Annotated in this window: 59 protein-coding genes and 4 pseudogenes (1 of these 63 cut by a window edge); 31 read left to right on the top strand and 32 right to left on the bottom strand. The window is 70.0% G+C overall.

Annotation, left to right across the window (positions count from 1 at the left end):
• The 4 genes from AB1460_RS15930 to AB1460_RS15915 all read left to right on the top strand — a co-directional run.
• Nucleotides 1-160: the 3' portion of an NAD-dependent epimerase/dehydratase family protein gene (locus AB1460_RS15930; RefSeq protein WP_368962122.1), read on the top strand. The gene continues 899 nt to the left of window position 1, outside the view; the window shows 160 of its 1059 coding nt (coding positions 900-1059); its start codon lies beyond the left edge, outside the window; the stop codon is at nt 158-160.
• Nucleotides 157-1392: a glycosyl hydrolase gene (locus AB1460_RS15925; protein WP_368962120.1), complete on the top strand. Its 1236-nt coding sequence runs from the start codon at nt 157-159 to the stop codon at nt 1390-1392. The genes AB1460_RS15930 and AB1460_RS15925 overlap by 4 nt, the downstream gene beginning before the upstream one ends.
• A 200-nt stretch (nt 1393-1592) precedes the next feature.
• A complete protein-coding gene (locus AB1460_RS15920; protein ID WP_368962118.1) occupies nt 1593-2753 on the top strand; it encodes an EamA/RhaT family transporter in 1161 nt (386 codons plus the stop codon).
• Between the two features lie 108 nt (nt 2754-2861).
• Nucleotides 2862-3137, top strand: coding sequence for a hypothetical protein (locus tag AB1460_RS15915; protein ID WP_368962117.1), 276 nt, complete (start codon nt 2862-2864; stop codon nt 3135-3137).
• 272 nt (nt 3138-3409) lie between these two features.
• Here the strand turns inward: AB1460_RS15915 and AB1460_RS15910 are convergent, their stop codons facing one another.
• From AB1460_RS15910 to AB1460_RS15900, 3 genes are all read right to left on the bottom strand, one after another.
• Nucleotides 3410-3577: a hypothetical protein gene (locus tag AB1460_RS15910; protein ID WP_368962115.1), complete on the bottom strand. Its 168-nt coding sequence runs from the start codon at nt 3575-3577 to the stop codon at nt 3410-3412.
• A gap of 613 nt (nt 3578-4190) precedes the next feature.
• Nucleotides 4191-4436, bottom strand: a complete 246-nt coding sequence (locus AB1460_RS15905) for a DUF397 domain-containing protein (RefSeq protein ID WP_420497285.1) — start codon at nt 4434-4436, stop codon at nt 4191-4193.
• Nucleotides 4433-5296: a helix-turn-helix domain-containing protein gene (locus tag AB1460_RS15900; protein ID WP_368962114.1), complete on the bottom strand. Its 864-nt coding sequence runs from the start codon at nt 5294-5296 to the stop codon at nt 4433-4435. Before AB1460_RS15900 ends, AB1460_RS15905 begins: the two co-directional genes overlap by 4 nt.
• A gap of 514 nt (nt 5297-5810) precedes the next feature.
• Between AB1460_RS15900 and AB1460_RS15895 the strand changes: the two genes are divergently transcribed.
• Together AB1460_RS15895 and AB1460_RS15890 are read left to right on the top strand one after the other, a co-directional pair.
• The gene (locus AB1460_RS15895) at nt 5811-5981 is read left to right on the top strand and encodes a hypothetical protein (protein WP_368962112.1); all 171 of its coding nucleotides are present in this window, start codon (nt 5811-5813) and stop codon (nt 5979-5981) included.
• Between the two features lie 49 nt (nt 5982-6030).
• A complete protein-coding gene (locus tag AB1460_RS15890; RefSeq protein ID WP_368962111.1) occupies nt 6031-6372 on the top strand; it encodes a hypothetical protein in 342 nt (113 codons plus the stop codon).
• Here the strand turns inward: AB1460_RS15890 and AB1460_RS15885 are convergent.
• Complete coding sequence (locus AB1460_RS15885; protein ID WP_368962110.1) at nt 6359-7765, bottom strand: glycosyltransferase 87 family protein; 1407 nt, start codon at nt 7763-7765, stop codon at nt 6359-6361. The two genes, AB1460_RS15890 and AB1460_RS15885, sit on opposite strands and share 14 nt — an antisense overlap.
• A 462-nt stretch (nt 7766-8227) precedes the next feature.
• Here AB1460_RS15885 and AB1460_RS15880 point away from each other — a divergent pair, with 462 nt between their 5' ends.
• Nucleotides 8228-9250, top strand: a complete 1023-nt coding sequence (locus tag AB1460_RS15880; RefSeq protein ID WP_368962108.1) for an NADP-dependent oxidoreductase — start codon at nt 8228-8230, stop codon at nt 9248-9250.
• 115 nt (nt 9251-9365) lie between these two features.
• Here AB1460_RS15880 and AB1460_RS15875 read toward each other — a convergent pair.
• Together AB1460_RS15875 and AB1460_RS15870 are read right to left on the bottom strand one after the other, a co-directional pair.
• Nucleotides 9366-9950 (bottom strand): annotated as a pseudogene (locus AB1460_RS15875) (dihydrofolate reductase family protein); the annotation flags it as partial.
• An 11-nt stretch (nt 9951-9961) separates the two neighbouring features.
• Nucleotides 9962-10444: a MarR family winged helix-turn-helix transcriptional regulator gene (locus AB1460_RS15870; protein ID WP_368962106.1), complete on the bottom strand. Its 483-nt coding sequence runs from the start codon at nt 10442-10444 to the stop codon at nt 9962-9964.
• A 66-nt stretch (nt 10445-10510) separates the two neighbouring features.
• On the opposite strand from AB1460_RS15870, the gene AB1460_RS15865 reads away from it, so the two are divergent.
• On the top strand, nt 10511-11632 hold the full coding sequence (locus AB1460_RS15865; protein WP_368962140.1) for an epoxide hydrolase family protein: 1122 nt from the start codon (nt 10511-10513) through the stop codon (nt 11630-11632).
• Nucleotides 11633-11676: 44 nt separating this feature from the next.
• Nucleotides 11677-12003: an antibiotic biosynthesis monooxygenase family protein gene (locus AB1460_RS15860; protein ID WP_018637576.1), complete on the top strand. Its 327-nt coding sequence runs from the start codon at nt 11677-11679 to the stop codon at nt 12001-12003.
• 66 nt (nt 12004-12069) lie between these two features.
• On the opposite strand, the gene AB1460_RS15855 is transcribed toward AB1460_RS15860, so the two are convergent.
• Nucleotides 12070-12888, bottom strand: coding sequence for an antibiotic biosynthesis monooxygenase (locus AB1460_RS15855; RefSeq protein WP_368962105.1), 819 nt, complete (start codon nt 12886-12888; stop codon nt 12070-12072).
• Nucleotides 12889-13015: 127 nt separating this feature from the next.
• On the opposite strand from AB1460_RS15855, the gene AB1460_RS15850 reads away from it, so the two are divergent.
• Complete coding sequence (locus AB1460_RS15850; RefSeq protein WP_368962104.1) at nt 13016-13462, top strand: winged helix-turn-helix transcriptional regulator; 447 nt, start codon at nt 13016-13018, stop codon at nt 13460-13462.
• Nucleotides 13463-13717: 255 nt separating this feature from the next.
• Here the strand turns inward: AB1460_RS15850 and AB1460_RS15845 are convergent, their stop codons facing one another.
• Nucleotides 13718-14359 (bottom strand): response regulator, encoded by a 642-nt coding sequence (locus AB1460_RS15845; RefSeq protein ID WP_368962102.1) that lies wholly within the window; start codon nt 14357-14359, stop codon nt 13718-13720.
• The gene (locus AB1460_RS15840; protein ID WP_368962139.1) at nt 14350-15453 is read right to left on the bottom strand and encodes a sensor histidine kinase; all 1104 of its coding nucleotides are present in this window, start codon (nt 15451-15453) and stop codon (nt 14350-14352) included. Before AB1460_RS15840 ends, AB1460_RS15845 begins: the two co-directional genes overlap by 10 nt.
• Nucleotides 15454-15585: 132 nt before the next feature.
• On the opposite strand from AB1460_RS15840, the gene AB1460_RS15835 reads away from it, so the two are divergent.
• Entirely contained in the window at nt 15586-16500 is a 915-nt protein-coding gene (locus AB1460_RS15835; protein WP_368962101.1) for an ABC transporter ATP-binding protein, read from the top strand.
• Nucleotides 16497-17309 carry an ABC transporter permease gene (locus AB1460_RS15830; RefSeq protein ID WP_368962100.1) on the top strand — a complete coding sequence of 271 codons (813 nt, stop codon included), beginning with the start codon at nt 16497-16499 and terminating at the stop codon, nt 17307-17309. The genes AB1460_RS15835 and AB1460_RS15830 overlap by 4 nt, the downstream gene beginning before the upstream one ends.
• A 64-nt stretch (nt 17310-17373) precedes the next feature.
• On the opposite strand, the gene AB1460_RS15825 is transcribed toward AB1460_RS15830, so the two are convergent.
• Entirely contained in the window at nt 17374-18030 is a 657-nt protein-coding gene (locus AB1460_RS15825) for an NADPH-dependent F420 reductase (protein ID WP_368962098.1), read from the bottom strand.
• Nucleotides 18031-18146: 116 nt separating this feature from the next.
• Here AB1460_RS15825 and AB1460_RS15820 point away from each other — a divergent pair, with 116 nt between their 5' ends.
• Nucleotides 18147-18533: a winged helix-turn-helix transcriptional regulator gene (locus tag AB1460_RS15820; protein ID WP_420497286.1), complete on the top strand. Its 387-nt coding sequence runs from the start codon at nt 18147-18149 to the stop codon at nt 18531-18533.
• Complete coding sequence (locus AB1460_RS15815; RefSeq protein ID WP_368962095.1) at nt 18530-19081, top strand: cupin domain-containing protein; 552 nt, start codon at nt 18530-18532, stop codon at nt 19079-19081. Before AB1460_RS15820 ends, AB1460_RS15815 begins: the two co-directional genes overlap by 4 nt.
• A gap of 97 nt (nt 19082-19178) precedes the next feature.
• Here the strand turns inward: AB1460_RS15815 and AB1460_RS15810 are convergent, their stop codons facing one another.
• On the bottom strand, nt 19179-19970 hold the full coding sequence (locus AB1460_RS15810; RefSeq protein ID WP_420497284.1) for a siderophore-interacting protein: 792 nt from the start codon (nt 19968-19970) through the stop codon (nt 19179-19181).
• A gap of 75 nt (nt 19971-20045) precedes the next feature.
• On the opposite strand from AB1460_RS15810, the gene AB1460_RS15805 reads away from it, so the two are divergent.
• Entirely contained in the window at nt 20046-20978 is a 933-nt protein-coding gene (locus AB1460_RS15805) for a LysR family transcriptional regulator (protein ID WP_368962092.1), read from the top strand.
• Between the two features lie 249 nt (nt 20979-21227).
• On the opposite strand, the gene AB1460_RS15800 is transcribed toward AB1460_RS15805, so the two are convergent.
• Entirely contained in the window at nt 21228-22478 is a 1251-nt protein-coding gene (locus tag AB1460_RS15800; RefSeq protein ID WP_368962091.1) for an effector-associated domain EAD1-containing protein, read from the bottom strand.
• A gap of 595 nt (nt 22479-23073) precedes the next feature.
• Between AB1460_RS15800 and AB1460_RS15795 the strand changes: the two genes are divergently transcribed.
• Complete coding sequence (locus AB1460_RS15795; protein WP_368962090.1) at nt 23074-23904, top strand: SDR family NAD(P)-dependent oxidoreductase; 831 nt, start codon at nt 23074-23076, stop codon at nt 23902-23904.
• Between the two features lie 112 nt (nt 23905-24016).
• On the opposite strand, the gene AB1460_RS15790 is transcribed toward AB1460_RS15795, so the two are convergent.
• The 4 genes from AB1460_RS15790 to AB1460_RS15775 form a co-directional block, all read right to left on the bottom strand.
• Nucleotides 24017-24535, bottom strand: a complete 519-nt coding sequence (locus AB1460_RS15790; protein WP_368962088.1) for an RNA polymerase sigma factor — start codon at nt 24533-24535, stop codon at nt 24017-24019.
• 80 nt (nt 24536-24615) lie between these two features.
• Nucleotides 24616-25152: a hypothetical protein gene (locus AB1460_RS15785; protein WP_368962087.1), complete on the bottom strand. Its 537-nt coding sequence runs from the start codon at nt 25150-25152 to the stop codon at nt 24616-24618.
• 396 nt (nt 25153-25548) lie between these two features.
• Complete coding sequence (locus AB1460_RS15780) at nt 25549-26790, bottom strand: RNA polymerase sigma factor (RefSeq protein WP_368962085.1); 1242 nt, start codon at nt 26788-26790, stop codon at nt 25549-25551.
• Complete coding sequence (locus AB1460_RS15775; RefSeq protein ID WP_368962084.1) at nt 26787-27155, bottom strand: YciI family protein; 369 nt, start codon at nt 27153-27155, stop codon at nt 26787-26789. The genes AB1460_RS15780 and AB1460_RS15775 overlap by 4 nt, the downstream gene beginning before the upstream one ends.
• Before the next feature lie 202 nt (nt 27156-27357).
• Here AB1460_RS15775 and AB1460_RS15770 point away from each other — a divergent pair, with 202 nt between their 5' ends.
• Nucleotides 27358-28002, top strand: coding sequence for a dihydrofolate reductase family protein (locus AB1460_RS15770; RefSeq protein WP_368962082.1), 645 nt, complete (start codon nt 27358-27360; stop codon nt 28000-28002).
• Between the two features lie 58 nt (nt 28003-28060).
• On the opposite strand, the gene AB1460_RS15765 is transcribed toward AB1460_RS15770, so the two are convergent.
• From AB1460_RS15765 to AB1460_RS15745, 5 genes are all read right to left on the bottom strand, one after another.
• Nucleotides 28061-28957 carry an RNA polymerase sigma-70 factor gene (locus tag AB1460_RS15765; RefSeq protein WP_368962081.1) on the bottom strand — a complete coding sequence of 299 codons (897 nt, stop codon included), beginning with the start codon at nt 28955-28957 and terminating at the stop codon, nt 28061-28063.
• Nucleotides 28954-30234 (bottom strand): NAD(P)/FAD-dependent oxidoreductase, encoded by a 1281-nt coding sequence (locus AB1460_RS15760; protein ID WP_368962079.1) that lies wholly within the window; start codon nt 30232-30234, stop codon nt 28954-28956. The genes AB1460_RS15765 and AB1460_RS15760 overlap by 4 nt, the downstream gene beginning before the upstream one ends.
• A gap of 92 nt (nt 30235-30326) precedes the next feature.
• Nucleotides 30327-31223, bottom strand: coding sequence for a MerR family transcriptional regulator (locus AB1460_RS15755; protein ID WP_368962078.1), 897 nt, complete (start codon nt 31221-31223; stop codon nt 30327-30329).
• 183 nt (nt 31224-31406) lie between these two features.
• A complete protein-coding gene (locus tag AB1460_RS15750; protein WP_368962077.1) occupies nt 31407-31691 on the bottom strand; it encodes a hypothetical protein in 285 nt (94 codons plus the stop codon).
• A 98-nt stretch (nt 31692-31789) separates the two neighbouring features.
• The gene (locus AB1460_RS15745; protein ID WP_368962075.1) at nt 31790-32647 is read right to left on the bottom strand and encodes an SDR family NAD(P)-dependent oxidoreductase; all 858 of its coding nucleotides are present in this window, start codon (nt 32645-32647) and stop codon (nt 31790-31792) included.
• Between the two features lie 61 nt (nt 32648-32708).
• Here AB1460_RS15745 and AB1460_RS15740 point away from each other — a divergent pair, with 61 nt between their 5' ends.
• Nucleotides 32709-33719 (top strand): LysR family transcriptional regulator, encoded by a 1011-nt coding sequence (locus AB1460_RS15740; protein WP_368962073.1) that lies wholly within the window; start codon nt 32709-32711, stop codon nt 33717-33719.
• 70 nt (nt 33720-33789) lie between these two features.
• On the opposite strand, the pseudogene AB1460_RS15735 reads toward AB1460_RS15740, so the two are convergent.
• Nucleotides 33790-33867, bottom strand: a pseudogene (locus AB1460_RS15735) (Uma2 family endonuclease); the annotation flags it as partial.
• A 146-nt stretch (nt 33868-34013) separates the two neighbouring features.
• Between AB1460_RS15735 and AB1460_RS15730 the strand changes: the two are divergent.
• Nucleotides 34014-35564, top strand: a complete 1551-nt coding sequence (locus AB1460_RS15730; RefSeq protein ID WP_368962072.1) for a S1 family peptidase — start codon at nt 34014-34016, stop codon at nt 35562-35564.
• Between the two features lie 108 nt (nt 35565-35672).
• Here the strand turns inward: AB1460_RS15730 and AB1460_RS15725 are convergent, their stop codons facing one another.
• Entirely contained in the window at nt 35673-35996 is a 324-nt protein-coding gene (locus AB1460_RS15725; protein ID WP_018637589.1) for a hypothetical protein, read from the bottom strand.
• Between the two features lie 463 nt (nt 35997-36459).
• On the opposite strand from AB1460_RS15725, the gene AB1460_RS15720 reads away from it, so the two are divergent.
• The 4 genes from AB1460_RS15720 to AB1460_RS15705 all read left to right on the top strand — a co-directional run bounded on the left by AB1460_RS15720 (nt 36460) and on the right by AB1460_RS15705 (nt 38907).
• Entirely contained in the window at nt 36460-37380 is a 921-nt protein-coding gene (locus tag AB1460_RS15720) for a carbon-nitrogen hydrolase family protein (protein WP_368962071.1), read from the top strand.
• A 203-nt stretch (nt 37381-37583) separates the two neighbouring features.
• On the top strand, nt 37584-38159 hold the full coding sequence (locus AB1460_RS15715; protein ID WP_368962138.1) for an HhH-GPD-type base excision DNA repair protein: 576 nt from the start codon (nt 37584-37586) through the stop codon (nt 38157-38159).
• Nucleotides 38160-38420: 261 nt separating this feature from the next.
• Entirely contained in the window at nt 38421-38621 is a 201-nt protein-coding gene (locus tag AB1460_RS15710; protein WP_368962069.1) for a hypothetical protein, read from the top strand.
• Complete coding sequence (locus tag AB1460_RS15705) at nt 38614-38907, top strand: ribbon-helix-helix protein, CopG family (protein ID WP_368962068.1); 294 nt, start codon at nt 38614-38616, stop codon at nt 38905-38907. The genes AB1460_RS15710 and AB1460_RS15705 overlap by 8 nt, the downstream gene beginning before the upstream one ends.
• Before the next feature lie 173 nt (nt 38908-39080).
• Here AB1460_RS15705 and AB1460_RS15700 read toward each other — a convergent pair whose 3' ends face one another.
• Together AB1460_RS15700 and AB1460_RS15695 are read right to left on the bottom strand one after the other, a co-directional pair.
• Entirely contained in the window at nt 39081-39380 is a 300-nt protein-coding gene (locus AB1460_RS15700) for a DUF1697 domain-containing protein (RefSeq protein WP_368962067.1), read from the bottom strand.
• Between the two features lie 67 nt (nt 39381-39447).
• Nucleotides 39448-39996, bottom strand: coding sequence for a fibronectin type III domain-containing protein (locus AB1460_RS15695; protein WP_368962066.1), 549 nt, complete (start codon nt 39994-39996; stop codon nt 39448-39450).
• A 736-nt stretch (nt 39997-40732) separates the two neighbouring features.
• On the opposite strand from AB1460_RS15695, the gene AB1460_RS15690 reads away from it, so the two are divergent.
• From AB1460_RS15690 to AB1460_RS15680, 3 genes are all read left to right on the top strand, one after another.
• Complete coding sequence (locus tag AB1460_RS15690; RefSeq protein WP_368962065.1) at nt 40733-42151, top strand: serine/threonine-protein kinase; 1419 nt, start codon at nt 40733-40735, stop codon at nt 42149-42151.
• Nucleotides 42152-42927: 776 nt separating this feature from the next.
• Nucleotides 42928-43080 carry a hypothetical protein gene (locus tag AB1460_RS15685; RefSeq protein ID WP_368962064.1) on the top strand — a complete coding sequence of 51 codons (153 nt, stop codon included), beginning with the start codon at nt 42928-42930 and terminating at the stop codon, nt 43078-43080.
• Nucleotides 43073-43357: a ribbon-helix-helix protein, CopG family gene (locus AB1460_RS15680; RefSeq protein WP_368962062.1), complete on the top strand. Its 285-nt coding sequence runs from the start codon at nt 43073-43075 to the stop codon at nt 43355-43357. Before AB1460_RS15685 ends, AB1460_RS15680 begins: the two co-directional genes overlap by 8 nt.
• 966 nt (nt 43358-44323) lie before the next feature.
• On the opposite strand, the gene AB1460_RS15675 is transcribed toward AB1460_RS15680, so the two are convergent.
• Nucleotides 44324-45130 (bottom strand): exodeoxyribonuclease III, encoded by an 807-nt coding sequence (locus AB1460_RS15675; protein ID WP_368962061.1) that lies wholly within the window; start codon nt 45128-45130, stop codon nt 44324-44326.
• 258 nt (nt 45131-45388) lie between these two features.
• Between AB1460_RS15675 and AB1460_RS15670 the strand changes: the two genes are divergently transcribed.
• The gene (locus tag AB1460_RS15670) at nt 45389-45802 is read left to right on the top strand and encodes an ATP-binding protein (protein WP_420497283.1); all 414 of its coding nucleotides are present in this window, start codon (nt 45389-45391) and stop codon (nt 45800-45802) included.
• A 207-nt stretch (nt 45803-46009) separates the two neighbouring features.
• On the opposite strand, the gene AB1460_RS15665 is transcribed toward AB1460_RS15670, so the two are convergent.
• Nucleotides 46010-46903 carry a helix-turn-helix domain-containing protein gene (locus tag AB1460_RS15665; RefSeq protein WP_368962059.1) on the bottom strand — a complete coding sequence of 298 codons (894 nt, stop codon included), beginning with the start codon at nt 46901-46903 and terminating at the stop codon, nt 46010-46012.
• 234 nt (nt 46904-47137) lie between these two features.
• On the opposite strand from AB1460_RS15665, the gene AB1460_RS15660 reads away from it, so the two are divergent.
• Entirely contained in the window at nt 47138-47506 is a 369-nt protein-coding gene (locus AB1460_RS15660; RefSeq protein WP_368962057.1) for a nuclear transport factor 2 family protein, read from the top strand.
• A 194-nt stretch (nt 47507-47700) separates the two neighbouring features.
• On the opposite strand, the gene AB1460_RS15655 is transcribed toward AB1460_RS15660, so the two are convergent.
• Together AB1460_RS15655 and AB1460_RS15650 are read right to left on the bottom strand one after the other, a co-directional pair.
• On the bottom strand, nt 47701-48066 hold the full coding sequence (locus AB1460_RS15655; protein ID WP_368962055.1) for an FmdB family zinc ribbon protein: 366 nt from the start codon (nt 48064-48066) through the stop codon (nt 47701-47703).
• A 6-nt stretch (nt 48067-48072) separates the two neighbouring features.
• Nucleotides 48073-48858: an N-acyl homoserine lactonase family protein gene (locus AB1460_RS15650; RefSeq protein ID WP_368962053.1), complete on the bottom strand. Its 786-nt coding sequence runs from the start codon at nt 48856-48858 to the stop codon at nt 48073-48075.
• A gap of 1006 nt (nt 48859-49864) precedes the next feature.
• On the opposite strand from AB1460_RS15650, the pseudogene AB1460_RS15645 reads away from it, so the two are divergent.
• Nucleotides 49865-49966 (top strand): annotated as a pseudogene (locus AB1460_RS15645) (short-chain dehydrogenase); the annotation flags it as partial.
• 63 nt (nt 49967-50029) lie between these two features.
• Here AB1460_RS15645 and AB1460_RS15640 read toward each other — a convergent pair.
• Entirely contained in the window at nt 50030-52063 is a 2034-nt protein-coding gene (locus AB1460_RS15640; RefSeq protein WP_368962052.1) for an MDR family MFS transporter, read from the bottom strand.
• A 226-nt stretch (nt 52064-52289) separates the two neighbouring features.
• Complete coding sequence (locus tag AB1460_RS15635) at nt 52290-52592, bottom strand: YiaA/YiaB family inner membrane protein (protein WP_368962050.1); 303 nt, start codon at nt 52590-52592, stop codon at nt 52290-52292.
• Between the two features lie 133 nt (nt 52593-52725).
• Between AB1460_RS15635 and macS the strand changes: the two genes are divergently transcribed.
• Nucleotides 52726-53970: a MacS family sensor histidine kinase gene (gene macS / locus AB1460_RS15630; RefSeq protein WP_368962135.1), complete on the top strand. Its 1245-nt coding sequence runs from the start codon at nt 52726-52728 to the stop codon at nt 53968-53970.
• The gene (locus AB1460_RS15625) at nt 53957-54709 is read left to right on the top strand and encodes a response regulator (RefSeq protein WP_420497282.1); all 753 of its coding nucleotides are present in this window, start codon (nt 53957-53959) and stop codon (nt 54707-54709) included. Before macS ends, AB1460_RS15625 begins: the two co-directional genes overlap by 14 nt.
• Nucleotides 54710-54796: 87 nt before the next feature.
• Here AB1460_RS15625 and AB1460_RS15620 read toward each other — a convergent pair.
• Nucleotides 54797-55150, bottom strand: a pseudogene (locus AB1460_RS15620) (VWA domain-containing protein); the annotation flags it as partial.
• Between the last annotated feature and the right edge of the window lie 126 nt (nt 55151-55276).

Raw genomic sequence — 55276 nt, 5'->3', positions numbered from 1 at the left:
CGCCCGGCGGGCGGCGGAGCTGCTCGACTGGCGTCCGACGACACCGTTCCGTGACGGGGTCCGGCAGTACATCGAGTGGTATCAGGCGAATCGGCAGCCACCGGTGGTGGCTGCCCAGTCAGTCGGGGATCTCGGCGTCTCCGCGGCCTCATCGGAGTGAGCGTGACGAAGATGGACGGGATTGACGCGACCGTGAGCGGTATCGACGCGGTCGTGAGGGGGGCTGGTGCGGTTACGCCCAGCCCCGGTGTGGTCGTGAACGGGGCGCTGGCGGACGGCGGGTCCGACGCACGCCGAGGCAAGGTGCTGTTGCTTTCCGGCTCCCTCGGCATGGGCCATGACGTGATGGCCGAGGCCTGCGCCACGTCGCTGGAACGCCGCGGGCTGCGCACCCGGACCGCGGACAGCCTGCGCATGACGGATGGCCGTAACGGCACGCTGGGGCAGAACGCCTTCCGGGGGCTCATCGCGGTGCCCGGCGTGTACGACGCGCTGCACTTCTCACAGCTTCGCACCGGCGGCCCGGTCGCTCGCGCGATCGAGCGGACGTCCAGCAGGTTCCTGGTGCCGCGACTGCGCGAGGACCTCCGCGCCGAGCCGGTCGACATGGTCGTCTCGATCTTCGCCTCGGCGGCCGCGGCGGTCAGCCGGCTGAAGCCGGAGTTCCCGGGGCTGATCACGGCGGTCTTCTCGTCGGACTGCTGTGTGCACCGCATCTGGGTGCAGGAGAACACCGATCTGTTCCTGGTGACGTCGCAGACCGCCGCCCGGTACGTGCGCAGGTTCTCGCCGAACGCGCGGGTGGCGGTCGTGCCGACGCCGGTCCGGGCGCCGTTCTACGACCCGCCGACGCAGGAGGAGGCGCGGGCCAACCTCGGGATCCCGCTGGAAAGCCGCTGCGTGCTGCTCATGTCCGGCTCGTGGGGGCTGGGCCCGCTGGTGGAGGCAGCCGAGGCGCTTGCCAGGGCCGGAGTCTGGGTGCTCGCCGTGGCTGGGCGCAACGAGAAGCTCGCCGCTCGGCTCGCCGCGCTCGCCGAACGGGACCACCGGGTGATCCCGTTCGGATTCACCACCCGTATCCCGGAGTTGATGGCTGCGAGTAACCTGGTCGTGACCTCGTCGGGCGACACCTGCAGCGAGGCCCGGGTCATCGGGCGCGACCTGCTGCTCATGGACGTCGTTCCCGGCCACGGGCGGGACAACCTGCAGAAGGAGCTCGACCGCGGCCACGCCGAGGTGACAAGCACCGACTCGCTGTCCCTGACCCGGTCGGCACTGGCCTGTCTGGATCGGGTCAAGCCACCCTCGCAGCGGGTCGCCGCCACGCCCCAGGCCTGGGAGCAGGCATTCGGTGCGGCGCTCGCGCAGGTGGGCCTGGGCGCCAACTGGTGATGCCCGCCGCGGCACGATCCGCCGCGGCACAACCCCGCCCAACGTCCGGTGCGTTCTGGAGAAGCGAAGTATCACGACATGAGCTCGGAGAGCCGTCACGTTGCGGCAGATGATGGCGCGGTGGCTGTCCGTGCCGGGGCGGCGCACCCCGGCTCGGCGGCCATCGGGAGCAGATGGGACGCTGCCACGGTGAGCCGCGTATGAACACGGCGCTCGTCCTCGGGCTGCCCGTCACCATTGTCTCGGCCGCGCTGTACGGCGTCGCGCCGCTGTTGCAGGCCATGGCCGCCCGCCGCGAGGAGGCCGGCACCGGCCTGGGTCTGGGCCTGCTCGCCCGGCTTGCCACCCGGCCGCTGTGGCTGCTGGGCCTGGCCGTCGAGGCAGGCTCGTTCCTGCTCGAGGTCTATGCGCTGTCGGTGGCGCCAGTGGCCCTGGTGGCCCCGGTGATGGCTCTCGACATGATTGTTTTCACCCTGCTGGCCCGCCGGGCCCTGGGGGAGCAGATCAGCCGGGTCGGCTGGAGCGGCGTGGGTCTCATGGTCGCCGGTGTCGGCCTGCTGGCCTACGCCTTCCACCGCAACGCCGAGGTCGGCAGCCCGGCAGGCCGCAACGTCCTGTTCGCCTTCCTGGTGCTCGGGCTGCTCTTCTCGTTGCTGTGCGCGTTCGGCGCGAATCTCGCGGCGGCCAGGCGGAAGGTCGCGGGCGCCGCGCTGGGGTTCGGCCTGGCCGCCGGCGTCAGCTACGCCATCGCGACGCTGGCGACGCGTCAGATCGGCCTGGCCGTGCACGAGCACCGCAACGGCGACTCGCCGCTGGTCGACCTGCTGTCGACGCCGACGCCGTACATCCTGATCCTGTTCTCGGTACTCGCGCTGGGGCTGGAGCAGCGGGGCCTGCAGGGGCGCGCGGCTGTCATCGCCTTCCCGGTCACCAGCGGCGTCTCCGCGTTCCTGCCGGTGACGCTCGGCCTGACCCTGTTCGACGAGCCCGCCCCGGACGGCCCCCGGCTGCTGGCCTTCGTGGTGTCGCTGGTCATGGTCGCGGCCGGCATCGCCGCGCTCGGCCGGGACCGGATGGCTGCCAACCGGTCGGTCGAGGAGGAGCTGGCGCTGGAGGACCTGCCGCCGCGTGACCCGACGTCCGATGGTGCGGAACCACGCCCGGGCGCCGGGCGCCGCCGCACCGCTGACGACGGCTTCCTGACCGGGGGCGTCCACGGTGTGGCGGACGAGGACTGGGCTGCTCCGGACGCCGGCTCGGGCCTCGGCGGCAGTGGGCCCACTGCGGGCGGCGCCTCCGCGCGGCGGTCCGGTGACCGGTTCGGGGTTGTCGTTGACCCATTGCGGAGTGCGCAGCGCTGAGTAAAGATGCATCGCGTGGGTGAAATGTCCGGTGACACCGTCGGTCGCTGAGGGCGTTGCCTCTGGTGTTCGGGGTATGGCCCCGCCTGGCCGGGATTGGTGGATCGCATGTTTGCGGACGACTCGGGGTTCGACAGCGCAGGCCCCCAGGCGGGCCACCAGGGTTCGGGCTACCAGTCCGTCACCGTCAGTCTGCCCAGTGACCTGTTGGACGTCGTCCTGCGCCGAGTCGGCCCGAACGGACTGTCCGCCTACGTCGCGCAGGCGCTGTGGCGGCAGGAGCCGCGCGCATCCCTGATCGACTTCCACCGCTGGACGGCCGCGCTCAGCCGGGCCGCGCTCGAGCAGGAGCCCTCCCGGGCTGAGCCGCCGGCTCTGCACTGAGGCGAGCCGCCGGCTCTGCACTGAGGAGCCTCCCGCGGGGCAGATAGATCCTGGTGCCGTTACCGGCACCAGGATGGACGGCCGGGCGCCCGGGCGATCGGGGGGTGAACCCGGGCGGCCGGCCACAGCGACTATCTCACGCACTGCACAGAGAGTGTTACCAAGAGTTTCTGAATGTGTGCATCGCGTGAGCGGGACCCCGGGTAGGACAGCATTCGTGGCGATCATCCGTTTCTGATGGCGCCCGATGCTGTCCGACCCGGTCCGCCGCCTTACCGAGGGTCGGGAGCGAAGCGGTCGAGCGCCTTGCGGACCCGGGAGTTCGCCTGCGCGAAACTGATCTTCCCTTCCACGTACGCGGCGAGCGCCGCGCGTCGGACCCGCTCGACTCGCGGATCGGGCAGAGGGGTGTTCAGCAGGTTGGTCGTGGCGGTGGCCACGGCAATCACCTCCCGGTACCAGGGGAACAGGGGACTACAACTCGATCCGCGGCGGATGGACAGCACGGCGCGGTGGACACCGCTGGCCGCTCACCCGGCAGGCTTACCAGTCAGTCGGCGACCCGACGGCGCCCGCCGATACCAACCGACGCCTGACCGGAGCCGGATGACCGGAGCCGGATGACCGCCGGCCGGGCGGTGCCGGCTGGACGATCCCGGTCGGTGGGTGGCGGCCGGTGCGCGAGGCGCCGTACGGGCGCGGACATGGGCCCTGCCTACGCGGGCGGCCTGCCGGACGGGGTGTGCCGGGCCTGATGCCGTGACCGGCTAGGCCCGGCCAGGTGCTCGCTCAGTGGCACTCACGGCCTCACTCCTCCGCTGCAGGACGGGCTCCGGGCGGCTGGGACCCGCCTCCGAACGCTACAAAGCCGATGCAGGTGTCACCTTCGGTCAACGGCGACCGGGTGAACATCTACAGAGTGCGTGACCGCGGCTGGTTACGCAAGAGGCAGGGAACCGCTGCGACCAGGCCCGTCCCGGGCGGTGCCGGGAACCCGGGCACCCCGGGGCTGCTTGCGGGCCCTCAGGCCAGCGGCAGGCGCGTGGTCGAGGTTCAGGGGGCGACCGCGGACACCGGTGCGTCGAACTCGCCGTTCCGGACTCCGGCGAGGAAGGCGTCCCACTCCGCGCCGCTGAAGACCAGGAGGGCGCGCAGCGGCGCGGTCGAATCGCGGACCGCCACGCCGCCGTCGACGTGCGCCACCTCGACGCACATGCCGCCCTCGCCGCTGCTGTAGGTGCTCCGGTGCCAGGCCAGGGCCATCGGATCCGGGACTGCCGGCTTTCTGGACGTTCTCACCGAAAATCCTCCGAAACATCCGCTATCAGGGTCGCGGAGTCCGCCGGGCTCAGTGCGGACGCCGCCAGACGATCAAACCTGACTCTATAGCGCCGAATTTCGGCGGGACGTTCGAGGTAGAGGCTTCCGGCGCCTTTCTCTATATAGACCACGTCGTGATCCGTCTCGTCCGCGAAAGTCAGAACGGAGAATGTGCTGCCGAGCCCGGCATGTGCCCCGACAGCGAGGGGAAGCACCTGAACGGTGACATTCGGGAGCTCGGCGGTCCGATTGATCTGCGTGAGCTGGGCGCTCATTGCGGCGGTGCCGCCGACCGGCCGCCGTAGTACGGCCTCGTCGAGGATCACCTGAAGTCGCGGTGGACCGTCCTCGCGCAGCCGCGACTGCCGGTCCAGTCGGAGAGCCACCCGGCGTTCGATCTCGTCGTCCGAGGCCTCGGGCAGGCTCGCCCGCATCACCGCCCGCGCGTAGTCGGCTGTCTGCAGCAGGCCGTGGACCAGCTGCGGCTCGTAGACGCTGATCGACGACGCCCCTGCCTCCAGGCCGAGGTAAACCTCGAACCATGCCGGGACGACGTCCTGGTAGGCCTGCCACCAGCCATGCCGGCGGGACTCGCGGGCGAGCGCGAGCAGCTCCTCGCGATGCTCGCCCGGCGGCACCCCGTACAACTGCAGCAGGTCGGCGACGTCCCTGGTCCGGACGGGCAGGCGCCCGTTCTCCAGCCTGCTGATCTTGGATGCCGAGCACCGCAGCGCCTCGCACGCCTGCTCCACCTCGACGCCCGCGGCCTCACGCAGCCGCCGCAGCTCGCCGCCGAGCCGGCGGCGCCGCACGGTCGGGCCGCTGTTTCTCGCTGTCACCTGGTCCTCCTCCAGGAGTTGCGCCGGCAGCGACGCGTTCCGTCACGTATCCACAAACTGATGGCATAGATAGTGCGCAATCTGTAGCGAAACCATCACGCAAGACCTTGCATATGCGTCATGCAAGCTCCATGCTGCAGAAGCGGTGCTCACCTTGAGTGGCGAAAGCGAGCTCCTGGGTGAGATGTTGTCGACGATTGGACCTACCAGGGGGAGCGTCGGTGGTGGTCGGGGCGGCGTGGGCAGCCACAGCTCGGCGCCGTCCGCTGCCTGCCCCGGGCGCTGCCTGCCCGGGCGCGGTGGTGCTTCCACCCGCCGGTCTGATCATCTCAGTGATCGCGTCCGGAGTGGGCCCTTTCCGCGGCCGGGACCGCGGCGACCGGGCTCCGGTGGACGTACAGGCAGAACCGGAGACCCGATGAACTGTTATCCGCGCGGCCGGAGTTCCTGCGGCAGACGCGTGCGCCCGGCCACGGCCAGATCAGGGGAGAAGGACGACCCGGAATCATCGTCAATGTTCGGGGTCATCCTGTTCACGGGCGGTCCGCGCCGCGCGCGCCGGATCGTCCTCGCTTTCGACTCCGCCTCCGACGCCGACGCGTTCGCTGTGGAGAACCACTATGTGGACTATCTGGTCGCGCCCCTGTCCTTCCTGGCGCCGGCCGGCATCCGCCGGATCCGGTGATGTGCCACGAGACCGCCGCGACGGCGGGGAGAAGAAAGGCGGGAGCACGATGAGCCGGCGATTCCTGGTCTTCGACGGTGACGGCGAGCTCGTCGGGTCCTTCGCCGCGTGGGAGGACGCCCATGCCTGGGCCCACCTGCGCTCGGCCGAGCCCGCGACGATCGGTCCCGTGCAGGTCGAGGACCGCGACGAGCGCCGCACCTGGACGATGGACGGTGGTGACCACTGCCGGCTGACGGTCTGGCGGCGGCACGTCGAGTACGGCTACTGCGCGCCGTCGTCGCCCGAGCCGGTGCCGCCGACCACCTTCGTCCCGCCCTCCGCCCCGCCGCCGGGCACCGTGGGCCCGCGGCCGCGGAACCGTCAGCGCCGGCAGGTCATCGCCTCCTGACTCCGGCCGGCGCCGCCGGGTCCGAGCCAGCCGTTCGCGGATGGGGGAGCAGCGCCGGGACCGCCGTGGCCGGCCCTTCCGCGCCCGGCCCGTCCGCGCTCTGTGCGGATGCGGTCTCCCGCCCCGTACGCCGTGGGTGACGTGTGATCGCGGCGTGCCACAGCAGTGCGGCGAGGAGAGCGGCGGCCGCCGCGAAGTAGCTGTTGGCGAGGGCGATCTGCCCGGCGGAGTGGGCCAGCTCGAGGTTCCCGCCGTGCGGCACCCACCAGATCGGGGCGAGGGCGGCCAGGACGTAACCGGCCCCTGCCGCGGCACGCCCCCAGGACGGGCGCTGCGGGCCGACGGACAGCCCGAGCAGCAGCGGCACCAACCAGACCCAGTGGTGACTCCAGGAGATCGGCGAGGTCAGCAGGCCGGTCAGTGCACAGGTCGCGCCGCCGAGCAGCGGTCGCCCGCGGCGGGCCAGCAGAACCGCGGCGGCCAGGCCAGCCGCGAGCAGCACCCCGGCGAGCGGAAGATACAGCGGCCTCGCCCCGTCCGCGCCGCCCATCAGCCGGGAGAGCACGCCGAACAGCGACTGGTTCCCGGTGTAGGGGATGCCGCCGATGTGCCCTGCGTCGAAGAACGTGTGCGTCCAGTAGGTGGCGGAGGGACGAGGGGTGACGGCGAACCCGACGGCGATCGTCGCGCCGAAGGAGGCCGCCGCCGCGGCGGCATCGCGCCAGCGGCCGGTGAACAGAAGATAGGGCAGAAAAATCAGCGGCGTCAGTTTGATCCCGGCGGCGATACCGGTCAGAACTCCGCGCGGAACGAGCCTGCGCCGCCCGAACAGGTCGTGGGCGACCATGAGTGCGAGAACGATGTTGATCTGCCCGAAGCTGACGGTACTCCGTACTGGTTCGAGTAACAGTGCGAAGCCGGTGAGGGAACAGCAGGCCACGATGCGCAGGCGCCGCCTCGAGGTGACGGCGGCTGCCCGGGCCGACAAACCGCAGGTCGATCCCCCTGCGCTGGCCACGCTGGCCATGCGGGCCGCGCAGAGGGCCTGGAGGGCGCAGAGGGCGCAGAAGACGCCGAGACAGACCAGCGTGGCGAACGTCCAGAGGACCTGCGCAAGCTGGCCGGGCAGCAGCGCGATCGGCGCGAACGCGGCCGCGGCGAAAGGCGTGTACGTGAAGGGAAGGCCGGAAGCGCTGTCCGGTTCGGCGTAGGGGTCGCCGCCGGCCAGGACCGCGTCTCCGCCCATGCGGTAGATGTTGAGATCGACCAGCCTGCTGGTGGCGGCGAAATACAGGAAAGCGGCGGAGAAGGCGATTCCGAGCCCGATTCCGAGCACGACTCCCGCCGTGACAGGTGCGGTCCAGGTGTCTGGTTTCCGGATGGTGACCGTCAACGAATCTTCCAGCTCAGGGCCCGGGGGCAGTGGGCGGTGCGGAACTCGCGGCGGAACTACGGAAATCTACGCGCCCACTCTAGAGTGCTGTTCCCTGGGGCGGTGGAAAGCTGTTCGACAGATGGGTCTCCGGTGGCGAGAACCGATGTTGTTCCAATGGAGGATCACGGCCCGGGCGATGGCTGCTGCGGGCGCGACTCCGGAGGCGTCCGGCGCCGCTGGGAGTATGCGGATTCAGGTGCGCAGGGTGAGGGACGCCTGCGGTCGATCCCCGAAGGGCCTGCCGCCGCCGGAGGATCGCGGTTGTGTGCAGGGGTGCGCGAACGGGCGCGCGAAGGTGGCGGTGGAGACCGCGGGCCGTCCAGGGGCCCGCGGAGAAGGGCGTGGTCGAAGCCAGCGCCAGCGCCGAGTGCGAAGAGTCACTGTGTTGTAGCTCCGGCGCGAGGAACCAGGGCGGCGAGGATGGGGCGCAGTCACGTCGGGTATCCGCCCGGCGACCCGGAGGGAGACTCGTACCCGGTGAAGGCCATCCTCGTGCACCGTGCCGGTCCGCCCCGCGAGCTTCAGCTGGCCGAGGTGGCCCGCCCGGAGCCTGGCCCCGGCGAGGTGCTGATCCGCGTGCACGCCGCGGGAGTGAACCCGCCGGACTGGTACGCGCGGTCCGGATTCGGCCTCATCCCCGAGCCGCTGCGGCCCACCATCGCCTATCCGTTCACGCCCGGAACGGATGTGTCAGGCGTGGTCGTGGCGGCCGGTCCCGGGAGCACCGTCTGGGCGCCGGGAGACGAGGTCTTCGGGCTGCTGCGTTTCCCCACCACGATCGAGGCGTCGAAGGGCTACGCCGAGTACACCACCGCACCCGCTGCGGACCTTGCCCGCAAGCCGGCCGGGCTCGACCATGTCCAGGCCGCCGCCGTCCCCATGGCCGGCCTGACCGCGTGGCAGTACGCGGTGGACATAGCCCCGGTGCTTCCCGGGACGACGGTGCTGGTCAACGGCGCGGCCGGCGGGGTCGGGCACTTCCTCGTCCAGCTGGCCCGCCACCGTGGGGCCTCCCGGGTGATCGCCGTCGCGTCCACCTGCCACGAGGGCTTCCTGCGCGGCCTGGGGGCCGACGAGTACATCGACTACACGACGACCGACGTCGCCCAGGCGGCGAAGGACGTCGACCACCTCTTCGACACGGTCGGCGGCCCGCATGGCCACCGCCTCACCCCGGCGGTCAGGGACGGCGGCCTGCTCAGTCCTGTCTTCTTCGGCGACTACCGCGACGCCGACCTCGACCGGCGCGGTATCAGGACCAGGAGCGGTCAGGTCCGCTCCTGCGGCGCGCAGCTGGCCGAGCTCGCCGACCTGCTCGCGGCCGGCACGATCCGCGTCGGCATCGACAGCGTCTACCCGCTCGCCGAGGCGTGGCGGGCGCATGAGCGGGCCGAGCAGGGACACCTCCAGGGAAAGATCGTCCTGGAGGTGTCCGACCGCTGACGCACGGCCGCGGGCGGCTCCGTGGCTCCGTGGCTCCGCGGCTGCGCGGCTGCGCGGCTGCGGGCCGGTCTCCCCGTGGTCCGAACTCTGACCGGTGGGCGTGCCGGGCGGGAGCTCAGGCGTTCGTATCGGCGGCGGATCGCGTGAAGGTCCTGTGTGTGACGCCGCTGGGCGTGGTCACCGACTCGATCGTGAAGCGCTTCTCCAGCTCCTCAAGACCGTCCCACAGCCGTTCACCGCGACCGAGAACGATCGGAACCACGACGATGTGCAGATGGTCGATCAGATCCGCGGCCAGGAAGTCGCGGATGACGGTCGGCCCGCCGCCGATGCGGACGTCACGGCCGCCGGCCGCCTCGCGTGCCAGCCGCAGGACCTCCTTCGGCGTGGCCTCGAGGAAGTGGAACGTCGTCCTGCCCTCCATCTCCACCGGCGGGCGAGAGTGGTGGGTCAGGACGAAGACCGGCGTGTGGAACGGGGGATTCGGCCCCCACCACCCGTTCCACTCATGGTCCTGCCAGGGCCCGCGCTGCGGCCCGAAGGTGTTCCGCCCCATGATCTCGGCACCGGTTCCGCCCGCCCAGGTACCTGCCATGGCGTCGTCGACACCGGTCCCGCCGTCGGCGCTGCCGTGCATGTGCTGGAACGTCCTGGTCTGGAATGCCCATCTGTGAAGCCGCTCGCCGGCATGCCCGAACGGCGGCGCGCGGGTCAGCGCGTCGAATGATGATCATCTATCTGTTGGAGGAGGCGGCGGAGCTCCGCGCGCTCGGCAGGGGTGAGTGGGGCGAGCAGCTCCTGCTGGGTCTGGTCGACGAGGTGGTCCAGCGCGCGCAGCCGAGATCGCCCGGCCGGGGTCAGCGTGACGATGTTGCGGCGCCGGTCGTCGGGGTCGGGCGCGCGCTCCACCTGCCCGGCCTCGGCCAGGCCGCCCAGCACGGCCACCATGTCGCTGCGGTGGATGCCGGTGCGCTCGCTGAGCGTGGCCTGGCTCGCCGGCCCGGCGTCGCGGAGGGTGACGAGCGTGGCGTACTGCCACCGGGTCGCCCCCGCTGCGGCGAGGTGCGTGTTCGAGATCCGATCCGCGTGCATCGCGGCGCGGCCAAGGAGCCGGCTCGGCAGTGACCGCAGGCGCGCGGAGACGGCGAGGGGGTCGGTCGGCACGTGGCGGTCGCGTTCCGGCATGAACGGCATCCTAAGGCTTGCGTTGGTCTCACCAACGACCTAGCGTTAGTGTCACAAACGTTAGGGAGACCAATGATGGAGATCGAGCCGTTCCGGGTGGACGTGCCACAGGCTGACCTTGACGACCTGCATGCCCGCCTTGACCGCACCCGCTGGCCCGACGAACTGCCGGGCGTCGGCGACGAGTTCGGCGTGCCGCTGGCCCGCGTCAGGGAGCTCGCCGGCCACTGGCGCCACCGCTACGACTGGCGCGCGGCGGAAGTCGAGCTGAACAGCCATCCCCAGTTCGTCACGGAGATCGACGGCCAGCGGATCCACTTCCTCCACGTGCGCAGTGCGCGGCCGGACGCGCTGCCGCTGGTGCTGACCCATGGCTGGCCGGGATCCATCGTGGAGTTCCTCGACGTCATCGGGCCGCTCTCGGCCGACTTCCACCTGGTCGTACCGTCGCTTCCGGGGTGGGGATTCTCCGGCCCGACCCGCGAGCGCGGCTGGGACGTCGACCGCGTGGCCCGCGCCTGGGCGGAGCTCATGCGCCGGCTGGGCTACCGGCGGTACGGTGCCCACGGGGGCGACTGGGGCGCGGCGGTGTCCCGGGCGCTGTCGCAACACGACGCCGAACACGTCGTCGGAATACACCTGAACTACCTCCCGACACCCGCGCTGCCCGGCGACCCGGACCGTGCGGGGCTGACCCCACCGGACCAGGAGCGGCTCGCCCGGACCGAGGCCTACCTGCGCGACCAGCCGGCGGTCCGAAAGGTGAACGGCACCCGGCCGCAGACCCCTGCGTATGCACTCAACGACTCGCCGGTCGGGCTGCTCGCCTGGCTGCTCGACCCGATGACGATGTGGGCGGGCAGGGACTTCGCGATCAGCCCCGACCGCGTGCTGACGAACGTGATGCTCTTCTGGCTGACGGGCACCGCCGGCACGGCGCCTCGCCTGCACCGGGAGACCGGCGGACCGCCTTCCTGGCGGACCGTCCAACCCGTCGGTGTCCTCGTGCTGCCCGAGGACATCACCCGCCCGATCCGTTCCTACGCCGAGCGGCGGATGCCGATCGTCCGGTGGACGGAGGCCGACCGCGGCGGCCACTTCCCGGGGCTGGAAGTGCCTGAGGTGCTCGCCGTCGACATCAGCGCCTTCTTTCGGGGCCTGAAGCTCCCGAGGCGCTCGTCGCCGGCCTGCCGATAGCATCGACGCATCGCGCGACCACCCACTGGGGAAGCCGGGGCACCATGACCGTCATCAAGATCAACGCCATCACTGTCGAGCCTGACAGCGGCGACGAACTGGCCCGTCGTTTCGCCGCGCGTGCCGGTGCCATCGACGACCGTGACGGTTTCGAGGGCTTCGAGCTGCTCCAGCCGGCCGACGACCGCACCGTGTGGCTGGTGGTGACCCGCTGGCGTGACGAGGCGTCCTTCCAGGCCTGGGTCAGCTCGCCGGCGTTCGCCCACGGGCACCGCTCCGAAGCCGAGCGCGCCGGCGGTGAGGCACCCAAGCCGGTCGGCGTGCACAGTGAGCTGTGGAGCTACACGATCGCCGGCGGCTCGGCGGGCTGATGCTCCGGCCGCGCGCCGGCGCCCGCTGACGCCCGGCCCGCTGACGCCCGGCGCCCGCGGCGGAGGTCACGGCCCGTCGCCCGCCTGGCCCGTGTCCCCTGCCTGGCTCGTGTCGGGCGGCTGCCAGGGCGGAGCCACTCCCCACCCCCATCGTGGGACGGGCGCGTGTGGCATCGGGGTCGCGCCGGGCCGGGAGTTCTGCACGGCGATGCGGGTGCCCCACTCGAGGTAACCCATGAACGCGGCGCGGAACTCGGGGTCACCAGGAAGCCCGACCTCGTCCGCAGCGTCGACGAGCAGGCTCACCCAGCGCCGGCGCTGCTGCTCGGTGATCGCCCGGTCGAGGTGATGCGCGAGCATGTTCTCGTAGCCGCCGCGGTGCGCCGTGTAGAGAGCGGGCCCGCCGAACACCTCGCCCAGCCACAGGGCGACATGGTGCGGATGCCCGGCATCCATGTGCGCGAACAGCGGGGCGAGCAGATCATCGTCGATGACGGTCTCGTAGAAGCGTGTGAACAGGCGCTCGAACGCATCGGCTCCGCCCGCCCAGTCGTGGAGGCTGGGTGGTTGCGGCTGGCCACCGCCGGTGCCGCCGACCGCCGTCGGCGTGTAGTGCCGCATTTCCTCGATATGCTCGACATACGGCCCGACCTCGGCGAGGAAACCGCGAAAGACATCGCTCCCGCGGAATTCTTTCAGATGGCCGTCGAGCGAGTCCCAGTCAATGCGCAGCACGTAGTGGTCGCTGTTCTCGTGGCAGCGTGCGAGCTCGAATCCGAGGCAGTTCGGCGACTCGCGCAGCGACCCGGAAGCCCGGCCGTAGGCAGCTTCGAACTCGTCGGACCTGCCCTGGGGAATTCGGTAGCGAATGTATTCGACGATCACCACTGCACCTCCGATCGTCAGGCTACCAACGACGTACTCCGCTGTGGGTACCCACTTTTTTGTGCGTACCCTGGGGTGCAGGAGCAGCCGGGTGAGGCCTGGTCAGAGCCGCAGTGGAGGAATGCCGATGGGCGAGCGCATCTACCGGTGCCCCGTGGAGGTGACCATCGAGGTCGTCGGTGGAAAGTGGACCGCGGTGATCCTGGCCCACCTCAAGGAGAACGACCGGCTGCGCTTCACCCAGATCCGTCGCCTGGTCCCCGACGTCACCGAGAAGATGCTCACCCAACGCCTGCGGGAGCTCGAGAAGATCGGCATCGTCGAGCGCACCCTGGTGAGCGCCACACCCCCACACGTCGAGTACGCGCTCACCGCCGAGGGCCGTTCCCTGGCGCCGATGCTGCAGTCGATGTGGGAGTGGGGCCAGCAGTGGGCGCAGACCCACCAGCTCTCGATCCGGCCCCCGGCCGAGCGGTTCGCCAGCTCTCCGGGCACCGGCTACTCGGAGGCGGGCAGCTCGGAAGCGGGCAGCTCGGACGAGGGCAGCACGTCGCCGATACCCACGGCGTCCTGACTCCACAGCGATCCGGGCCGTCGATGGAGGGCGGCGTCACCGCCGGCGTGCTCGTGCAGCGTCTCCGCCATCGTGTCAGGGTCCCGTCGCCGCCGTGTGCTGTCCCGCGCTGTGCCGCGCATCGTCTGGATGGAACGCCAGAGAAATGTCCACAGCAGGGGAGACAGAATTTCCCGGTGGTTCCACACCTGCCGGCGCCCGCGCGTGCCTTCGTCGACCTCGCCGCGACGCTTCCGGGTCAGCTGTTCAGGTAGGTCAGCTGTTCAGGTAGGTGAGGACGGCGAGCACCCGGCGGTGGTCGACGTCCGTCGGGGTGAGGTCGAGCTTGGTGAAGATGCTGCTGACGTACTTCTCGACCGCACTGTGGCTGACCCGTAACGCGGTGACGATCCCGCTGTTGGACCGGCCCTCCGCCATGAGCCGCAGGACGTCCCGTTCCCGCGGGGTCAGCCGTTCGAGCGGATCGCGGCGCCGGCGCACCATCAGCTGCGCGACGACCTCGGGGTCGAGCGCGGTGCCGCCGTCGAGGACCCGGCGCAGCGCGGCGAGGAACTCCGGTACCTGGGCCACTCGGTCCTTGAGGAGGTAACCGACCCGGCTGGTGTCGCCGGAGAGCAGATCGGTGGCGTACCGCTCCTCGACGTACTGGGACAGCACCACCACGGCCATCCCGGGGTACTGGCGCCGGACGACGAGCGCGGCCTGGATGCCCTCGTCGGTGTGGGTGGGCGGCATCCGGACGTCGACGACGACCAGGTCGGGCTCGTGTTCGGCGACCGCACGCAGCAGCGCCTCGGCGTCGCCGACCGCGGCGGCGACCTCGTAGCCGCCGCCGGTGAGCAGCGTCGTGAGACCGGTCCGGATCAGCAGCGAGTCCTCGGCCAGTACTACGCGCACGGCAGCTCGACGACCAGCGCGGTGGGCCCACCCGGTGGGCTGGTCACGGTCAGCGTCCCGTCCACCGAAGCCGCCCGCTGGGCCAGACCCCGCAGCCCGGAGCCGGCCGTCGATCCCTCCGCCGGGCCGGCGCCCGCGCCGTCCGCCGGGCCGATGACCGCGCCGCCTCGGCCGTCGTCCGAGACCGTGACGCGCAACCGGTCCCCGGTGCGCCTGACGGTCACCTCCGCCCGCGTGGCCTCGGCGTGCCTGGCGACGTTGGTCAGTGCCTCGGACACGACGAAGTACGCGATCGCCTCGATGCTGGGCGCGCAGCGCGTCGGCACGTCGACCCGCAGGCCGACGGGGAACGGCGCGCGGGCCGTTATCCCGGACAGAGCGGCGTCGAGCCCCCGGTCGTCGAGCACCGCCGGATGCATACCGCGGACGAACTCCCGCAGTTCGGTCAACGCCAGCGTGGCCTCGTCGTGAGCCTGCTCGATCGCCACCCGGGCGGGCGTCGGCGCGTCATCCAGGGCGGCCCGGGCCATTCCGAGATTCATCGCCAGCGACAGTAGTCGTTGCTGCGCCCCGTCATGCAGGTCACGCTCGATGCGGCGCCGCTCGGCGTCGGCCGCCGCGACCATGTCGGCTCGGCTGCGGGCCAGCGCCTCGACGCGCAGCGTCAGCGCCTCGGCCTGACTCGGGCCGAGCAGGCGGCGGGCGAGCGCGAGGTCGGCCCGGACCAGCAGCGGCAGCAGGAAGGTGGCGGCGGCGAGGTGGTAGCCGAGCTGGCGCCACGCCCGCGCGGCCCGCAGGGAACGCGGCCCGGGCGGACGTTCGATGTCGATCGCCAGCGTCCGCCGGAACCGGTCCCGTTGCAGCTCGCCGAGGCCGTAGCTGCACCACGACAGCGGCAGCACGGCCCCGACGGCGGTCACCACGTAGACCACAGTGAGGACCGGGGCTCCGGTGGGGCCTTCGGCCAGGCTCCACACCGCCGCACCCCAGAGCAGCAGCAGGGTACCGAGCAGGACGACGGTGAGGGCGCTGAGCAGCAGCCCGAACGCGACGCTCCGCAGCCGGCGGTGGAAGGCGATGCCGATGGCGTGCATGGGGATCACGGTAGGGACCGCCGCGAGCGCGGACCATCCGGTGCCCCTCGCGCTCGGGGTGCGGAAAACCGCAGGACGAGCCGGCTGGCCGCCCCAGTTCCGACGCCGTCGACCGGCGGCAGCATGAGGCCCATGATCGAAGTCCGTGGGCTGACGAAGCGGTACGGCGACAGGCTCGCCGTCGACGACCTCACGTTCACCGTCCAGCCGGGCACCGTCACCGGTTTCCTCGGCCCGAACGGCGCCGGAAAGTCCACCACCATGCGCCTGATCCTCGGTCTGGACGCACCCACCCTCGGCTCGGTGACCGTGAACGGCAGGCCCCACCGCGAGCACACCGCCCCGCTGCGGGAGGTCGGTGCGCTGCTCGACGCCCGGTCGGCGCACCCCGGCCGCAGCGCCTACCTCCACCTGCTGGCACTGGCCCGAAGCGCCGGCATCCACCGCTCCCGGGTCGACGAGGTGATCGACGCGGTCGGCCTGCGACCGGTGGCCCGCGACCGCGCCGGCGGCTTCTCACTCGGGATGAGCCAGCGGCTCGGCATCGCCACCGCCCTGCTGGGGGACCCCCGCACCGTGGTGCTCGACGAACCGCTGAACGGCCTCGACACCGACGGCATCCGCTGGCTGCGGTCGCTGCTGCAGGGGCTGGCGGCCGACGGCAGGACGGTCTTCGTCTCCTCGCACCTGATGAACGAGATGGCGCTGACCGCGGACCACCTCGTCGTGATCGGCCGTGGCCGGTTGATCGCCGACACCAGCGTGGCGGAGTTCGTCGCCGGTGCCGGCGCCGGCCGCGACGCGGTCAGAGTCCGCACCACCGACCCCGAGACGCTGGCCGCCCTCCTGCGCGGCCCCGAGGTGAGCATCACCCGCCACCCCGACGCCACCCTGATCGTCACCGGTCTGACCACCGACCAGATCGGGCGGGCAGCCGGCACCGCCGGCATCACCCTGCTCGAGCTCACCGCCCAGCCCGTCTCGCTCGAGGACGCCTTCGTCGACGTCACCCGAGAAGCCGTCGAGTTCACCGGAGGGAAGCCGTGACCACGGCCGCGTTGCCCAGCTACGACCTCGACCAGCGCGTCACCCAGGCGCGGGTGCTGCGATCGGAGTGGACGAAGTTCCGTTCCCTGCCGTCGACCATCTGGGCGTCGCTGGCCGCGCTCGCCCTGGTCGTCGGCTTCGGCGTCCTGTACTCGACCGTGCGGGTGACCCGGCCGCCGACCGACGCTGCCTCGCTGGCGGGTTTCGACCCGACCGCCGTCAGCCTCGGCGGGGTCCAGCTCGCCCAGATCGCCGTCGGGGTGCTCGGCGTCCTCGCGATGACCGGCGAGTACGGCAGCGGCGCCGTCCGGACCAGCTTCGCCGCCGTACCCCGCCGACTGCCGGTGCTGTGGGGCAAGGCGGCGGTCCTCGGCGCAGCCGTGCTGGCGCTGGCGCTCCCCGCGACCCTGGTGGCCTTCCTCGCCGGGCAGTCGGTCCTGTCCGCCGAACACCTCGACATCGGGCTCGACCAGCCGGGCGTCGCCAGGGCGGTCATCGGTAGCGCCGTCTACCTGGCGGTCATCGCCCTTCTCGGGCTGGGAACCGGCGCGCTGCTCCGCAGCACCGCGGGTGCGCTCGCCGCGCTGTTCGGAATGCTGTTCGCCGTCCAGCTCATCGTGAACTTCCTGCCGGCGAGCGTTGCCGACAGCCTGTGGAAGTACCTTCCGGTGCCTGCCGGCAGCGCGGTGACCTTCGTCGAACCCGACGCCGACTCACTGGCACCGTGGACCGGACTCGGCGTGCTCTGCTGCTACGTCACGGTGCTCCTCGGCGTCGCCGCGTGGCGCACGCTCAGCCGTGACGTCTGACGTCTGACGTCTGACGTCTGAGCGGCCGCCCTGGTCCCCACCCGCGGGACGGGTGCCGGCGGCTTCACACGGCCCCCGCCGGTACGTGGGGAATAGCGGAAGCGGGATCGAAACCGGCGAACGCCAGCCCGATAACGAAGCCCGCTACCTCCTCGAGCTGCCGGGCGCGGTCGAGCGGTCCCAGCACGGCCGGCACACCACCGACATCCCTGATGAGGTCACTCACGACGCGCAGCGCGGTCGCGTCGTCGCCGCAGATCGTCACCGTGGGCGCCGGGCTTTCCTCGCCGGCGCCCACGGGCCGGCGCGCCCACTGGTCGGCCGGATGAAGGTGGAAGGCCTTCACGACGTGAGCGCCCGGAGCCGCCGCGGCGATCTGGCCCGCGGCCGAGGTGCCGTGCTCGGTGAGCAGCACACCGACACCGTGCTCGACGGCATTGCTCGGGTCGATCAACGGCACTCCCGCCAGCGTGCCGTCGGCCGCGCCGGCGCTGCCCAGAACATCGTCGACCCCCGACCACAACACGGCCAGGAGGACCGCGTCGCGCCCGGTGACGGCCTCACGCGGGGTGGCCGCTCGCGTCGGCCCGCCGAGGCGCTCGGCGAGCGCGTCCGCCCTGGCGCGCGACCGTCCGCCGATCACCAGTTCGTGCCCGGCCTGGACCCAGCCACGCCCAAGACCCTCCGCCAGGGTCCCGGTACCCAGAATCCCGATTCGCATGATCCCTCCTCGCCTTCCCCGTACTCGCGCCGACCGCTTCGACCCACGTCGACGGCGACCTTAGGACGGCCGTTACACACCAGTCGGTGCGTGCGAGACCTGCGACCATGACGGGGATGAACGACCAGGGGCGAGACTGTGAGGAGCTCGTGGCGGACTGCCGTGTCCGGGCGGTCACCGACCTGTTCGCCCACACCTGGGACCCGGTCGTGCTGACAGCCCTTCGCCGGGGCCCCCGCCGGCGCCGCGAGCTGCGTGCCGCGATCGGCGGCCTGAGCGACAAGGTCCTGACCGAGGCGCTACGCCGACTGTGCGCGCACGGGCTGCTGGAGCGCCGCGCCTTCGCCCAGGCTCCGCCGCGGGTCGAGTACGCGCTGACGGCGCTGGGGCAGAGCCTGGTCGACGGCCCGATGCAGGCGCTCGGCGACTGGATCATCGAGCACGGGGACGAGTTGCTGAACGCCCAGGAGAAGTTGCTGAACGCCCAGGAGAAAACGTCGTGACCTTCGATGCCCCTGTTCCGGAGGAACGGCTTTCCGACCCGTCGGCGCCGGCCGGGCGCCAACCCGTTCGGGGCTTCGTTCAGAGTCGTGACGAAGGCCGTCGGATCGACCTGCCGAACTGGTCGATGCTCGTCAAGGTCGCCGCTGGGGACACCCTCGGTCGGCTCACCGTGCTGGAGGGACGGATGGGCCCGCGGCAACCCGGACCACTTCCGCATGTTCACGAGGCGCACGACGAGACGTTTGTGCTCGTCGAAGGCCGGTTGCGGTTCCGCGTCGGAGACGGGTTCCGCACGGCCGTAACGGGTGAGACGGTCTTTGCCAGCCGGTGGCTGACCCACGGCTTCGGGAATCCGTTCGACGAGCCGGCGCGCTACATCGCCATCCTCACCCCCAGCGGCTACGAGGACTATTTCGTCGAGGTAGCGGAGCACGTCGCCAGGACCGGCATCATGCCCGACGCGGTTCTGACAGCGGAACTGATGGCACGCCACCGGACTGTCCTCGCACCACCTCTGCCCGACCCCGGTTCGGACCTGCCGCGGTAAGCGGCTGCACGCGCCCACCGCCCGGCGGCTGCCCGGACGGGTCGTGCGTGCTGACGCGACCGCGATCCCGTTGCGGGCCTCAGTCCCTCTGCGGGCGTCAGTCCATGCCTCGTTTGCCCGGGGTCCAGAACGGCTGGACGACAATCTGCCGGCGGTCCCAGCCCCGCTCGCTCACCAGATGGCGGCGGACGGACTGGCAGGTCCGGGCCTCACCGGCGACGTACGCGACGGGCCGGCCTTCGGTGCCGCTGTCGGCGGGCTCCCGCGGATCGGGCAGGTCGAGGCCGGCGAGCGCCGCCGGCAGCAGCGGGGAGTCGGCGGCCGAGGCGCCGTCGCGGTAGGTCCAGGTGAGGTGCTCGGCACGGGGGAGCGGCAGTGCGTCCGCCGGGCTGTCGCACTCGAACACGCCGCGGACCTGGGCGGACGCGGGTAGGCCGCGCAGGATCGCGCCGAAGGGAACCGCCGCGGTGTCATCACCGACGAACAGGTGGAGGGCCGCCTCGGCGCGCGTGACGAGGTGACCGTCCGGCTTCGTGATGATCGCTTCGTCTCCCGGGGTGACGCCTCGTGCCCAGGCCGCGCCGGGGGCGTCGCCGCCGTGGTCGTACACGGCCAGCGTCAGCCGTCCGTCCGGGTCGTACTCCCAGACGGAGTAGCTGCGCTTGATGTCGCGAAGGCCCTGCCGCCAGTTGCCCAGCAGGGTCGGGTCCCGGGGAAACAGGGTCACGTTCTGGCCCGGTGTCCAGGTGAGGCCGGCGAGCGCGGGGCCGGTCAGGACGATCCGGCGGGTGCTCCGGGCCAGCTGGTCGACACTGTCGACCCGCGTGCGCAGCAGCAGCCGGTCCAGCAGCGCGAGGGGCCCCCGCCGAGGGCGAGCAGGGGATGCCACGGGGGCGTCATCAGTCACAGGGCGAGCGTAGGCAGGGGAGGATCTACACTCAAATGCAACTTACTCAATGGCAAAATGCATGTCATGCAATCAGCGTCGTCGTTGGACCTCAACCTGCTGGTGGCTCTCGACGCCCTGCTGGAGGAGGGGAGCGTCAACGGTGCCGCGCGGCGACTGCGGCTGACGGAGTCCGCGGTCAGCCGCGCGCTCGGGCGGATACGGCGGGCGATGGACGACCCGGTCCTCGTGCGCGCCGGCCATCGGATGGTGCCCACCCCGCGGGCGCTCGCCGTCCAGGCTGAGGTGCACGCCCTGGTCGAACGGGCCCACGCGGTGTTCACCCCGCTTCGGGAACCCGATCTGGCCACCCTCGCGAGGACGTTCACGATCCTGGCCAGCGACGCGCTGACCACCGCGATCGGCGTCGACCTGCTCGACCGGCTGGGCCGGGAAGCCCCCGGTGCGCGGGTGCGGTTCCTTCCCGAGCCGTCCGCGACCGAGGACCCCCTCCGGGACGGGACGGCCGACCTGGAGGTCGGTGAGATCGACTCGACCTCGCCGGAGATCCACATCGAGGTCCTGGCCGAGGAGCAGGCCCTCGCCGTCGTCCGCGCCGGGCATCCGCTGACCCGAGGCCGTCTGACGCCGGAACGCCTCGCCGCCGCCCGCCACGTCACCGCGTCCCGCCGTGGGCGGTTCGCCGGCCCGCTGGACGAGGCCCTCGCGGCACGGGGCCTGCGCCGGACGGTCGCCGTCTCGGTCCCGTCCCACTCCGCCGCGCTGCTGCTCGTCGCCGGCAGCGACCTGGTCGGCCTGGTACCCGCCCGGCTCGGGCGCGGTCTGCTCACCAGCCTTGGCCTGGTGGCTCTCGACATCGGCCTCGACCTGCCCACGTTGACCATCGCGCAGGCGTGGCATCCCCGCTACGAGGCCGACGGGCCGCACCGTTGGCTTCGCGACCGTGTCCGCGACACCGTCCGCCAGGCTCTCGCCCTCGACACCCACTAGAGTCGACGCCGTTGGACGCCGCGCGCCAGATCGAGCTCCGGACCTGGTCGAGCCTCTGGAGCATTCCTGCGGCACGATGGTCCGCGGTCGTCGAGCCCGCACTGGACGCGCTGCGTCGCCTGCCGAACCCCACCGAGCCTCGGTCGGCTCGGATCCGCACACCGTCGCTCGTCTTCGAGAGCCCCACTCGGCAGTAAGACCGCTGGGATCAGCAGCCTGCCCATCAGGGTTCTGATGCCGGTCGTGGCACTAGAATTCTGGTCGATCGCCCCGCGGCTTCTTCCGTCGAATTCGCCGGGTGATCTCCTTTCTCGGACCCGGCGGTACTGGTAGGTCATAGCGGTGAGCCAGTTCGGTGAAAACCGGATTGGCTGGGTATGACTCGAGGGCGCGGGCGAGCAGTGTCCTGTACGGATCTTCTATGATTCCGTTCTCAAGGTCACGGAAGATCTGCTCCCAGGCCACGTCGGGCTGATGGTAGTCGATGTTCGGTCGTCGTTCGCGGGGAAATCCGGCTCGAGTCAGCACCGGCTCCGCGTCGGCGGTGGAGATGTATATCCGGGCCATTTCCTGCCGAAACGTGTCCACATCATCCGGGCGAAAATTTCCTGAGGGTGGTTGGTGCGGTCGCTCGCCGGAACTGTCGGCTCGGCTGTCAGGGTTCCTCTCGGGTGCTCCACCTTCATATTCGCCTGGATCGTCGGGCAGGCTCGCGCCGTTTCGGGGAAGGTCCCCGAAGCGTTGCTCGACAAGCGCTGCCAGACTCCTCGAGACAGCCGGTATCAGTGGGGAGATCTCCGCGAGCGAGCCATAGATGACCGTCTCCTGGTAGCCGCTGATGGCCCCTGCTATCTGTGTAGCCCGCTTGCGGGCATTATCCAGCTCCACGGGCCCGACAAACGGGTGGCGTCGTCCGATCATCCTCTTCATGTATTTGGCGGCCTGTCCGAGCTCTGTGACGGTATGCCGACGCACCTGACTGATGTCGATGCTGTCGCCGTTCTCCGAGGTGTTTGGTCGTAGCTTCAACATCAGCTCGAGAGCGCATAGCAGGTGATGAGCCGCGAAGAGGTCGGGGTGCCGGTTCCATACCCATCGTTGTATCCCGACGGAGACGCCGAGAAAAAACAGATAGATGGCTGTCAGGGCTAGCAGTCGGCCCGCTGTCTTAGGCGGAATATTCTCAGGAGAGTCCACGTAGCCACGCAGGAGCAGCCCGCAGAACAACAGAAAAAATCCCAGTGATATGATGAAGAAGGGCAGCACCGCCAACATGCGGGCTCGCGCAGCGATCCTGTCGCGTCTGGCGACGTCGCCGACGATCTGATCGGCGGACGGCAAAACCTGCGAGGAGCCCATGGCAAGTTTCACCGCCGCGACTCGGGCGCCTGCCTGTTTGAGTTGCCGCCGAGCGCTCCGGGGCCGCGAGGAGACCAGCGGGACGAACATCATGCTGAGGCCGAGAAGAATTATGCCCAGCTCGGCAACAGATTTACCCAACAGCTCCAGGAGCGATCCGGTGGCCTCGGCCTCAAAACCGGCGAGCAGCTCGACGATCTTCTCCTCTCTGGGCGAATCGGAGAAGGATCACTTTACGCAGCAACGTTGCGCCGGCCGGCGACCGGCTCCCCACCGCACCGAATGCCGGCGCCACCCAGCCTCCGACGCCTCGTGATCGTTCACGCTCGGGGCGCGGTGGCGGCGAGCACACGTAGGAGATGGCTCCGGCGGCCCAGGTGCCGATCCACCTCGAGGGGGATTGGCCTACCCCGTCATCACGCTTCTGGGCTTGCCGCCGTCGCAGGCCCGTGGCTGCGTTGGTCTGTGGCGCGACGACAGCGGCATGTCCTCCGGGCGGCGGCAAGCGGTACCGATTCGCCGACGGCGGCCAGGTCCGCGTCGTGTGCCTGGACGAGCCCACCAGTAGGAAGGTGGTCATCGGCGTGGCGGAGGACAGGCCGGGTGAGCGCAGCGTGACCTGGGCCATGTGGAACACACCGACCGCATGGGTAGGCGCGCGCCCGTCTCGCCAGAGGCACTGACAGTCGAAGATCTCTGTCTGGATGGTGTGTTCTCCAGGAAGGAGAAGCTGCGGATGGCTACGGCAGTGATCACGGGCGGCACCGACGGCATCGGCCGAGGGCTCGCCGAGGAGTATCTCCGTCGAGGGTTCGAGGTGCTCGTCGTCGGACGCGACAGACAGAAGGGCAGGGCGTTCGAGGCCGCCGGCGAACGGGCCCGGTTCGTCAGCGCCGACCTGAGCAGGGTGGCCGAGAACCGCCGCCTGGCCGACCAGATCTCCGAGCAGTACCCGGTTCTCGACGTCCTCGTGCTCGGTGCGCGATTCCACCGGCAGACCCGCGCCCTCACCGCCGACGGGTTCGAGAGCAACTTCGCGCTGTTCTACCTCAGCCGGTTCCTGCTCAGCCATGGCCTGGTCGGCCCGCTGAGCCGGGCCGAGAGCCCGGTCGTCCTCAACTTCGGGGGCGCCGGACAGACCGGCCCGGCCCGGTGGGACGACCTTCAGCTGGAACGCGGCTACCACGGCGTCGGTGCGATGGGTCACGCCGGACAGCTCAACGACCTGCTTGGCGTCGACTTCGTGGACACGCACGCCGACACCGGCATCCGGTACATCCTGAACCACCCGGGCGTGGTGGCCACGAGTTTCGCCGGGGAGTACGACCCGGCGACCGCCACGCAGATCGACCAGCTGAAGGTGATCGGCAAGTCGGTGGCCACCGCCGTCGCCCAGATCTTCCCGTTCCTCGAGGCACCCGGGCAGGAACGGCTGACCGCCGTACTGGAAGGCCACCGCGTGCCGCTGGAGCCGGAATCGCAGTACCTCGACGACGCCCGCCGCCTCCGCAGCCTCACCCTGGACCTGCTCACGCGGTTCGACGCCGAACCACCCAGAACCGCCTGAAACCGCCGGCCAGCCGCCGCGACGCCGTCGGTCACGGCGATCGCGTCCATCGACCAGGGGAACGGACGGGCGAGTCAGCCCCGCTGGTCTCCCGCTCTGCCCCCACTCCGGATCATGTCGATGACGTTGACTCCACGTCCGATGAGGCCACGTGATCGGTTGCCGGGTGAGAGACGGCCAGTTCCTGGCGCAGTCGCTCCCGGGCACGGCGCAGGCGCTGTCTGACCGCCGACGGCGTGATCCGCAGGATCTCGGCGATCTCGTCGGCGGTCAGGTCGTCCCAACAGGCCAGCGTGAGAACCGCCTGATCGGCCTCGGTGAGCTGTGCCAGCGCGGCTCGGGTCTCGATGGCCTGTTCGGGCAGTGCGTCGCACGCCGGGATGACCGTGGCGAGATGGGCGCGAAGGCGATCGGCCAGCGCGGCCCGGCGGGTCTGGCCACGGCGGTGGTTGGCGAGCGTGTGGCGGGCGATGCCGAACAGCCAGGCAGCAGCCGCATCGTCGTCGGACGGCAGGTCGGCGACCCGGCGCCACGCGGTCATCAGGACCTCGGCGAGCAGGTCGGCGGCGTCGGCTGGCGGGTCGACCCGGCGGGCGAGAAAGGCCAGCAGCCGTGGGCCGACCGTACTCACAAGGCCGGTGAACCATTCCGCGGTCGTTGTCGCCGCAGTTCTCGATGCTGCATCGGCACCCGACCTGACAGGCTCAGAACTCACTGGCCGACACCGATCCAGCTGGAGGTGCAGTTCGCCCTGATGTTCTGGCGGACCGGGCCCTCGTCGCCGTGAGTAGCGGCCTCGGCGATGGAGCGAAGCCAGTCGACGGTGCCGCCCCCGTCGTTCTCGACGAAGATGGGCCACGATGGCACGCCGCGTATGACTTCTACGGCCCGCCCGACCCGGACGGTGTCACCCGCCTGCCGCGCGGCGAGCCATTCACCGTCCCAGACACAGACCGCGTAGAAGGCGAAGGCCTGCCGGACACCGGTGACCTGCATCCTCGCGGGCTCCCGCTGGCCATTGGCGACCTGTTGGTCGATCACGGGCTGCCAGCTGCGCCCGGCCGGCAGCGGGATATCGGACGGACGCAACGACTCCACGACCTCGCGAAAATCCGGCGCACCGGTGTTGAGCCACTCGCTGGTGTCGCTCTCGGTGAATCCCGGCGAGCCGAAGATTCCCGTGCGGGCGAGGCCGTCGCTGGACGCGAACGCTGTTCCCAGGAGCGCTGCGGCCGCAAGCCCGGCCACAGCCACACGTTGCCACGCGCGAGGTCTTCCCGGCACTCGCCTCGACGTCGGTCCCCGGCGTCGTGACCGCGCCAACCGGTCCAGCCGCTCCGGCGTCGTGCCGATCGGCCCGGTCCCGCCTGCGGTCCCGCCTGTGGACCCGGCGCCGGTGGCGACGGCCGCCCTCGCAAGCTCACTGACCAGGCGGCCGACGTCCGCACTGGCCGCCAGAGCCGGCCCGACCGGGTCCGCGGACCGCATGCGGCGATCCAGCTCGTCGTCCTCCGGCAGCCCCATTCTGATCAACCTCCGGCGTCGACATGGATCGGCTGCCCAGAACATGTCCGGCATGCCGTCCGGTGTGACGCAGTGGAGCTGTGACGCTGTGGAGCGCGGACTTCGCGCGTCAGGTGCGTGTCAGGTGTGTGCGTCGGACAGGCGGCGCAGGCGGTGCCTGAGGTGGTGTTGCTCAGCGAGATTGACGGTGGCGGAGATGGCTCGCCGGTAGGCCGTGGCCGCGTCGCCCGGTCTGCCGGCCTGCTCCAGGAGGTGGGCGCGGACGGCGTTGAGACGGGGAAGGCCAGGGTGGTCGGCTTCCAGTGTGTCGATCCCGGCGAGGGCGACGTCGATGCCGTCGACCATGGCCTGGGCGACGATGCGGTTGAGGGCGATCGTGGGGTTCCGGTGACCGGTCACGATCTCGAGAAGCCGGTAGAGCGCGAGGATCTCGACCCAGTCGGTTGTCGCGATGTCGGGCGCTTCGGCGTGCAGAGCGGCGATGCAGGCCTGGAGCAGGTAGGGGCCGGGCTCGGCGCCGGGGGTGGCCTGCTCGACGAGCCGGATGCCCTCGCTGATCAGCTCCTTGTCCCACAACGCCCGGTCCTGCTCGTCGAGCGAGGTGAGGCGCCCGTCCGGCCCCACCCGGGCCGGGTGGCGGGCCTCGGTGAGCAGCATCAGCGCGAGAAGGCCGGTGGCCTCGGTGGACTCGGGGACACTGCGGCGAAGGAGCCGGGCGAGGTGGATCGCCTCGGCGGCGAGATCCGCGTCGCGGGGAGGCGCGCCGGCGGTTGTGTGGTGTGCCTCGGCGAACATCACGTAGAGCACGTCGAGTACGGCGGTGACGCTCTCGCCCGCCTGCTCGGGGGGCGGCAGCAGCCGGTCGAGCTCGCCGAGGCGACGCTTGGCCCGGGTGATCCGCTGGGCGATGGTGCGTTCGGGGATCTGGTAGACGTTGGCGATCTGGGCGGTGGTCAGGCCGGCGACCGCCCGCAGGGTCAGCGCGACCTGTCCGGAGCGTGGCAGGTCGGGGTGGCAACACAGCTGCAGCACCAGCAGCGAGTCGTCCCGCTGGACGGTCTCCGGCGCCACCGGGGGCGCCAACAGCGTTGCGCGGGTCTCGCGGTCGCGGCGCCGGGCGTCACTGCGGGCGCGGTCGGCGTACCGGCGGCGTGCGGTCGCGATCAGCCAGCCGAGCGGGTCGTCGGGAAACCGCGCCGGCCACTGCTGGTAGGCCTGCAGGAGCGCCTCCTGGACGGCGTCCTCGCACAGGTCGAACTGGGCGGTGCCATAGCTGCGCAGCAGCCGGGCGAGGGCCTGCCGCGCGAGCTCGCGCCACCGGCCCTCGCTCCCGCCCTCGCCGAAGGGTCCGGCTGGGATCATCCCTCGCCCAGGTCGGAGAACATCACCGGCCGGATCTCGAGGGCAAGCCCGGGGATGTTGGCATCGGGAATCTGCTGGGCCAGCTCCACCGCCCGGGCCTCGTCCTCGACGTCCACGAGATAGAAGCCGCCCATGAACTCCTTGCTCTCGACGAACGGTCCGTCGGTCACCTCGGGCCGGCCCCCGGAGCTGCGAACGACCTTCGACTGGCTGGGGTCGGCGAGGGCCTGCGTCGCGATGAACTCACCGCGCTCCTTGGTGGCGGTCATGAACGCGCCGTGCCCCTCCTGGATCTGCCGCTGCTGGTCGGTGGTGAGCTGCTCCAGCACGGCCGGGTCGATCTGCATGATGATCAGGTACTTCACGGTCTCCTCCTAGGTGGAGCAGCCACCCGCGTGGCAGCTCACCAGGTGGTCGTCGCCGACGGTGCTCCCGCGACACTACGCAGCCAGAAATCTTCCCCGGCGTTGTCGCGCGGGGCGCGCCGGCGACGACCACCTGGTACGCGGCCACGCGGGTGGCACGCGGCCACGACGGGCGAGACGCCCACGCTCAGGGAGGTAGGCCATGACACAACGGGTCCGGGTCCACTGCTTCACCATCAGCCAGGACGGGATCGGCGCAGGCGAGGAGCAGAGCCTCGAGCGCCCCTTCGGCCACGCGGACCCCGGCCGCCTGTTCGCCTGGGCCGGTGCCACGGACAGCTGGGTCCACCGCGCCGAACCCGACGGCAGCCGAGGGCTCGACGACTACGTCGTCCGTGACTTCAGCCGCAACATCGGCGCCGAGATCATGGGGCGCAACAAGTTCGGCCCGGTCCGCGGCCCGTGGACGGACCACGAGTGGCAGGGCTGGTGGGGAGACGAACCCCCCTTCCACACACCGGTCTTCGTGCTCACGCATCACGTTCGGCCGTCGTTCACCCTGAGCGACACGACGTTCCACTTCCTCGACACGACGCCGCACGAAGCACTGAGGCAGGCGAAGGCCGCCGCCGACGGCCGGGACGTGCGCATCGGCGGCGGCGTCACGACCGTTCGCGAGTTCCTCGACGCGGGCCTGATCGACGAGATGCACATCGCCGTCGCCCCGTTCGAACTCGGCACCGGTCTGCGCCTCTGGGACAACCCGGACGAGCTGACCGACCGCTACCACCTGGAGCGCGTGCCGAGCCCGAGCGGTGTGGTGCACCATTTCTTCTGGCGGCGGTAGGTACCTGCCGCTGGCGGCGACAGGCGCGCGGCAACAGCCCCGATGGGGAGCTCCCACCTCATCGCAGGGCGAGCGGGGTCTCGGATCCGACGCGGGACAGCTTCTCCGGGTTGCGGACAAAGTAGAGGCCGGTGATGCGGGCGCCCTCGACACGGATCGCCAGGACGCCGTCGAGCGCGCCGTTCAGGCGTACGACGAGTGCCGGGTTCCCGTTGACCACGGTGGGGTCACAGGTGATCATGCCTTTGGTCCTGCCGGAACCGCCGAGGTAGAAGCGGACCACCTTCTCCGCGCCGATGACCGGCCGCAGCGCGGCGCGCCTGATCCCGCCGCCGTCGCTCACAAGGACGACCTCCGGGGCGAGTACGTCGAGGAGGTGCTGCGGGTTCCCGGTCACGAGCGCGCGCTGGAACGACTCCAGCGCCGCCCGGGTCTCGCTCGGGGAGGCCGCCCTGCCAGGGCGGCGGGCATCGACGTGCTGGCGGGCGCGGTGCGCGATCTGGCGGACGGCCGCGGGGCTCCTGCCGACAGCCTCGGCGATCTCGTCGTAGCTGACGTCGAACACCTCGTGCAGCACGAACACCGCCCGCTCGGTCGCCGAGAGCTGCTCGAGGACGATCATCATCGCCATCGACACGCTCTCGGCGAGCTCGACGTTCTCGGCCACATCCGGTGCGGTGAGCAGCGGCTCCGGCAGCCACTGGCCGACATACGCCTCCCTGCGGCGCTTCATGGCGCGCAGCCGGTTGAGTGACTGCCGGGTCGTGATCCGCACCAGGTAGGCGCGCTGGTCGCGCACCTGCCCCAGGTCGACCCCGACCCATCGCAGCCAGGTCTCCTGGAGGACGTCCTCGGCGTCGGCCGCCGATCCGAGCATCTCGTAGGCGATGGTGAAGAGCAGGTTGCGGTAGGCAACGAAAGTCTCGGTTGCCGGGTCAGCGGCCTGGTCGCTCATCTCTCGGCAGCTGCCCGTCCAGCGGTGGCTGCCCGTCCAGCGGTGGCTGCCCGCCCAGCGGTGGACGACCGCCCAGCGGTGGACGACCGCTCGGCGGTGGCCGGCGCCTCGCCGCGAGTGGTCTGTACCAGGTCGCGGCGCCTGCCGTCCCTGAGCTTCCAGGCGTACGAACCGGGCTCGCGCGCCTCGTCCGCCAGATGCCTGATCAGGCCCTGGTAGCTACTTTCCTTGATCTTCACCGCAAGGCGGCCACGGAGGGAGAACCCGTTCGCCGTGTCGTCCCTGGAGGCGAGCTGCACGGTGGCGGCGCGACGCCCCAGGCTGACGCACAGGCCGAAGAACCCCACGTCGATGGGAGCAGGGTGCTCACCCGCGATCTGGCTGAGCACCGTGTCGGCGGCGTGCGCGCCCAGCGGCCCGGCGGCCTGACAGCTCATCCGCAGCGGCAGATCCGACGGTGCCGCCGAATCCCCGGCCGCGACGATGCGCACGTCGTCCACACTCGTCAACGTCTCGTCCGTGAGCAGGCGGCCCAGCGCGTCGGTGCTCAGCCCGCTGCGGGCGGCCAGGTCCGGCACGCCGAATCCGGCGGTCCAGATGGTCACCCTGCTCGGCAGCTCACGGCCGCCACCGAGCTGGACGGCGTCGAGCATCACCGCCGTCACCTTCGCATCGGGGCCTTCGAGCACGGTCACGCCGAGTCTGGCCAGCCGCCTGGCAACCGAGCGGCGAACCCGAGGGTGCAGATACGGACCGAGCACCTCGCCGCACACCAGGGTCACGGCGCGGCCCGCCTCCGCCAGCTCGGCGGCGATCTCGATGCCGAGCGTGCCGGCTCCGGCAACCGTCACCGCGGCCGTTGCCGGCGCGGCGACGAGGACTGCCCGCAGCCGTTCCGCCTCCTCCAGGGTCGCAGTCGGGTAGGCGAACTCGGCTGCTCCGGGCACGCGCGGGTGGGCGCTGCCACTACCCACCGCGTAGATCAGATAGTCGTAGCCGACGCTGCCGCCGGCAGCCAACGCCACGGTGCGCCCGGCCGCGTCGATCCGTGCCGCGGTGTCGACGACCAGCCGGACACCCTCCGCGAGGACCTCCTGGAAGTCGACGACCGCGTCCTGGGAGCCGCCCACCACCTGGTGCAGGCGGATCCGATGGACGAAGGCCGGGCGCGGGTTGATCAGCGTCACCGTCACGTCGTCGCGCTGCGTCAGGCGGTTGGCAGCCATGACGCCGGCGTATCCGCCGCCGACCACGACCACACGGGTGTTCTCGACCATGGCGTCTCCTCCGCATTCGGGGTTCGGCCTCAGGACACCGCGTTGTCGCTTCTTGTGACAGCCTGTGAGGCAGGTCACTCCGGAGGACAGTGTCAGGCGTGGGCGCGCAGTGCTCGGGCGTACCACTCCCAGGTGTCGATGATGTCGTCGGGGGCCTGGCTGGGGGCCCAGCCGTTGACGATGCCGACGAGGGTCCAGTAGCGGCCGACCCGGCGATCGGTGAAGGCCTCGATGCGGTCGGCCACGCAGGTGCGATCTTCGGACGGGGTCGGGCCGAGGGCTTCAAGGCGCTCGACCACGGCCAGGGCCTCGGGGGAGGCGGGGTCGACACCGGCCCGGGCGGCGGGTCCGGCGAGTTCGTCGACAGCCTTGCCGACCTCGAACTGCGCGACGTCCGGTTCCGGTCCCTCGGCGCGGGCTCGCTCGGCCATCCGGCGGCTGGTGGCGACGAAGTCGGGATCGCGCAGCAGTTCGGCGATCTCCACCCAGGCCGCGACCTGTTCCGGGGTCGGATCGTCGGGCAGCTCGGGAGCACCCATGGCCAGCTTGTCGGCGACGGCGCTGGTGCTGGTGCTGTCGCCAAAGACAGCGTCGAGGTAGTCGTCCACGATCCGCCGACGCTGTTCGGCCGTCAGGTTGGTCAGGTCGGTCATCCGTCGGAGCTCCTCGGGGTCGGTGGATCCGATGAAGGCGCGCAGCACCGCCCGCTGCAGTCGCAGCACGCGAATCTGGGCGTCGAGGGCACGTACGTGCTCGGCTGCAACCTCGGTCAACGAGGCTTCGGCGTCGAGCACCCGCCTGATGTCGTCCAGGCCGACGCCGAGCTCGCGCAGGGTGCGGACCAGCCGCGCCCGGGCCACGGCTTCGGGCCCGAACAGCCGGTAGCCCGACGCCGTGCGGCCCTGCGCGGGCAGCACACCGGCATCCGCGTAGAAGCGCAGCGTCCGTACCGAGAGCCCGGTGCTCGCCGCAAGCTGGCCGATCATCATGGAACCGATCCTCGGGCCTCCACCAGCTGGAGAGTCAACGGCCTCGGCCCGGCGATCTCGTGTTGGCCGTGGCGGTCGCCGTGGCGAATCCAGGCCCAGGCTGATCGGTCGGCAACCTGCCGCCCTCCGCGTGGATCGAAAGCTCCGGCGGAAGCGGCGTCCTGTGGCGGATCAGTGATCAGTTCAGTGGATGTGGCGGCCAACCCGGCCGCACGCCGCACGCCGCACGGTAGTTCGTTCCGGCTCGCGGGCCGCGCCCTTCAGGATGAATGCGGCGAGATCCCAGTCGATATGAGCGTCGACGCCATCCGGCCGGACCGACTCGAGGCCGTCCGTTCCGCCCTCAGGAGGCACGGGCGCCGGACGCGGCTGATCGACGACGGGTGCGCGGAGTTCCGACCGCAGGACCGGTCGACGGCGATCCACCATGGTGACGGCAGTGCGCCATGCGGCGAGCGCGTCGCTCACGTCGCGGGCCCTGCGGATGACAACTCCGACACCAGTCGGTCACCCGGCAGAGCGGGTCAGGGTGCTGGCAGAGCGGGTCAGGGCCCTGCTGGGAGAAGTCAGGACACGGGAGCGGGCGCGGGGGCGGGGTCGAACGCGGTGTCCCGGGCCGCCGTCTCCCAGGCGTCGATGTCGGCGCGCACCGCGTCGAGATGGCTGAGTACGGCGTCGATCCCGTCGCCCCCGACCGGCAGCCGCAGCGGAACCCGGCCGGAGCCGAGCACCTCGACGACCAGCCGGGCCAGCTTCGCCGGGTCGCCCGCCTGACCGTCGTCGCCACCCGCGACCATCGCCCGGGTACCGCCGACGATGTCGGCGTAGGCACCCTGCTCGCTGCTGAACGTCCGGCGCTTCGGGTCGAACAGGCTGGTGCGGAACGCCCCCGGCTCAACGATCAGCACGTCGACACCGAACGGGCGCAGCTCGTCGGCCAGACCCTCCGACCAGCCCTCCAGGGCGAACTTGGTCGCGCTGTATGCCGAGAACCCGGCGAACGACATCTGGCCGCCCATGCTGCTCAGCTGGACGATCGCGCCGCGCCGCTGCTGGCGCAGGTGCGGCAGCAGTGCCCGGGTGAGCGCGACCACGCCGAAGAAGTGCAGCTCGAACAGGCTGCGGAGCTCGTCCTCGCTCGTTTCCTCCGCGGCGCCGACATGCGTGCGGCCCGCATTGTTGACCAGTACGTCGACGTGGCCGTGCCGGGCGACGACGTCGTCCACGACCGCCTGCGCGCGGGCCGTGTCCGTGACGTCGAACGTGACGACGTCGAGCCGGTCCGGGAACCGGGCCGCGAGCGCGTCCATCGTTTCGGGACGGCGGACGGCCGCCACGACGACGTCACCGGCCTCGATGGCCGCCTCGGTGAAGGCAAGACCGAAGCCGCTGTTCGCACCTGTGATGATCCATACCCTGTCCATGGCCCAAGCCTGCGCGGCCGGGGCGTGGTGCGTCCAAGACAGGCTGTGATAGCCGTTGGTTATGGACATCCACGTCCGGGACCTTCGGTACTTCGTCGCGGTCGCCGAGGAGCTGCATTTCACCCGTGCCGCCGAGCGGGTCCTCGTGTCACAGCCGGCGCTGAGCAAGCAGATCAGGCTGCTGGAGCGACAGCTCGGTGTCACCCTGTTCGAGCGCGACCGCCGAGCCGTCCGGCTGACCGAGGCCGGCGCGGTGCTCCTGCCCCATGCGCGGCGCGTCCTCGCAGCGTGGGACGACACCGACAGCGCGCTCGCGCGGCACCGCGCCGCGCTGGCATCGAGCCTGGTGGTGGGAATGAGCACCAGCCCCGGGCGCGGGCTGCTCCCGGCGCTGCGGTCGCGGTTCCGGTCCCGGCAGCCGGCCGCGGAGTTCGAACTGCGGCAGGTCCAGTGGGACGACTCGACGGCCGGACTCGCCGACGGCTCCTGCGACCTCGCCTTCGTCTGGCTGCCCCTGCCGTCGGCGCGGGACTACGAGACCCTGGTGATCGCGCGGGAGCCGCTGCTGGTGGCGCTGCCAGACGACCATCCGCTCGCCGCGCGTCCGGAGCTGCACCTCGCCGACCTTGCCGATCTCGCCGACCAGCCGTTCCTCGCGCTGCCCGAGGACGCCGGCGACCTGCGGGACTTCTGGCTGCTCACCGCGCTGCGCCCAACGCCGCCACGGATCGGCGCGGTCGTGCGCAGCGCGGAGGAGACCTACGAGGCCCTGGTGGGAGGTCTCGGCATCGTCCTGATCGCCGCGGGCAACGCCCCCCTGCTCGACCGCGCCGGGGTCGTCACCCGTCCGCTCGTCGACGGCCCCCGCAGCGAGCTCGCCCTGGCCTGGCGCAGAGACGACCGGCGCCGCATCGTCACCGACTTCGTCCGCGCCTGCCGGGAGGTGACCACGGCCAGCCCGCAGACCCGTCCTCGGCCCGCCCTTCACCGCTCGAACGATCCGGCGCCGAAGGATGGAGATGCGACCACCGGACCTGACACACCGGATCCGCCGGCCTTTATGGCTGGGTGAGGTCGATCTTCACGGGAAACGGAGCCATTGCTTCGACGACACCCGTGTAGGTATCGCCAACCCGGTAACTTTCCGCGGACAGCGAGTCGTACAGCTCCGCGGTGATCTGCTGGTGCATCCAGGCGGGAGCGGCCATCTCCGCGGTCACGGCGCACCTCCCTGGATCGGCGTCGGATCGACGCGGTGCTTCACTCGGGTATCGGGCCTCTATGAGGTTGGTCACCACCGTTTCGGCCATCCCGATCGAGTGCGGAACCGAACCCGGCACGTATCCCTCAACCGCGAGGAGAGCGTGTGCGCCGAAGACTCACCTTCGCCGTGGCCGGTGTCGTCATGGCGGCAGCCCTGACCGTCGCCGCTGCCCCGCCCGGGCTGGCGGAACCTGCTGCGGATCCGGTCCTGCCGACCGCGGCGGCCACCCGAGCGCCGCTGCCGCCCGACTACGTCGCGGCGATGATGCGCGACCTGCATCTCACCGAGCCCGAGGTCTACGACCGTCTCGACCGGGAGGACGCCGCCCACCGCATCCGTGACACCCTGCAGACGCGGCTCGGGAGCGCCTATGGCGGGGCGTGGATCGCCGACGACGGCCGCCGACTGACCGTGGCGGTGACCGACGTTGAGCTCGCCCCGGTGGTCCGTGCGGCAGGAGCCATCCCCGAACTGGTGCGTTTCAGCGAGGGGCAGCTCCGGCAGTTCGGCAGCATGGTCGAGCAGTCCGATCATTCCGACGCGGTGACCGGTGTCTCGCTGGACGTCCAGAAGAACACTCTGATCGTTCATGCCCGGGACGGGCGGATCGGCGCGGCCGAGGCGGTAGTCGATGCGGTAGTCGAGGCCAGCGGCGTCGGGCGCGGCAGCGTGCGGGTCGACGCGGACGGTGCGGACGTGCAGGCCACGTCGAATTTTGACGCCGGATCGATGTACAGCACGAGGTCCGGGCGCTTCCTCGACGACTGCTCGACCGGGTTCGGTGTCGTGACCCGGGCCTCGGCGAACACAGCGAACCGGGTCCTGGGTCACCTCACCGCCGGCCACTGCGGAACGGCCCGGGCGGTGACTGTCGGGGCGAATCCCACCACGTCTGGTCAGGTCGAGATGTCCACCTTCCCCGGCGTCGACCATGGCTGGGTCCGGAGCGGCGTGGGTAGCACGCCCACGCCGTTCGTGAGGAGCGGCGGTGGCAGCACGATCGGTGTGACGGGTATGCGCCTGGCGATGGTGGGCGACGTGGTCTGCCGCAGCGGATTCGTATCCGGTTACAACTGTGGCCGGGTCATCGGTGTCGAGCCGTCGACAACAGTCGGCACGAGCGCCGGATCGGCGGTGGTGCACGGGTTGGTCCGGGCCTCCGTGTGCGCGGAGAACGGCGACTCGGGCGGACCGGTCCTCAACGGCACGCTTGCCGTGGGCATCGTTTCGGCCAGGCGAATCCCACCGACACCGGTTCCCTGTGACCAGGGCGAGTCTTTTTTCCAGCAGGTCATTCCGGCGCTTAACGCGTACGGCCTCGACCTGTTGACGGTGGGCGGTGGAGGCTTCGTCGAACCGCCGATTGCTCAGATCACCTTCCCCTCCTTCTACTGCGGGCAGGTCGGCGCCGACGAGTACCGGTGCTCGGTGGACTGGGCGGGCGGCACCGGCCCGTTCATCGTGTCCTGGGCGGCGGACGGTCTCATCGCCGGGGGACGCATCACAGTCAACGAAGAACTCCGCAGGACCACCCGCTACGGTCCGTGTGCTCCCAACACCATCAACCGGCTCACCGTGTCGGTCATCGACAGCACCGGGGCGAACGCCAGCCAGGTGATGTCCGTGTTCTGCCGACCGCGCGGCGAACTCTGATCGCCCGGGCTCGGGCGGCCGGCGAGCCGCCCGGGCCTGCTGGTCCTCGGCCTGTGCCGAGGGTGAACGCGGTGCCCCGCGAACGCCGGGCGCGGGAGCGGGGGACGGTCAGGCCTCGTAGAACAGGGTGACGTTCAGGATGTCGACGGGTGCGGCGTCCGGGGTGTCCGACTCGAAGCTGATCACGTTGATCGTCCCGAGGTGCCCGACCTCGGTGTGCAGCGTCGCGAAGTTGTTGCCGTCCGGCAGAGCGATCTTGCACTGCTCGCTGCCGTTGACCAGAATTCGGTAGACGTGGTTTCCCTTCCGCGTGTCGACCATATAGAAAAGCATGCCGCTTCCCCGCTTCGGGACGTACGGCAGCCCGACGTTGAAGGTCACGGAATTACCGAGCTGCGCCGGAACCGCGCCACTGATCGCTCTGTAGTCCATCGTAGCTCACCTTTTCGCTGTTGGTTGACCGGAAGGCCGTCGAACTCTCCGCCGTTTATGCCCCGGCGAGAAGGTCTCGGCTGACAGTCAGTCTGCCTGTCGAGCGATACGCGTACCTAGTACAGATTCCGGACTCCGCCATGTCTCTTTCTGGACAGCGCGCGGACGCATCTTTCGAATTTCCGGTCGGAGCAGATCTCCGCCGGGCGAGTCGAACGTCTCATAGACGGTTCTGACGCCCTGTGTGACGGTTTGTGCTCGCTGCTCGCTGCTCGCTGCTCGACGGCGCGGCTCAGGATCTGCGCGCGGTTCGGTGCGACGGGCACCTGCGTCCGGAGCCCGACCCTGAGCAAGAGGCCGTATCGCTGTTCTGGCTCGTGTACCGGCTGCTGGGACCGCTTCCTATCAGCCTGTACGCCACCGATGCCTTAGGACATGGATGCTCAACTGGAGTTCGAAAGCTGTGTCTAGGCTGACGGTGGCGACGTGCCAGTTCCCGGTGGACGTCGACATCGCACGCAACGGCCGATACGTGATGCGTCAGATGCGGCATGCGCGGAAGCAGGGGGCGGACGTCGCGCACTTTCCAGAGGCATGCCTGTCGGGCTACGCGGGCGCGGACCTCCCGAGCTACGAGGGATTCGACTGGCGGCTGCTCGACCGTGTCACCACGCAGATCCTGGCACTGGCTGGCGAGCTTCGGTTGTGGGTCGTGCTCGGTTCGACACACCGGCTCACCGGTGATCATAAACCGCACAACAGCCTCTACGTCATCGATGAGACCGGTAGCATCGTCGACCGCTACGACAAACGCTTCTGCTCCGGCGACCCGGCGGAAAGCACTGGTGACCTCGCGCACTACACGCCCGGCGACCACCCGAGCATTTTCACGATCAGCGGTGTTCGGTGCGGAGCGCTCATCTGTCACGACTACCGGTATCCGGAACTCTATCGCGAGTACAAGCGCCACGGCGTCCAGCTTGTCTTCCACTCCTACCACGCTGCCCACATGACGCCCGAGAAAGTGGCGGCCATCCGCGCCGCCGTGGGCGAGGACCTGCAGCGACTCAATCCCGGTGGCACCTACGCCGGTATCACCATGCCGGCGATGATGACCGCGGCGTCAGCGGCCAACCACGTCTGGATCAGTTGCCCGAACTCCTCCGCCCGGGAGAGTTGCTGGGGTGCCTTCTTCGTCCGTGCCGACGGCGTTGTCACCGGACGGCTGCCGCGTAACCGGAGCGGTGTGCTCATCTCCACCATCGACACCGACGCCGCGCTCTACGACTCCACCGCTGCCTGGCGTGCCCGCGCGATGGCAGATGTGCTCCACAGCGGAACCCTCGTGCACGACGTCCGTTCCACGCAGCGCACTCGGCTGTGACCGGCTGACCAGGCCCGTCCCCTGGTGACGCTCAGCATCAGAGGTGGCCTCGCGCCCGTCAGGTTGTGGTGGCGCAGACCATGGCCCTGGCCGCGCAGCATCTCGAACGTGGCCGCAGCCCAGGTTGGGTCCTGTCAGCACGGCGACGGAGCGATGACCGGCTGCTCGCCGGCCATCGCGGCGCGGTCAGCTACGGTGCAGGCGTGGGACTGCATCTGAGTCAGATCGACGAAGCGGACGAGCTGCTGACCGACGACCCGTTGGCGTTGCTGATCGGGATGGTGCTGGACCAGCAGATCCCGTTGGAGCGGGCGTTCGCCGCGCCGTTTGAACTGACGCGACGGCTTGGCCGTTCGTTGGATGCGGCTGACCTGGCGGGGATGGATCCGGAGGAGCTGGCAGCGGTCTTCTCCATCCAGCCCGCGTTGCACCGCTTTCCGGCGGCGATGGCGCAGCGGACCCAGAAGCTCTGCCAGATTGTGATCGACAGCTACGACGGCGACGCCGCACGGGTGTGGACGGGTGCCGCGGATGGCAAGGATCTGCTGAAGCGGGTCGCCGCACTGCCCGGCTTCGGGATCCAGAAGGCGAAGATCTTCGTGGCGCTGCTCGGTAAGCAGCTCGGCGTCGAGGCGCCAGGCTGGCAGGAGGCCACCGCTCCGTTCGGTGATGCCGGAAGCTACCTCTCGGTGGCCGACATCGTTGACCCCCAGAGTCGCGACAAGGTCCGCGACTACAAGAAGCAGCTGAAGGCTGCGGCGAAGACCGCAGTCTCTTGACCTGCAGGTTTGTGGACGAAATTTCCGTCCTGTCCGCACGGAGTCCGCTGGGCGGACAGGGTCGTCCGATTGTGTCGGGCGCCGTGTTGACTCGCTGTGGTCGCCGCCCAGTGATCTTTCCCGCGTGTGAGTAGATGTGTGACACTGTAAGTTGTGGTGGACGGCCTTTGGTGGGACCAGGAGGACGCGGAGTACATCCGGCGTCGGTCTGATCGTTATCCCGGTGCGACCGACATCGAGCCTGAGTGGACCTTGGAGGCTGTGAAGGATCCGCGGAGGATCGTTCGTGACCCGGATCCGAGGAGCAGGACGGGCGCGGCTCGCCTGATCGGGTACTCGCGCAGTGCCGGGTTCGTGCTGACCGTGATCGTCGACCCGATCGACGAGGCTGGGATCACCGCGTGGAAGACCCACGGAAGCGATCTTCGGGACTACCTGGAGGGAGGGAGCGGCGGTGACTGATGCGTCCAGGCGTGCCCGGCGTGACGCGATCCGAGCCGAGTACGCAGCCGAGGAGGCCGAGGCTGCCGAGGCGGAGGCCGTCGAAGCAGAGCAGGCTGTCGTGTCCGTACGGGTTCCCGCCTCGTTGGCCGAGGCTCTCAAGGCCCGTGCGGCGGCCGAGCACCTGCCGACCTCGGTGTTGGTCCGGCGCATTCTTACTCGGGCGGTCCAGAGCCCCGATGCTCCTGTTGTGAGCGTGGAGCAGGTCGAAGAGATTGTGCGCAGGGTCCTCCGCGAATCAGCGTGATCTGTGGTCCGCAAACAGTCCGCAGAATGCCGGAAAATGGCCCACGTCAATGGCAACTACTGAAAGCGAGAACCGCAGGTCAGGCGGCATTCTGACCGCATAGGAGCAGGTCGGAGGACTACGCCGTGGCACGAAGCAGATGAAGGCCGCCGCCAAGGAGCAGGCCGTCTGACCTACGGTTCGCGCTTTTCGGAGGGCTTCGCCGCCACGATCGCGGTGAGTTCGGCGCCGGTGCGCAGCAGGATGGGGACGTCGACGTCGAGGTCCGAGATCATCTCCCGGCGGAGGCCCGCGGCGATCTCCGGAGCGTCGCCGGTATCCGGCGGCGCGGAGAAGACCACGTTTCCCGACTGCAGGTAGGTCTGGACGTCGCGGTTACCGAGGTCCTCGAAGATCCTCCGAAGGTCGGGCATGCGGACCCTGGCCTCCCCAGCGACGTTGATGCCCCGAAGCAGTGCCGCATACGTCGCCATGGTCATCCTCAAGCTGCCGGGTGATTAACTCACCACCGGTGCCGGGCGACGCTGCCTTCAACCCGGGTCAGCCGGGCGTGGCGGCGGCGGTACCGGAGTAGTCGGCCTCGCCGTTGGCGTTGCTTGACCGGACCCTGAACTCGTAGGTGTGGCCGTTGGTGAGCTGGGTGACGGTGCTGCAGGTGTCGGTGACGGGGTAGGGGACCCGATACCAGCCTTCGCCGGTGGTGACGTCCCGGTGGTACATGACGTAGCCGGTGGCGTTCGGTGCGGGATTCCAGCAGATCCGGGCGGAGCCGTTCCCGGGGGCCGCGGTGAGCCCGGTGGCCGGCGGCGGGATCGTGCCGGCCGGCCGCGCCCGCACCGTTCCGGAGTAGTCGGCCTCGCCGTTGGCGTTGCTTGACCGGACCCTGAACTCGTAGGTGTGGCCGTTGGTGAGCTGGGTGACGGTGCTGCAGGTGTCGGTGACGGGGTAGGGGACCCGATACCAGCTCTCGCCGGTGGTGACGTCCCGGTGGTACATGACGTAGCCGGTGGCGTTCGGTGCGGGATTCCAGCAGATCCGGGCTCGGCCGTCACCGGGTTCGGCGGTGAGGCCGGTGGCCGGCGACGGCATCACCCGTTCGGCGGAACCGGCCTCGGGACCGGCCGGCCCGGGGCGGGGCGCCGGTGTCGGCTCGGGCTGTGGCGGCTGTGGCGGCTGTGGCGGAGCGATTGAGGGAGAGGACGACGCCGAGCCGGGTCGCGACGTTCCGGGAGAACCCGACGTGGACGTATCACCTCGCCCGGTAGGAGCGCGCTCCGGAGCGGAGAGGCCGTCCGGGAGGTCCGCCGGCGCGGTCGCGGAGTCGGATGGGCTGCCCACTGGGTGAGCCCGCGCCGCGTTGGTGTTCCCGGCGTCGACAGCGAACAGCGCACCCGTCGCCGCGACAGTCAGTACCGCCACCGGCAGGGCGCACCAGCGGCGGAACCCGCGGCCCGCGCCACCGAAGAGAAGCGAACCGGATCGCCGTATCCGGTCGTGGGTGAGAACGGCCAACCGAAACCGCAGGTTGTCGTCTCGCGGCGAGGGGTTCGGCTCCATGGACGCCTTTCCACACCAGTCGGGCCTCGCGGCGGAACGCGGCCATCGCGGAGATCCAAGCTATAGTCCCCAGCGGTGATACTACGGCGGTTCACGCGGACAATCATCCGGAGGCTGCGCGATCCTCATCCCCGACATCCGGATATTCGCCGCGCCCGGCCGCGTCGTTGGGACATGATGGAATCGGCCCGCGGCGACACCGGAAGCACCGTCTGCGCAGGCCGCGAAGCCTGAGAAAACTGCGGGGTGTGAGCTGACTGGGGATGCTGTGATTACCGATCCGCACGGGGCGACGGATCGTCTGGTCGCCGGCCGTTACCGACTCGCGGAACGACTCGGCGCCGGCGCGTACGGGACGGTGTGGCGCGCGGTGGACGAGCTGCTCGACGTCAACGTCGCGGTCAAGGAGATACGGCTCAACGCCGCGGTGACCGACCCGGAGCCGAGCGGCCTGCTCGCGCGAGTCGTCCACGAGGCGAAGGTTGTTGCCCTGCTGCGGGACCACCCCAACGTGGTGACCGTCCTCGACGTCGTCCACGAGGGCGACCTGCCGTGGATCGTGATGGAGTGGGTTCCGTCACGTTCGCTCGCGGAGGTCGTCCGGCAGCAGGGTCCGCTTGCCCCCGAGGATGTCGCCCGGGTCGGCCTGGCGGTTCTGAACGCTCTCGTCGCGGCGCACGCGGCCGGCATCGTGCACCGGGATGTCAAGCCCGCGAACATCCTCCTGGGCGACGACGGCCGGATCGTTCTCGTCGACTTCGGCGTGGCCGTCCTGGAATCCCACTCCACGGCCACTCAGAGCCCGCTCGGAACGCTCGCCTACATGGCGCCCGAGCGTTTCTCCGGAGCCCGCGCAATGCCGGCCAGTGACCTGTTCTCCCTCGGTGCCACCCTCTACACGGCGGCGGAGGGAGTCTCGCCGTTCGCCCGGGAGAACGAGGCCGCGACGGTGGCCGCCGTGCTTTCCCACGAACCGGAACCGCCCCGACGGGCAGGGCCGCTCGGCGCGACGATCCTCTCCCTGCTCGACAAGGATTCCGACGTCCGGCTGGGCGCTCAGGACGCGCACGAGGCGCTGGTCGCCGTGCTCGCCGTGCTCGCCGCGGCCCCCGCCGGCGCTGTTCCTGCTCCCGTGCGGGGCACGGCGAGCTGGGCTGCCGCCCCGCCCGTCGAACCCGGCCAGCCGGTCCGGAACGTCGAGTCCGCCGACGCACCGGCAGGGCTGACCGGGCCGGCAGGGCTGACCGGGCCGCCGGGGGCGGGCGGCACGGTCGAGTACGGGGAGTCGCGTCTCGGACGGGCCATCGGCGTCGGCCTGGCCGTGGGCACCGCGGTCGGAGCGGCTGTTCCCTGGATCGCCCAGGCTTTCCTCGATCTGCCTGCCTGGGCGGTCGTACCGGCCGCGCTCTGGTCGCTCGTGTTCGCGGTCTGGACCGCCGCCCTGATTCCTCCGATCGTCCGGCCTGGCCTGTTGACCATCGGCCCGGACGGGATCAGGTGCCGACGGTTTCCCGACGATCTACGTCTGCCGTGGAGTGAGATCGCCGACGTGCGTGTTCGCGACAACGTGCTGGAGATCGAACATCGAGAGGGCCGCCGCCGGCCTGTGGAGACCTTCCGGCTGTGGGAGTTCCATGGCACCTCGGAGAGCGGGATCGAGGCGATGCTGAGCGCCTGCCGCCGGTAGGGCAAGAAAAGGTGCTGGAGCTAATATTTACCCTTTTCATGGAGGTGTGATTTTCCGCGTGGACTAAAACGGTACTGTCGCAACGTCTCGTGTTTGAAGCCGGTATCGGGTGCCCTTGGTAGGGGGTAGCTGCCCCCCCGTCTCGCGGGCTTTTTCGGCCCCTCCTGGCGACCGTCGCTGTCCTCCGGCTCGGGGGTAGCGGGGTGGGGGCAGTGGGGGCTGGTTCCTCGGGCACCAGGCGGCACCACGTTGGCACCGGGCCGTTCTGGCGCTCTCTGGTCACCCTTGGCCCCGAACCACCGGTTTCACAGGTCAGAACAAATCTTGATCTCTGTGGAACCAGGTTATGGCACCGTAAATCTGAACAGAACGCCAGAATCAGCTACGGAACGGCACGACGTAACATGCCACGCGATGATGTCGGCAGGAGGCAGATGAAGGATGCGGCGAAGGCTGCGACGGCCTGACCTGCAAGTTTGTGAGTGAACTCGCCATCCTGCCCGCACGGTGTCCGCTGGATGGCCAGGGTCGCGCGGCTGTGTCGGGCGCTGTGCTGACTCGATGTAGTCGTTGTCCAGCGCTCGTTCACCCGTGTGAGTAGATGTGTGACACTGTAATTTGTGGTGGACGGCCCTTGATGGGACCAGAAGGACGCGGAGTAAATCCGACATCGGTCTGATCGTTATTCCGGCGCGACCGACATCGAACCTGAGTGGACCTTGGAGGCTGTGAACGATCCGCGGAGGATCATTCGTGATCCGGACCCGTGGAGCAGGATGGGCGCGGCTCGCCTGATCGGGTACTTGCGCAGCGCCGGGTTCGTGCTGATCGTGATCGTTGATCCGATCGACGAGGCTGGGATCACCGCGCGAAAGACCCCCGGAAGCGATCTTCGGGACTGCCTGGAAGGGGATGGCGGCGGTGACTGATTCGTCCAGGCGTGCCCGGCGTGACGCGATCCGAGCCGAGTACGCGGCCGAGGCTGCCGAAGCGGAGGCCGTGGAAGCCGAGCAGGCCGTCGTGTCCGTGCGGGTTCCCGCGTCGTTGGCGGAGGCTCTCAAGGCCCGCGCGGCCGCCGAGCACCTGCCGACCTCGGCTCTGGTCCGGCGCATCCCCGCCCGGGCGGTGCAGAGCCCCGAGGCTCCTGCCGTGAGCGTGGAGCAGGTCGAAGAGATTGTGCGCAGGGTTCTCCGCGAATCAGCGTGACCTGCAATCCGCAAACAGCCCGCAGGAGGGCGGAAAACGGCCCACACCAGTGGCAACTACTGGAAGCGAGAACCGCAGGCCATCCCTGAAGGGGCGGGGCCGCTCTGTCGACCGGACAGGTGCACGGTCGGGGGAGCCGGCGACGAGTTCTACGAACCGTTCGTCCGGGCCATCGCCGTCCTGCCCGACGCCAGGGCGACGGAGGGCTCACTAAAGGCCGGAGTCGACCCGGAGGACGTCCTGCTGCAGCTCGGTGTTCTGTGGCGTATCGACCGGCGCGTGACGGTGAGGCGCGGGCCGCGCGCATCCTCGACCTCACCGTCAACAGCCTCCGCCTCCCGGCGACGAACCGCGGGCCCGGACCAGCGTCCTGAGGTCAAGCCGCTGTTCACCTGACACGATCAAGTGGCGGTACCTCACGGGACAGACCGCGGGTACCGCCACTCGGCGCTGCCGCGGGCCGCATCTGTCCGTAAACAAATTACGACCCGTGACGGCTCACGGCGCGCAGATCGCGTATACGGTGACTTGCCCCTGGCTGCTGTGAGAAACCGCCCAGCCGGTCGCCCGTGAACCGACGATGGGGAAAGGGACGGAAGCGAGGAGGGGGCTGTTACGCCCTGGGCGTCCTGGCCGAGGTATTCGGGCTGCGGGTGTCCCGGTCGTCGTCCTGCTGTTCGTCAACTCAGCCCTGACCGCCTACTTCGCCGTCCAACGAGGCGTCACCGACCTCAGGGAAGCCGGAGCCCGCATCCTCATGGGACCGGGTACCTGGCAGCCGCACGAGCCCCACACCGGCGGCCGGCAGCTCGACACCTTCCCGTGGGAACTCACACTCGGCGAGGCGGACCGGATGAGCGCGCGCGGGTGCGCTCCCACGGCGGCCACGCGAACGACTGCCGAATCTCTCTGAATCAGACGATGTGGGGCGAGGGATCGTGGGGTACATGGGGCGTCTCGCGGTAACTACACGTCGAAATCGGCATACACCGGCGCGTGGTCGCTCCAGCGTTGATCATAGGCCGGCGCCCGATCCACGGCGGCGGTCAGGATCCGCCCGGCCAGGTGGTCACTTGATATTAGATAGTCGATTCGCCAGCCGGCGTCAGTATCAAAGGCCCGACCTCGCCATGACCACCATGTATAGGGGCCCGGCTGTTCTCCTGCGAAATTCCGTACGAGATCCACGAAAGCATCCTCGGTGAACAGCTGGTCAAGCCAGGCTCGTTCCGGAGGAAGGAATCCAGCCTTCTTCAGGTTGCCCTTCCAGTTCTTCAGGTCGATCTCACGGTGGCATATGTTGAGGTCGCCGCACACAAGCACGTTCCGGCCGTCGGCTGCCAGCTTTGCCATGCGTTCTCGGATGGCGGCCAGGAAGCGGTACTTCTCCTCCTGCAGGGGTGTGTCCGCCTCGCCGGTGTGTACGTACACGGACACCACCGTCAGCAGCCCGGGATCGCCCTCCAGAGCATCGCCCTCCAGAGCGAAGTCCGCCTCTACCCATCGACCGGCGCCGGTGAATTCGCCGAGCCCTGCGCGGACGCTTGTGGGTGCCATCCGGGACAGGATCGCGACCCCTGCCCTACCCTTCGCCGCCGCCGCCTCATGGACAATGTGCCAGCCGGACCCGACCGAGTCCGCCAGCACCGCGTCGTCGGCGCGCACCTCCTGTACACACAGGATGTCCGGGCACCGGGCCTCCAGCCACGCACCCATCCCTCGCCGTCTGGCCGCGCGAATGCCGTTCACATTGACCGTCGCCACCCTGAGCACAGTGCCCCGGCCTCCTCGTCCGTCGCCCTGTCCACCATGGAAGCAGGCTGGCAACCACCGCCCTCGGGCAGTGCCCTGGACAAGTAAACTGGGGTCGGACGGACCGGTGGAGCACGGTCCTCCCACATGAGGCTCGATGCTGACGTTCATCTCGGAGCTACGACGGCGACGCCGGCCTGAGCGGACCTTGGCGGCTGCGAAGTCCGGGTCCGCGGAGGGTCGTCCGTGCCCGGCGCGATGCGATCCCGAGCCGAGTACGTGAGCGAGACCGGCGATGGCCACGGTGACGGCCTGCTCGACGTCGCGCAGCTCAGTGTTCCCGCCGCCGGCGCTTACCTGGTCGTCCTGCGCACCGCGACCGCGTCCTTGGCCGCGCGGGCGGACCTCACCCTTGACGACATCGAGGACCTGCGGATCGCCGTGGACGAGGCCGCCGCCCTGCTGCTGGTCTCCGCCGTCCCGGGATCGGCCCTGGAGTGCGTCGTCACGCTGTCTCCAGGCTTCATGAGGGTGACCCTCTCGGTCGACAGCTCTGACGGCGAGCCGCCATCGAAGGACACGTTCGCCTGGACCATGCTGAACGCGCTGGCCGGCGAGGTCGGCAGCTCTACCGGGCCGGGCCAGCGAGTCGCGATCGAGCTGACGAAACGGCGCGGCGACCGTGGCGAGTAGCCGATCCCCACCTCTGTCGCCCAGCTCCCCGGCCGCTCGCGCGGATCCGGCGACCTGACATCGTCGAGCTGTCGGGCCTGGTGGGCGATGGGACTGAGCGGATCACGCGCTGGCAGCCAGACCGGCAGCCAAGCCTGCGGATGACAACTGAGGGGCGCTGTGTTGCCTCGCTTTGGTCGGTGTCTGCCGCTCGCCCGCTGTCGCCTGTCAGCGCGGGGATGCGTTTAGCAGATTGGCGCTGGTGGGGTCAGCCGGGTAGAAGGTCTCGATCGCGAGTTCCGCCACGGTGACGTCGGTGGGAGTACCGAACACCGTGGTGGCGGTGAAGAGTGCAAGGTCACCTCGGGGTGACTTGTAGTGCATCGGAACGACGATCGTGTTTGCTGCCCAGAGTTCTGGCTGAGAATCCATCCTTTCCCTGTCGCTGGTGTCGCGGCTGGCCATCCCGTTCGCAGCGGACCGGCGATGGCGGCCGTTGACGTCGCGGTCCCGAAAGCGCCCACCACCGGGCGCAGGGTAGGTGTGAAGTTCGGCGTGGAGGTCCAGAAGAACAGGATCCGCGGACTTTTCTGCCTGTCGTGCCAACCGGTCGAGTAGGTGCGCCTTCCATTGGGGTAGGTTCAAGATGCGTGGGGCCATGCCATCGGGATGCAGGCTGAGTCGGAGCACGTTGACCGGGGGTTCCAACAGTCGGGGCGCCACTCCCGCGGTGAACAGGGAGATAGAGTCGTTCGCGGCGACGAGCTCCCAGTGCCGATCGACAACTACCGCGGGCAGTGGCGCAAGGCCGGCGAGCACCCGGTTGATCGCCTCACTCACTGCTGACATCGGAGGCGAGGCCAGATCATGCTCCGAATAGGCCGGTGCGTAGCCCCCGGCCAGTAGCAGCTGGTTACGTTCCCGAAGTGGCACGTCGAGCTGCTCGGCCAGCATCAAGATCATTTCTCTGGTGGGCCGGGACCGTCCGTTCTCCACAAAGCTGATGTGGCGTGTCGAGACACCGGCGCGTTCGGCGAGGCCCAGCTGGGTGAGCCGGCGCTGTTCCCGCCATCCACGGAGCAGGACCCCCACGGGCTGGTCATGCATGCGGGGGAGGGCCATGCCACGACCCTAAGGGTGATGCCACGAGGTCGGCCATGACCTCGCAGGTAATCGACGGGTCGCGCCGCGGTCGCCAGCATCGAGCCGGCCACCGCCGAAACGGCCCGGGACCTCATGGTGGGCAGCGATGTCCGCCACCCGGGATCTGGAGTTCCTGGTCTGGTCCCAGGCGTTCGAGCTTCCGTATGACGTCGGCGGCATATCTAACACCGTGTCTGAGAGTGAGGACCACCCGTGGACGACTTCGAGACCCTGGCGCTGAATTACCTCGCGGCTTGGAACGAGACCGACCCGACCATGCGGAGAGCTGTTGTGGAGAAGATCCTGGCTCCTGGTGTCCAGTACGTCGACCCGATCGTTGCCGCAGAGGGGTGCGACGCAGTCAGTGCGATGATCGGCGCGGTGCAGAGCCAGTTCCCGGGCCTTACGATGACCTTGGTCGGATCGGTCGACGGCCACCACGACCAGGCCCGTTTCACCTGGAGTCTCGGCCTGGCCGGCGCCGAACCGCCTGTCGTCGGATTCGACGTGATCGAACGCGGCGCCGATGGTCGTATCACCAAGGTGTTCGGCTTCCTTGACAAGGCGCCGGCCGGATCCTGAGCCCGGTGGATCAGAGGGCCCGGGTAGAAGGCTGCGATTGTTGATGAGGGCGGGCCGCGCCGGTGGGAGTTCCGGCGCGGCCCCGGGATCAGCCAGGTTGTAGCCGAGTCGCTGGAAGATCCTGATCCGTACGTCACGTCTCTCGACTCCACGCATACCCGTGTCGCGGTCCCGTGGGTGAACCGGTCGGACCCTCAGTGAGTGAATGCGTCACTCGGGCTCAGGGTGCCCGCGCTGATCGCTGCCTCCTGATAGGCGATCTCGCGATCGACCGCACGCTGGTCGCCTCGAGCCATGGCCGCCCAGCGCCGCGCGGCGCTCGGATGCATGTGACATATTCCTGGCACACGCGAGTTCTTCAACAGAAAATTCGGATCCTGGGTTGCAGTCGGTTCGGAACCAGCGCCTCCCTCGGCTTTTCCGATTCCGCCGAGGCCGAAAACCCGGCGAGCCGGGGACGTGCACGCCGGGCAGGTGGAATTTTCCGGTGCGGGATTCTCCACCCAGCGTTCGGTGCGCCCGCCACACGCTAGGCACTGGTAGTCGACAAGTATGGCCATGGCAACCTACTCGTAGGCGTAGGGCGCGAACGAGAAATCCTTCGCGTCTTCCGGGTCGTGGCCGATCCACACCGTCGCGTCGAGGCTGTCGCGAAGGTGCGCGAGCCGCTCGATCGAGCGCTTCGCGTCGTAACTGTTGTAGTCGGCAGGCGCCGGAACGATGTTGTCGAGCGAGGCCCTCAGGTGCACGGTGTCCGCCGTCAGCAGGAACGTCGTCCCGGTCAGGCGGACCAGGAGGGAGAGGTTCCCGGGTGTGTGGCCAGGCATGTGCAGTATCACGATCGAGCCGTCGCCGAACAGGTCCAGATCGCTGTGGACATGAGTCCAGTCGAAGCCGCGGGTCGCCTCGAGGTCGTGCCGTCGGTACAGCCCGGCGTCGAGGGCGTCGGGCCAGAAGGCATAGCGCAGATCTCCGGCGCCGGCGTAGAACTTCGCGTGCGGGAACAGGTGGAGACCACCGGTATGGTCAAGGTGGGTGTGCGAGCACACCACGTGGGTGATGTCTCTCAGCCCGAACCCTATGGCCGCGAGCTGGTTGTCCAGCTTCTGGTCCTCGGGAAAGTTCATGCCGACATGCAGGGCGAGGTCGCCGTAGACGGCGACCGGGTCCTGCTGGGCCTCAGGCGCGAGACCGGTGTCGAAGAGGACGAGACCCCGGGGATGCCTGATCACATAGCAGGGGTCGGGAATCGTGACTGTCCCAGCGCCACCGACCATGACTATTCCGGCATCAAGGGTCATCGTCGGGCCGTGTAACGCCCACATCTTCGTCGCATTTCCCGGGGAGATCACCAGAGTTTCCTTCAGTAGGAGGTCATGAATGCGGTGGCTGGTCGGAACGATGAATGCTCCACGGATCAGGAATGGCCGCGTCGAGCTGGTATGTCCCAACCGCCGAGCTGATGATCATTTCGCCCGGATGTCGATGATCCTGACGGTGCTCGAGCGGATCTGGTCGAAGCGCAGGTCGGTGGGGGAGGTGCCTTCACGGCTGCCCCTACCGCGTGGACCGATCACCCATCTGTCGCACGAGCAGGGCACGAGCAGGGGCGGTGCCCGTCACGAGTTCGAAGCCCGCCTCCGCTACCGGCGGGGGCGGGCCGCATCCGGTGACTGTGAGCGCCAGGTCGACGACGGCGGCGATCGGCTCTCGGCATCCGAACGATCTGGCCACCCGCACGGCCCCTCTCACGACATCGCGCGATGTGAGCTGCTAGCGCCTACTACAGCCCACTATAGTTCGCATGTATGAACTACTATCCATAATTGGGACTATAGGGACCGTAGAGGTGAGCGCCCTCACATGTCAACGGCGGCGGCTGGGCCGCGATCCAGCGGGTGGGCGGCGCGGCCGGTCCTGCAACTGCAGCCAGCAGGTCACTCCCGGCATCCAGGGATGCGGGCCGGCGGCTCGCGCCACGACGGCGGGTCCTTGCCGGCATTCTGAACAGGCAGGCCGCGATGGTGAACCCCTCGGCGCCCCGGACATCGCGTACCTGCTCCACGTCGAGCCGAGAAGGCAGACGCGTGGCTCGGTTTCCACGCCAAAGGGAAGGGAGTCAGGTCAGGCTACGACCATCGAGAATCAGACCCCCGTTACGCCAACGACGCGAGAAGGTGCCTGCGGCGCCGCGGAGGGAACATGCGACGGCCACGGGCTGCCCGATGAGTCGACCGGTGTCCATCTCGGCCAGGACCTTGGCGACGGCATCCGGGTCGGTTGGTCTCAACAATCCGCGGATAACGTCGAGTGCGGTGCGACTGCCGGGTGATCGGCGCGCACGGGACACAGTCGTGCCGTCCTGTCGCGGACGGCGCCGCCGGCGTCGTGTGGGCCGCGCTGCTTTCCGACGACGGCCCCACCGGCGGCTTCTTCCGCGACGGGCAGCCGCTGCCCTGGCGACCTCCGGCCGAGGTGTCGGGCCTGGGTGTCAGGTCTGGATGTCAGGCCGGGGTGAGGTCGTCAGGCCGGGGTGAGGTCCGGCTGATCTTCGGTCATGAGGCGCCGGGCGATGCGGCCGATCGCCGCGCGGACCCGGGCGTCCATGACCGCGCGTTCGCTGTCGGACTCGACGAGCTGCTCCGACAGCCAGGACGTCCACGCGTCGCCGAGTGTGACGACGGCCGTGCGGCCACGGTCGGTGAGGAGAAGGAGCTCGCCGTCCCGGCTGAGGTAGCCCTCGGCCACGAGGCCGTCGTAGAACGAGGTGAGCACGCCGTGGGGGATGCGCAGGCGGCGCTCGATGTCCCGCTGCCGCGGCGGGTGGTCGCGCAGCCGGGTGCGTAGCTGAACGCCGAGCAGCCCCCAGGCGGTGGGCAGGTCGACCCCCGCTCCGGAGCTGGCCACGAGATTGCCGACCGCCTCCCGGTTCCGCCGGACGAGGCGGCTGATCAGTGTCTCCAGCTCGGCGTCGGAGCTCTGGCTCGCCGGCATCGCGAAGCCCTCGCCGGGGCCGCGGACGGCTTCGCGGGCCGTCCCGCGCAGGGTGACCTGGGGCAGCAGCAGGGCGACGACCAGGCCGACCACGGCGATCGGGACAGCCCACAGGAAGATCGTGTGGACGGCCTCGGCGTAGGCGGCGATGACCGGTGCCCGGGCGCCCGCCGGGAGGCTGTGCACGGCCGCGGGGCTGGTGACAGCCCCGGGTGACACCTGCGCTTCGGCCAGCGCCGGTGGGAGGACGTCGCCGAGCCTGTTGGCGTAGACGGCGCCCATGATCGACGCCCCGAACGACCCGCCGAGAGTGCGGAAGAAGGTGACCCCGGAGGTCGCCGCGCCCAGGTCGCGGTAGTCGACGGTGCTCTGCACGATGATCGTCAGGATCTGCATGGACAGGCCGATGCCGGCCCCGAGCATCAGCATGTAGAGCGACTGGAGCGGGACGGGGGTGTCCGCGTTCATCCGGGACAGCAGGAAGAGCGCGAGTGCGGTCACGGCGGTGCCCGCGACCGGGAACGGTTTGTACCGGCCCGTGGTGCCGACGACCTGACCGGAGACGATGGCGGTCGTCAGCAGCCCGAGCACCATCGGCAGCGTCCGGACGCCGGACATGGTCGCCGACGCCCCGCTGACGTACTGCAGGTAGGACGGCAGGAACGTGAGCGCGCCGAACATCGCGAACCCGACGATGAAGCTGAGGACGGACGCGGTCGCGAACACCCGGCTCCGGAACAGCCGCATCGGCAGGATCGGTTCGGCTGCCCGCAGCTCCACCAGGACGAAGAGTCCCAGGGCGAGTACCGAACCGGCGAACAGGCTGATGATCGTGGCCGATCCCCAGGCGTACTCGGTGCCGCCCCAGGCGGTGGCAAGCGTCAGCCCGCTGGCTCCGAGGGCCACGAAGAGGACACCGAGATAGTCGACCTTGGGACGTCCGACGCTCATGCGGCCGGGGATCGTGCGTGCCGCCAGCGCTATCACGACCACCGCGATCGGGATGTTGATGTAGAACGCCCAGCGCCACGACAGATGGTCGGTGAACAGACCGCCGAGCAGCGGGCCGACCACGGTCGTGAGGCCGAACACCGCGCCGAGCGCGCCCTGGTACCGCCCCCGCTCACGCAGCGGGATGACGTCACCGATCAGGGCGGTGACGAGAATGCCGCCGGCTCCGATGCCCTGTACGGCGCGGGCCGCGATCAGCACGGGCATGGTGTTCGCGAGCCCGCAGAAGAACGATCCGACGACAAAGATGATGATGCTGAGCTGGAAGATCCGCTTGCGGCCGAACAGATCGCCGAACTTGCCGGCGAGGACGGTCGCGATCGTCTCGGCCAGCAGGTAGGAGGTGATGATCCAGCTCATGTGGCCGGCTCCGCCGAGATCGCTGACGATCGTCGGCAGCGCCGTCGAGACGATCGTCTGATCCAGCGCCGAGAGCAGCATTCCGAGCAGGATCGTGCCGAAGATCAGATTGACCTGGGCGCGCGGCAACGACGGCGCCCCTTCCTCCTCCGCCGGGCCGGCCGGGCGTTCGTGGAGGTCCGTGGCGCTCACGCCTCGACCACGGAGGCTGCCGGCGCCGGGTGCGTGCAGGCCAGGCGGCTGGTGCGCCGGCCAGATCCGGTTCGGGCCGTCCGCCTCGGTGGCCTCGATGTGAGCATGCGCGTCGCCTCCTGTGCGGGTGCCGCCTGGGCGTTGTCCGCTGTGTGCGGCTCTGGGCCCAGCCTTCCTCTCCGCGACACAGGAAATTAAACCGAGTTCAGATGTGTACGTACCGTGGTCAGTGCAGCTGGCCAGGCTGCCGGAAGGGGTCGTGCTCGGCGAGGAGCCGTTCCAGCCGGGCCTGGTCGACCCGGCTGACGACGGCGGACGCCTCCTGATGGTCACGGACGCACTTGGAGAGCGTGAACGTCGACGTGACGACGTAGAGCATGCCGATGGTGAGGAAGCCGCGGATCCACCCGTCCCCGGGGAGGTGCGCGATCGCGTAGGCGACCGCCGACACCGAGACGGCGAAGGAGAGAGCGGCCTGCACCATGAACGCGGACGTCGTCTTCGGGGCGGGAGGCTTGGTAGTGGTCACATCTCCAGCCTGGGGCCGCCGGCGCTGTCTGACCTGAGTCGCCGTACTCATCTTTCCGCGCGGGGCTGCTTTCTTCGCGGGGCCACGCGTTGTCGTACCAACCGGGACTTCCTGCAACACTTGCCCGGTGCGCATGCCGCTGCGGATGCTGCGGGGATCCGACCGTCTTCGCGGGCCGGAGGGTGTGCGCGGGGCACTGTGGCGGTCGCTCGCCGTGTTCCGGCTGGCGACGGTGCTCTACGCGGTCGTCACGGTCGGCCGCGATGTCGGGCAGACCGCGCATCCGGTGAACGGCATCGTCTGGTTCGGCGTGCTGGTGGTCTGGTCGGTGGTCATCTCGCTCTTCGCCCCGGCCTCCGACGGCCGACGGCCGCGGGTGCGCACGGCGCTCGTCGTCGCCGACGTCGCGGTATGTACAGCGATCATGATGACGACCGATGTCGTGAGCCCGGATGGATCGGCGGACGTTCTGCCCGCGCTGTGGACCGGGAGCGGTGTGTTCAGCGCTGCGCTCGCGGGTGGAACAGCCGGGGGCATCATCGGCGGTGTGACGCTGGCCGCGGCGTCCGTCGCCGCGCGCGGATCGGTGGACGACGTGTCGATCCGGCCAGCGGTCCTGTTCGTCCTGTCGGGGGCCATCGTCGGCTACCTGAGCCGGACGGCCATCCGTGCCGAGGCGGCGTTGACGCAGGTGCTGGCGGTGCAGGCCGGGAAGGCAGAGCGGGAACGCCTGGCCCGCAACGTCCACGACAGCGTCCTGCAGGTCCTCTCGCTGATCGCGCGCGAAGCGCCGCGTGGCCTTTCCCCGGCCGAGGTGGCCAGGCTGGCCGCGGGCCAGGAGTCGGCGCTGCGCGATCTGCTGCGCACTCCGGGCGCGTCCCAGGCGCCCGTCGCGCAACGCCCGCCGGGCCGCGGGCCGTGTGGCCGTGGGCACAGTGGTCTCTCCGGGCCGGCCGCAGCCGGGGTGGATCTCGGACCGCTGCTGACCGAGGCGGCCCGGACACCACCACCGCTGCCACAGCCGCTGCGGAGGGGGCCGGTGACGGTCTCCACACCGGGAGCGCCTGTGGAGCTGCGTGCGGATCACGCCGTCGAGGTTGTCGCCGCCGTCCGCGCGGTGCTGGACAACGTGGCCGCCCACGCTGGCCCCGGGGCCTCGGCGTGGCTGCTGCTCGAGGACGACGGCGACTCGGTGGCCGTGACGGTCCGCGACGACGGGATCGGCATCGCACCGGGGCGGGTCGTGCGGGCCGCGGCGGAAGGCAGACTCGGGCTCGCGGTGTCCGTGTGCGGACGGATCCGGGAACTCGGCGGCGACGTCGTGATCACCGGCCGTCCGGGAGAGGGAACGGAGGTCGAGCTGCGTGTCCCGCGCTGACAGCACGGACGAGGTGGACCACCCGGATGACACCGGCGGCGCGGCGGGCAGGACGACGAGGGTGGTCGTCGTCGACGATCATCCGCTGTGGCGGGAGGCACTGAGTCGGGACCTGGGCGAGGCGGGGTTCACGGTCGTCGGCACCGCGGGTTCGGTCGCGCAGGCGCTGCGTGTCCTGGCCGCGACCCGACCTGACCTGGTCGTTCTCGATCTGGGGCTGCCGGATGGCTCGGGCGTCGAGGTGATCCGCGCTCTGGTCGGGTCGGCCGAGGCACCGCACCCGCTCACCGGCGCCCCGGTATCGGTCCTCGTCGTGTCCGCCTCCGGGGAGCAGGCCGACGTTCTGGACGCGGTCCGCGCCGGGGCATCCGGATACCTGCTCAAGTCCGCCAGGCCGGAGGAGCTCGTGGACGCCGTCCGGCGCACGGCGCGTGGGACGGCTGTCTTCACCGCGGGACTGGCAGCGCTCGTCCTCGGGGACATGGCCCGGGCGGCGCGGGATCAGGGCCCGCGCTCGGAGGCAGGCTCGCCGCCAGCGCCACGGTTGACCCCGCGTGAGATCGAGGTGCTCAGACTGGTCGCGAAGGGCCTGTCCTCCCGGGACGCCGCGCGCCGGTTGAGCGTGTCGCACCGGACAGTCCAGAACCACGTCCACAACGTGCTCGCGAAGCTGCAGCTGCGCAACCGCGTCGAACTGACCCGCTTCGCCGTCCGCGAAGGCTACGACGACGCATCCTGAGCAGGCCGAAGAGCCGAAGCAGGCGCGGGAGTCTCGCGGGAGTCTTCCGGCCCAGCACGCCCGCAGCTCGCCGGCTGCCATACGCCGTCAGCCGTGGGACAAACCGTGGAGGGCGGCCCATCGACTGACGTCCTCCCTGCGCAGGGCGGTGGCGAGCAGCTCGGGGAAGCGGTCCGGGGTACAGGCGAAGGCGGGTGCGCCGAGTTCCGCGCAGGTCGCGGCGAGCTCGTGGTCATAGGCGGGCGCACCGTCGTCCGACAGCGCCAGCAGCACGACCACGGTGACGCCGGCGTCGACCAGGTTCCGCAGCCGGGCGATCAGTGAGGACTGGTCGCCGCCCTCGATGAGGTCGCTGATCAGGAAGAGGACGGTGTCGGTGGGCCGGCGCACCAGGCTCGCGCCGTAGCTGACCGCCCGGTCGATGTCGGTGCCGCCGCCGAGCTAGACCTGTCTTCCGCACATGGGGTTGCGATGCGTTGACCGGCCCGGTTTCGGTTCAAGGTGGCCGGGTCGGGTCGACATCGAGGATGTCGAGGAGGTGCTGATGCAGAGCCGAGGGACGGGGGA

The organism is Parafrankia sp. FMc2 (genome assembly GCF_041008525.1).
GTDB lineage: Bacteria > Actinomycetota > Actinomycetes > Frankiales > Frankiaceae > Parafrankia.
This window is presented reverse-complemented; position numbering and strand designations above follow the sequence as displayed.

Coding starts and splice junctions, on each gene's coding strand:
- AB1460_RS15920 (WP_368962118.1), top strand. CDS start 1,593: ATGAACACGGCGCTCGTCCTCGGGCTGCCCGTCACCATTGTCTCGGCC.
- AB1460_RS15915 (WP_368962117.1), top strand. CDS start 2,862: ATGTTTGCGGACGACTCGGGGTTCGACAGCGCAGGCCCCCAGGCGGGC.
- AB1460_RS15895 (WP_368962112.1), top strand. CDS start 5,811: ATGTTCGGGGTCATCCTGTTCACGGGCGGTCCGCGCCGCGCGCGCCGG.
- AB1460_RS15890 (WP_368962111.1), top strand. CDS start 6,031: ATGAGCCGGCGATTCCTGGTCTTCGACGGTGACGGCGAGCTCGTCGGG.
- AB1460_RS15880 (WP_368962108.1), top strand. CDS start 8,228: ATGGGGCGCAGTCACGTCGGGTATCCGCCCGGCGACCCGGAGGGAGAC.
- AB1460_RS15870 (WP_368962106.1), bottom strand. CDS start 10,444: ATGCCGTTCATGCCGGAACGCGACCGCCACGTGCCGACCGACCCCCTC.
- AB1460_RS15865 (WP_368962140.1), top strand. CDS start 10,511: ATGGAGATCGAGCCGTTCCGGGTGGACGTGCCACAGGCTGACCTTGAC.
- AB1460_RS15860 (WP_018637576.1), top strand. CDS start 11,677: ATGACCGTCATCAAGATCAACGCCATCACTGTCGAGCCTGACAGCGGC.
- AB1460_RS15850 (WP_368962104.1), top strand. CDS start 13,016: ATGGGCGAGCGCATCTACCGGTGCCCCGTGGAGGTGACCATCGAGGTC.
- AB1460_RS15840 (WP_368962139.1), bottom strand. CDS start 15,453: ATGCACGCCATCGGCATCGCCTTCCACCGCCGGCTGCGGAGCGTCGCG.
- AB1460_RS15835 (WP_368962101.1), top strand. CDS start 15,586: ATGATCGAAGTCCGTGGGCTGACGAAGCGGTACGGCGACAGGCTCGCC.
- AB1460_RS15825 (WP_368962098.1), bottom strand. CDS start 18,030: ATGCGAATCGGGATTCTGGGTACCGGGACCCTGGCGGAGGGTCTTGGG.
- AB1460_RS15820 (WP_420497286.1), top strand. CDS start 18,147: ATGAACGACCAGGGGCGAGACTGTGAGGAGCTCGTGGCGGACTGCCGT.
- AB1460_RS15805 (WP_368962092.1), top strand. CDS start 20,046: ATGCATGTCATGCAATCAGCGTCGTCGTTGGACCTCAACCTGCTGGTG.
- AB1460_RS15795 (WP_368962090.1), top strand. CDS start 23,074: ATGGCTACGGCAGTGATCACGGGCGGCACCGACGGCATCGGCCGAGGG.
- AB1460_RS15780 (WP_368962085.1), bottom strand. CDS start 26,790: ATGATCCCAGCCGGACCCTTCGGCGAGGGCGGGAGCGAGGGCCGGTGG.
- AB1460_RS15770 (WP_368962082.1), top strand. CDS start 27,358: ATGACACAACGGGTCCGGGTCCACTGCTTCACCATCAGCCAGGACGGG.
- AB1460_RS15765 (WP_368962081.1), bottom strand. CDS start 28,957: ATGAGCGACCAGGCCGCTGACCCGGCAACCGAGACTTTCGTTGCCTAC.
- AB1460_RS15760 (WP_368962079.1), bottom strand. CDS start 30,234: ATGGTCGAGAACACCCGTGTGGTCGTGGTCGGCGGCGGATACGCCGGC.
- AB1460_RS15755 (WP_368962078.1), bottom strand. CDS start 31,223: ATGATGATCGGCCAGCTTGCGGCGAGCACCGGGCTCTCGGTACGGACG.
- AB1460_RS15745 (WP_368962075.1), bottom strand. CDS start 32,647: ATGGACAGGGTATGGATCATCACAGGTGCGAACAGCGGCTTCGGTCTT.
- AB1460_RS15740 (WP_368962073.1), top strand. CDS start 32,709: ATGGACATCCACGTCCGGGACCTTCGGTACTTCGTCGCGGTCGCCGAG.
- AB1460_RS15725 (WP_018637589.1), bottom strand. CDS start 35,996: ATGGACTACAGAGCGATCAGTGGCGCGGTTCCGGCGCAGCTCGGTAAT.
- AB1460_RS15700 (WP_368962067.1), bottom strand. CDS start 39,380: ATGGCGACGTATGCGGCACTGCTTCGGGGCATCAACGTCGCTGGGGAG.
- AB1460_RS15695 (WP_368962066.1), bottom strand. CDS start 39,996: ATGCCGTCGCCGGCCACCGGCCTCACCGCCGAACCCGGTGACGGCCGA.
- AB1460_RS15685 (WP_368962064.1), top strand. CDS start 42,928: ATGGGCGCGGCTCGCCTGATCGGGTACTTGCGCAGCGCCGGGTTCGTG.
- AB1460_RS15665 (WP_368962059.1), bottom strand. CDS start 46,903: ATGGCCCTCCCCCGCATGCATGACCAGCCCGTGGGGGTCCTGCTCCGT.
- AB1460_RS15655 (WP_368962055.1), bottom strand. CDS start 48,066: ATGGCCATACTTGTCGACTACCAGTGCCTAGCGTGTGGCGGGCGCACC.
- macS (WP_368962135.1), top strand. CDS start 52,726: ATGCCGCTGCGGATGCTGCGGGGATCCGACCGTCTTCGCGGGCCGGAG.